This is a genomic window from Pseudomonas sp. WPR_5_2, assembly GCF_003634475.1.
In the GTDB taxonomy this organism is placed as follows: Bacteria; Pseudomonadota; Gammaproteobacteria; order Pseudomonadales; family Pseudomonadaceae; genus Aquipseudomonas; species Aquipseudomonas izuensis.
Genome location: NZ_RBLA01000002.1, coordinates 57,672 through 115,001, shown reverse-complemented (window position 1 = coordinate 115,001; position 57,330 = coordinate 57,672). Strand labels below are relative to the sequence as shown.

Sequence of the window (57,330 nt, the reverse complement as noted above, 5' to 3'; positions counted from 1 at the left end):
CTCGATGCCGTCGAGGTTGACCGAGGTACCGACCGCCATGTCCCACTTCGACAGGTATTCGGTGTAGCCGAGTTTCGGCACCAACACTTGTGCGTTGCCCGGTAGCGGCGAGCTGTATTGCAGGTAATGGCTCCCGTCCTTGGCGACTTTCACCAGGTCGCGGTTGACGTAGACGCCGTTCGGGTCGCGATTGTCCTTGAAGCTCTTGCCCACGCCTTCAGGGTCGTTGGCCTTGAACAGGCGCACGGTCTCGGAGTCGTAGCCGAAGAAGTAGCCTTCCTTGCCGTACTTGATGTTCGACAGCAACTTGATCGCCTGGGTCCGCGCGGCGTTATCGCCCTGGGCGGCGGCGTCGTACAGCGGCTTGATGGTGGTCATGGCCACGGCCACATAGCTTTGCAGGGTGGCCTTGGCATCGCTGAGCAGGCGCTCGCGGGTTTGCTCGACTTCGTGACGGGCCTGGCCCTGGAGGATGAACAATGTAGTCAGGCTGATGACCAGCGCGAAGAGCAACACCGGGAGGACGGCAAGGGACAGGACTTTGGCCTTCAGGCTCATGCGCATGACGTTCACTCTTTTGGTTTTATTGGCGTGGGTAAAGGCTTTAACGGCACGCCAGGTCAAAAGTTGAGGTCAAGGTCGCACCGCCCCCTGTGGGAGCGAGCCTGCTCGCGAAGAGGGTGTGTCAGGCAACAAATGCATCGACTGATACACCGCCTTCGCGAGCAGGCTCGCTCCAACAGTGATTGTAGGGTGTCAGGGAAACCGGTTTACAGCACCATCGCCGCCAGCCACCCAAACGCCAGCAACGGCAGGTTGTAGTGCAGGAAGGTCGGCACCACGGTGTCCCAGATGTGGTGATGCTGGCCGTCGATGTTCAGGCCGGAGGTCGGGCCGAGGGTCGAATCCGAGGCCGGCGAACCGGCGTCGCCCAGGGCGCCGGCGGTGCCGACGATGCACACGATGGCAATCGGGCTGAAACCCAGCTGCACGCACAACGGCACGAAAATCACCGCCAGGATCGGCACCGTGGAAAACGACGAGCCGATGCCCATGGTCACCAGCAGGCCGACCAGCAGCATCATCAACGCGCCAATGGCTTTGCTGTGATCGATCCAGCCGGCCGACGCCTCAACCAGCGTCTGCACGTCCCCGGTCGCCTTGATCACCTCGCCGAACCCCGAGGCGGCGATCATGATGAAACCGATCATCGCCATCATTTTCATGCCTTCGGTGAACAGGTCATCGGTATCACGCCACTTGACGATGCCCGACAGCGAAAAAAGCAGGAAGCCCGCCAGCGCACCGATGATCATCGAGTCCAGCAGCAACTGAATGATGAACGCCGCCGCGATGGCCAGGCCTGCCACCATCAGGCTCAACGGGTTGTATTGCACGGCCACCTGCTCCACTTGCGCGATCTTTTCCAGATCGTAGACGCGCTTTTTGCGGTAGCTGATAAACGCCACCCCGAGCCCGGCCAGCATGCCCAGCGCCGGGATGCCCATGGCGTGGGTGACGTTGATGCCGCTGATGTCCACACCGCTGCGGGCGACGTTGGCCAGCAGGATCTCATTGAGAAAGATATTGCCGAAGCCCACCGGCAGGAACATGTACGGGGTGATCAGGCCGAAGGTCATGACGCAGGCGATCAATCGGCGGTCCAGTTGCAACTTGGTCAGCACGTATAAAAGCGGTGGCACCAGCAGCGGAATGAACGCGATATGTATCGGCAAGATGTTCTGCGAGGCAATGGCCACCACCCAGAGCAGGCCGATCAACAGCCATTTGACCTGTCCCCCACCACTGGCGTGCTGGCGATCGACCATCGCCAGTGCCTTGTCGGCCAGGGCGTGGGCCAGACCGGACTTGGCAATGGCCACGGCGAAAGCGCCAAGTAGCGCGTAGGACAACGCCACCGTCGCCCCGCCGCCGAGGCCGCTGTTGAAGGCCTTGAGTGTCGCGTCGATGCCCAGGCCACCGGTCAGGCCACCCACCAGCGCACCGACGATCAACGCGATGACCACATGCACGCGGGACAAGCTAAGTATCAGCATGATGCCGACCGCGGCAATCACTGCATTCATTTCATTACCTCGAGACAAACGGAAAGACTCCGTCCGGCAGTCTGCGAAGAGCCGCCAGCGGATTTAAGAATGGGTTTTATTAGAGGGCGCGCACTGTGAAGGAAGCAGCGGCAAGCTGCAAGCCTCAAGCAGCATGTGATACCGCTTCTTGTGGGAGCAAGGCTTGCCCGCGATGGCGTCCTTGAAATCGCCATCGCGGGCAAGCCTTGCTCCCACAGAAAGCGGCATCCCCTTAAGAAAGCCGAATCCCGGCCGTTACAGTGCAAAGTCTCAGATATTTATCGAATAAGGACGTCTCCATGTCGCTCAGACAACTCTCCATTCAATGGAAAATCACCCTGCTGGCCGGGCTGTGCCTGGCCGGCATCGTGACCCTGCTGGTGGGGCTCTCGCTGTATCGCATGGAGCACAGCTCCGAGCTGGTGAAAGCCTCGAGCATGGAGATGTTGACCGAAGCCGCCCAGGCGCGGATCGAGTCCCAGGGTGAAAACCAGGCGCTGGGCATTCGCCAACAGTTCATGGACGCCTATCAATATGGCCACGGCTTTTCGCGGCAGGTGCTGTTTTTGCGCGAGCAGGCCGAGAAACGCTTTCTCGATGCCTTCGATCTGCGCGAAGACCTGACCCGCCAGGTCAAGTCGGCCCTGCAGGCCAACCCGGAATTGCTCGGCCTGTCCCTGGTGTTCGAACCCAACGGACTGGACGGCAAGGACGAGCTGTTCGCCGGCCAGAGCGATGTCGGCAGCAACGAAAAAGGCCGCTTTGCCCTGTACTGGTCGCAACCGACCCCAGGCAAGCTGACGTTCATGCCTCTACCGGAAAAAGACATCGCCGACACCAGCACTGGCCCCAGCGGCGAAGCGGCCAACGCCTGGTTCACCTGCCCACGCGCCAACCTCAAGCCCTGCGTGATCGAGCCGTACTTCTATGTGATCGACGGCCAGAACGTGCTGATGACCAGCATCGTTTTCCCGTTGATGGTCAACGGCAAGGTCATCGCTTCGCTGTCGGTGGACATCAACCTCAACAGCCTGCAAGCGGTCAGCCAGAGCGCAAGCAAGAAACTCTATGACGGCCAGACCAGCGTCAGCATCGTCAGCCCGGCCGGTTTGCTCGCCGGCTACAGCCCGGACGCCAGCAAACTCAGCCAGCGTCTGGAAGCCGTGGACAAACACACCGGTGCCGAGCTGATGCGCATGCTCGCCACAGCCAGCAAGACCACCAGCCTGCACAGCGATCAGCAGCTCAAGGTGCTGGCGCCGTTCCAGCCGATACCGGGCGGCAAGGCCTGGGGCGTGTTGCTCGACGTGCCGGAAAAAGTGCTGGTGGGACCGGCCGAAGCGCTGAAAAAACAACTGGATGAAAGCAACACCGCCGGCACCCTGACCGAACTCGGCCTGGGTGTGCTGGCCGCCTTGATTGGCCTGCTGCTGGTATGGCTGATGGCGCGCAGCGTGACCAAGCCGATCCTCGGCGTGGCGCACATGCTCGAAGACATTGCCAGCGGCGAAGGTGACCTGACCCGTCGCCTGGCCTACGACAAAAAGGATGAGCTGGGTCAATTGGCCGGCTGGTTCAACCGTTTCCTCGACAAGCTGCAACCGATCATTGCCGAGGTCAAACGCTCGGTACAGGACGCCCGCAGCACCGCGGACCAATCCTCCGCCATTGCCACCCAGACCAGTGCCGGCATGGAGCAGCAATACCGCCAGGTGGATCAGGTCGCCACCGCGTCCCACGAAATGAGCGCCACCGCCCAGGACGTCGCCCGCAGTGCCGCCCAGGCAGCCCAGGCGGCGCGGGACGCGGATCAGGCGACCCGTCAGGGGCTGACCGTGATCGACCGCACCACCGCCAGCATCGACAACCTCGCCGCCGACATGAGCGCGGCGATGGTCCAGGTCGAAGGCCTGGCCGCCAACAGCGAGAAGATTGGCTCGGTACTGGAAGTGATCCGCGCCATCGCCGAACAGACCAACCTGCTGGCGCTCAACGCCGCCATCGAAGCGGCCCGTGCCGGTGAGGCCGGGCGCGGCTTTGCCGTGGTAGCCGATGAGGTGCGCAATCTGGCGCGACGCACCCAGGAATCGGTGGAAGAAACCCGCCTGGTGATCGAACAACTGCAAAGCGGCACACAGGACGTGGTGGGGTCGATGGGCAACAGCCATCGCCAGGCCCAGGGCAGCGTCGAGCAGGTCGGACAGGCCGTGACGGCCCTGCGGCAGATCGGCGATGCGGTAACGGTCATCAGCGACATGAACCTGCAGATTGCCAGCGCCGCCGAAGAACAGAGCGCGGTGGCCGAGGAGATCAACAACAACGTGGCGACCATTCGCGATGTGACCGAGTCGTTGTCGGGGCAGGCCAATGAGTCGGCGCGGGTGAGCCAGTCGCTCAATCGCCTGGCCAATCAACAGCAGAGCCTGATGGATCAGTTCCGCGTTTAACCCACCCCCCTCCCCTGTAGGAGCAAAGCTTGCTCGCGATTGCGGTAGAACATTCGACACTGCGGTGACTGACCTACCGCTATCGCGAACAAGCTTTGCTCCTACAGGTTCTGTGTCTGCCATGATGGCGAGTGGATATCTGTGCAAAGCCGATTATGCTTTTAGAGACTTCGCAGCAATGCGAGGCCGTCAGTGTGTGTCCGATGACATCAGCCCCAGGGCCAGGGTGCGGCAACAACAATGAAGGTGCTCCGGCCTAAAACAAGAAAAACGGAGAGTCTCATGGCGGCAATCGACAATACATCCACGGGCAGCGCGCCCCACCACGGCATTACCAAGGAGGAGCGCAAGGTCATTTTCGCTTCGTCCCTGGGCACCGTGTTCGAGTGGTATGACTTTTACCTGTACGGTTCCCTCGCCGCGATCATCGCCAAGCACTTTTTCGCCGGTGTCAACGAAACCACCTCCTTCATCTTCGCCCTGCTCGCGTTTGCCGCGGGCTTCGCCGTACGCCCCTTCGGCGCGATTGTATTCGGCCGGCTGGGCGACATGATCGGGCGCAAGCACACCTTCCTCATCACCATCGTGATCATGGGTGTGTCCACGGCGGTGGTGGGCTTTCTGCCCGGCTACGCAACCATTGGCGTGGCGGCGCCGATCATCCTGATCACCTTGCGCCTGTTGCAGGGCCTGGCCCTGGGGGGCGAGTACGGTGGCGCGGCGACCTACGTGGCCGAACATGCACCGAAAGGCAAACGCGGCTACTTCACTTCGTGGATTCAGACGACCGCGACCCTCGGCCTGTTTCTGTCGCTGCTGGTGATCCTCGCCTGCCGCACGGCGCTGGGCACCGAGGCCTTCGAAGCCTGGGGCTGGCGGATTCCGTTCCTCTTGTCGATCCTGTTGCTGATCGTCTCGGTGTACATCCGCCTGCAACTGAGTGAGTCGCCGGTGTTCATGAGAATGAAGGCTGAAGGCAAGGCGTCCAAGGCGCCGCTGACCGAATCCTTCGCCCGCTGGGAAAACCTCAAGATTGTGATCATGGCCCTGCTCGGCGGCACCGCCGGCCAGGCGGTGGTCTGGTACACCGGGCAATTCTATGCGCTGTTTTTCCTGCTTCAGACGCTGAAAATCGACCCGCAGACCGCCAACTTGTTGATTGCCGGCTCCCTGCTGATCGGCACGCCATTCTTTGTCATTTTCGGCAGCCTGTCCGACCGTATCGGCCGCAAGGGCATCATCATGGCCGGCTGCATCCTGGCGGCGCTGACGTATTTCCCGATCTTCCATGCGCTGACCCAATACGGTAACCCCGACGTGTTCGTCGCGCAGGCGAAAAACCCGGTCAAGGTGGTCGCCAACCCCGATCAGTGTTCGTTCCAGTTCGACCCGGTGGGCAAGGCCAAATTCACCAGTTCCTGCGACCTGGCCAAGACCGTGTTGGCAAAAAGGGCCATCCCCTATGAGAACGTGAAGTCCGAACCGGGCACCGTCGCGCAGGTCCGTGTCGGCGAGAAAGTGATCACCAGCTTCGAGGGCACCGGCATGCCGGCCGCCGACTTCAAGACGCAGAACGACGCGTTCACTGCCTCGCTTGTTACCGCTCTCAAGGAGGCCGGCTACCCCGAGAAGGCCGATCCGGCCAAGACCAACTACCCGATGGTGCTGCTGCTCCTGACGATCCTGGTGATCTACGTGACCATGGTCTACGGGCCGATCGCCGCCTGGCTGGTGGAGCTGTTCCCGGCGCGCATCCGCTACACCTCGATGTCGCTGCCCTACCACATCGGCAACGGCTGGTTCGGCGGCTTCCTGCCAACGGTGGCGTTCGCCATGGTCGCGGCCACAGGGGATATCTACTACGGGCTGTGGTACCCGATTGTCATCGCGGTGATGACGGCCGTCCTGGGGATTTTCTTCATGCCGGAAACCAAGGATCGGGAGATTCATCACACCTGAATTTTTAAGGGATAACGCAATCCCCTGTGGGAGCGAGCCTGCTCGCGAAGGCGGTGTCACATCCAACATCGATGTGATAGACCCACCGCATTCGCGAGCAGGCTCGCTCCCACAGTTTTTCCGGTGTTGGATCAGGTGCGTCTGGGCAATTCGATCACCACCTTCAACCCACCCCACTCGCTCTCCTGCAACCGCAACACCCCGCCCCAGGTGTCGACGATGTCGCGCACGATACCCAGGCCCAATCCATGGCCGTCGGTCTGTTCATCCAGCCGCGTACCACGGCTGAACACCCGATCGCGGCGGTCTTCGGGAATGCCCGGGCCGTCGTCCTCCACACTCAACTCAAACCCGTGCGCAGTTTCAGTCACACTCAAGCGGACCGCGGCATCCGCCCATTTGCAGGCGTTGTCCAGCAGGTTGCCGAGCAACTCCAGCAGGTCTTCGCGATCCCATGGCAGTTGCAGGCCCGCCGGTGACCGATAGCTCAAGTCCAGATGTTGCCCATGGATCATGTTCAACGTCGCCAGCAAGCCGGGCAGTTCAATGTCGCAGTCAAACCGTGCGCCGGGCAGTGCGTCGCCGGCCAAACGGGCGCGGTTGAGTTCACGGTTGAGCCGCTGTTGGACCAGCTCCAGTTGCGCCTTGAGGATTTTGCGCAGTTGCGGGTGGGCGTCGAGCTGCTCGCTTGACGCCAGGCTCAACAGCACCGCCAAGGGGGTTTTCAGTGCGTGGCCGAGATTGCCCAGGGCATTGCGCGAGCGCTTGAGGCTGTCCTCGGTGTGGACCAGCAAATGGTTGATTTGCGCCACCAGCGGTTCCAGTTCCACCGGCACCTGATCATCAAGCTGCGAGCGCTGGCCCTGTTGCAGCTGCGCGATCTGTTCCCGGGCCTTCTCCAGTGGTCGCAAGGCGCGACGCACGGTGATTCGCTGCAACAGCAGAATCAGCAGCAATCCCCCCAATCCCAGCCCGAGACCGATTTGCCGCATGCGCTGGAAGCTCTCTCGCACCGGTGTGTAATCCTGCGCCACGCTGATGGAGATCGACTGGCCCAGCCGGCGATAGTCCGAACGCAACACCAGCAACTGCTGCCCCTCCGGCCCCAATTGCAGGTTGCTGTGCAGGCCGGGATGTTCGAGGCGCGGCAGTTCCTGATCCCACAACGACCGGGAGCGCCAATGACTGTCGGCAAAATCGATACGGAAGTAATGACCGGAAAACGGTCGTTGGTAGGCCGGCGACAAATGCCGCTCATCCAGTTGCAGGCCCTGCGGCCCCCGCACCAGCGCCACCAGCAGGTTCTCGCTGTCGATGCGCAGCCCGGATTCGAGGTAGCGCTGCAAACCCACTTCGAACAGCCACAGACTGGTTTGCGCCAATATCAGGCCGACGACCACCAACACGCTGATCAGGCCCAGGCTCAAGCGGCGCTGGATCGATCTCACTGCGCTTGCCCGCCGAACAGGTAACCCTGGCCGCGACGGGTGTCGATCACGCTGCGTCCGAGCTTGCGACGCAGGTGATTGACGTGGACTTCCAGCACATTGGAGTCGCGCTCGGTTTCACCGTCGTAGAGGTGTTCGGCGAGGTGGCTTTTGGAAAGGATCTGGTCCGGGTGCAGCATGAAGTAACGCAGCAGGCGAAACTCAGCGGCGGTCAGCTGAATTTCAGCGCCGTCGCGGGTCACGCACTGGCGACCTTCGTCCAACTGCAAACCCGCCGCCTTGAGCGTCGGCTGATTGACCTGGCCGTGGGAGCGGCGCAGCAACGCCTGGACCCGCAGGTGCAGTTCTTCCGGATGAAAAGGCTTGGTCAGGTAATCGTCGGCGCCGGCCTTGAGCCCTTCGATGCGCTCGGCCCAGGAACCGCGGGCGGTGAGGATCAGTACCGGCGTGGCCAGGCCACCGGCGCGCCACTGCGCCAGCACCTCGAGTCCCGGCAACCCTGGCAGGCCGAGGTCGAGGATGATCAGGTCATAGGGTTCGCTGCTGCCCTGGTACACCGCGTCGCGACCGTCGGCCAACCAATCCACGGCATACCCTTGCCGATTGAGGCCGGCCAGCAGTTCGTCGGCCAGGGGCACATGGTCTTCCACCAGGAGCAAACGCATCGGTCAATCTTCCTTGTCTTTGAGCAAACGGCCGGTGGCGGCATCGAGGGCGATCTCGCGGACCACGCCTGAAGGGGTCAGCAACTCGACTTCATAAATGTAGACATCGTGCTTCTCTTCGAGATCGGCTTCCAGCAGCTTGGCCCCCGGGTAGCGGTCCAGCGCTTGTTGCAGCAGTTGTTCAAGCGGCAGGATCACGCCTCGTTGGCGCAGGCGCAGAGCTTCGTCCTGATCCAGGTCGCGGGCGTGGACGAGGCTGGCGGTCAGGCCGATGAGGGACGCGGCGAACAGGGCCGTCAGGGTGTTCATGGGTGTTTCCGTATTCTTCGGATCTTGCCTGAGGGGGCCACCATAGCAGCATCAACTTAATTGAAACTGAATTGCCATCATCGATCATACCCAATCCCTGTGGGAGCAAGCCGGCTCCGGGCGGCGTTCCGACGAAGAGGCCGTGTCAGTCGCCATCGATGTTGAATGACACACCACTTTCGCGAGCAGGCTCGCTCCCACATAATTCCCCGCTTGCCAGACACCGAGACCGGTATGACCGCCATCCACATCAAGTTCCCCTCCCTGACGATCAAGGCCGGCCCGCGTGCCTTTGCGCGCATTCGTGAAAACGGCCTCGGCGCCGCCGATGTCGGCACGCTGCCTGGCGCTGCCGGTGGGCCGAAGGCACTGGGCATTCAGGGACTGGACCTGGCGTTGTTCGGCCAATGGCTGCCGTCGGCGCCTCGGGAGCGTTCACTGATTGGCGCCTCGGTCGGTTCCTGGCGCTTCGCCAGCGCCTGTCTGCCGGACGCCGCCGAGGGCATCCGCCGTCTCGGGCAGCTTTACACCGAGCAGAACTTCGCCAAGGGCGTGACCATGGCGCAGATCAGCCAGAGCTCGCGACGCATGCTCGATGACTTGCTCGACGGCCGCGATGCCGCCCTGCTCACAAATGCCCATTATCGCCTGAACATCATGGTGGTCAAAAGCCACGGCCTGCTCGCGGATGATCATCGCGGCCGGCTGGGCCTGGGTCTGTCGTCGGTGATCGCCGACAACCTGCGCGGTCGCGCGCGGCTGTCGCGGCATTTCGAGCGGTTGATCATCCACGACCCGCGCCTGGCGCCGCCGGTCAACGCGCTGAACGACTTCCCGTCGCGCTTCGTCCCGCTGAACGCCGGCAATTTGCGCCAGGCGCTGCTCGCCTCGGGGTCGATTCCCATGGTAATGGAAGGCGTGCGCGACCTGCCGGGTGCCGGCGCAGGCACGTTCCGCGACGGCGGTCTGCTGGACTATCACCTCGACTTGCCCTACAGCGGCAATGACATCGTGCTGTATCCGCACTTCACCGACCGGGTCATTCCCGGCTGGTTCGACAAGACCCTGCCCTGGCGCCGCGCCTGCCCTGCCCGCTTGCAAGATGTGCTGCTGCTGGCACCGTCCAGGGAATACCTGGCACGCCTGCCCTACGGCAAACTGCCGGACCGCAACGACTTCAAGCGCTTCATGGGCGACGCGCCGAGCCGGCAGAAGTACTGGCGCGCGACGATGGATGAAAGTCGCCGGCTGGGCGATGAGTTTCTTGAACTGGCCGCCAACGGTCGCCTTGGCGAACGCCTGCTGACCCTTTAGTCAGGACAAGCTGTTAAACTCGCAGCCTGCCTACATCGCTACGGCGATCGCCACCTGAACAGAGCTGAAAACACTGTGGAAATCTTCAAGGAATTTACGTTCGAATCCGCCCACCGCCTGCCCCACGTCCCGGACGGCCACAAGTGCGGGCGCCTGCACGGTCACTCGTTCAAAGTGGCGATTCACCTGAGCGGCGATCTCGATCCGCATACCGGCTGGATCCGCGACTTCTCGGAGATCAAGGCGATCTTCAAGCCGCTGTATGAGCGTCTGGACCACAACTATCTGAACGATATTCCCGGTCTGGAAAACCCGACCAGTGAAGTGCTGGCCAAATTCATCTGGAACGAGATGAAGCCGCTGCTGCCGGAACTCAGCGCGATCCGCATTCACGAAACCTGCACCAGCGGGTGCATCTATCGCGGCGAGTAAACAGACAACACAGATCCAATGTGGGAGCGAGCCGGCTCCGGGCGGCGTTCCGACGAAAGCGGTGTGTCATTCACCATTAATGCTGACTGACACGGCCTCTTCGCGAGCAGGCTCGCTCCCACAGGGGGAATGCGGTTTGTCAGGGAAATAGAGAACAGCCTTCAACGGCTGTTTTTTTATGCCTATGCTTTTTGGCTCTCACCCGCCAAGAGGACACGCCCATGACTGACTGGCCGCTGGCCCAGACCTTTCGCTTCAACGGCCACTCCGTGCGCTTCGCCGTACGCGGCGACGGCCCGCCGTTGGTGTTCGTGCACGGCACGCCCTTCTCCTCCTATGTCTGGCACCGTATCGCGCCGTATTTCATCACCACGCACCGGGTGCATTACTTCGATCTGTTGGGCTATGGGCAGTCCGATAAAATCGAAGGTGACGTGTCGTTGGGCGTGCAAAACGAATTGCTGGCGCGCCTGCTGGAGCATTGGGGCCTGGATTGCCCGGACGTGGTGGCTCACGATTTCGGGGGGGCCACGGTGCTGCGTGCCCATCTGCTTAACGGCAAGGATTATCGCAGCCTGACACTGATCGACCCGGTAGCGCTGACACCCTGGGGCTCGCCGTTCGTGCAGCATGTGCGTCAGCACGAGGCCGCGTTCAGCGGGCTGCCCGACTACATTCAACGGGCAATCGTGCCCGCCTATATTCGCGGGGCGATCAAGCGGGACATCCCGGACGACGAACTCGCACCCTACGTGCAACCCTGGCTGGGCGATCCGGGGCAAGCGGCGTTCTATCGGCAGATCGCGCAGATGGACGAGCGCTACACCCGTGAGGCCGAAGGGTTGTATCCAACGATTCGCTGTCCGGTGCAGATTCTCTGGGGTGAAGACGATCAGTGGATCCCCATTGAACGCGGCCGCGCCTTGCAGGGCATGATTCCCGGGGCGCAATTTCACGCCATTGCCAATGCCGGACACCTGGTCCAGGAAGACGCCCCCGAAGCCATTGTCGCGGCACTGCTGCGCTTTCTCCCCTTTTTTTCCTGACGAAACCGAATCTCTGTGGGAGCGAGCCTGCTCGCGAAGACGGCAGCACATTCAACATCAATGTGACTGCAATACCGCCTTCGCGAGCAGGCTCGCTCCCACATTTGAACGGCCCACTGGCGGGGATTGCCACCACCGAGCTAACGTAGGGGTATCGACTAACAGCTTTCTGAAAGGACCCTCCCGATGCACATCATCAACGCCCGGTTGCGCAACCAGGAAGGCCTGCATGAGTTGCACCTGGAAAACGGCCTGATCAGTAATATCGCCCGGCAGACCGAAGCCCCGACCCTGGGTCCCGAGGACCTGGACGCCGGCGGCAACCTGGTGGTGCCACCCTTTGTCGAGCCACACATCCACCTCGACGCGACGCTGACCGCCGGCGAGCCACGCTGGAACATGAGCGGCACGCTGTTCGAAGGCATCGAATGCTGGGGCGAGCGCAAGACGACCATCACCCTGGAAGACACCAAGACCCGGGCGAAAAAATCCATCCAGAGCCTCGCCGCCCACGGCATCCAGCATGTACGCACCCACGTCGATGTCACCGATCCGCAACTGACGGCACTGAAAGCGATGCTCGAAGTGCGCGAGGAAAGCCGTCACCTGATCGACCTGCAAATCGTCGCCTTCCCCCAGGAAGGCATCGAGTCCTATCGCAATGGCCGTGACTTGATGGAGGAAGCGATCCACATGGGTGCGGACGTGGTCGGCGGGATTCCGCATTTCGAGTACACCCGCGACCAAGGCGTCAGTTCGGTGAAGTTTTTGATGGACCTGGCTGAGCGCACCGGTTGCCTGGTGGATGTGCATTGCGATGAAACCGACGACCCCCACTCACGCTTTCTCGAAGTCCTGGCCGAAGAAGCCCGCAGCCGCGACATGGGTTCGCGGGTCACCGCCAGCCACACCACGGCCATGGGCTCCTATGACAACGCTTACTGCGCCAAGCTGTTTCGCCTGCTCGGGCATTCGGGGATCAGTTTTGTCTCCTGCCCCACCGAGAGCATTCACCTGCAAGGGCGCTACGACAACTTTCCGAAACGCCGGGGTGTGACCCGGGTCAACGAGTTGCTCGAAGCCGGCATGAACGTGTGTTTCGGCCAGGATTCGATCGTCGACCCGTGGTATCCGTTGGGCAACGGCAACATCTTGCGGGTACTCGAAGCCGGCCTGCATATCTGTCACATGCTGGGTTACCGCAACCTGCAAAGCGCGCTGGACCTGGTCACCGACAACAGCGCCAAGGCCCTCGCCCTGGGTGATCGTTATGGCCTGGTAGCGGGACGGCCGGCGAACTTGCTGATCCTGTCGGCGCAGAGCGACTACGAGGTGATCCGCAGTCAGGGCTTGCCGTTGTATTCGGTTCGCGGAGGCAAGGTGTTGATGAAGCGCACGATGCCGGTGGTGGAGTTCAGTGACCTGAACTGAGACTTGTATTGGCTGGACTGGCCCCATCGCGGGCAAGCCCGCTCCCACAGTGTCCGAGTTGAAACACACATTGTGTGAAAACCAACGATACCTGTGGGAGCGGGCTTGCCCGCGATAGCTATCTAACTATTAGCCAATCAATCGAGCCGTACCAAACAGGCTCACCCGACTCAATTCCCCTTGCTCTTCTTCGAGCAAAATCGGCGCCGTCCCACCCGGCATCACCACCTTCACTTCCCCGGCGCTCACCCAACCCACCCGCCATGCCGCACACGCCACCGCCGTGGCACTGGTCCCCGATGAGGCGGTTGGCCCTTCGCCCCGCTCGAACACCCGCGCGACCACCCGCTGCCCGGACTCGTGCATCGCCCATTGCAGGTTGATCCCCGCCGGACACGGCCGCCCTGCCCCCGCCGGCATGGCATAGGCGATCCGCGTCAATCCTTCGGCTAATGGCGATTCGCGCATCTGTTCATTGCCCGGCAAGGCATCCGCGTTTTCCACCAGCGTCACGCAATGCGGATTGCCCACCCGCGTAAACTGGCTGCGCGACCAGGCGGCATTCAACGACGACAACGGTTGGACATGGCTGAGTTCGCGACCGCGGAACAGCACGCTTTCAACGCCATGGGCACTGACCGCTTGCGGCCCGAACGAAGGCTTGCCCAGGTCCAGCCAGAACCCGTTCACACCTTCAACTTGCGCCGCTTTCACCGATGTTTCACCCGGTGAAACCACATCGGCCTTGTCGTGGTGCACCCTGAGCACACAGGTCTCGTCCTTCGGCAAAAGTCCCTGGTCGCTGAGCGCCTGAGAGAAAATCGTCAGCCCGTTGCCGCTGCGCTCGGCCAGGGTACCGTCGGTGTTCACGATCAACAGATCGAAGGGCGGCGCCGACTGGAAGGGCCCCACCAGCAACCCATCGCTGCAATGATCCTTGCTGCCGGGCGGTCGCGTGCCGGGCGCCCAGGAGCAGCACGCCTCGATGGCCGCGAACGCCCAGGTTTCGCGGGTTTGTGCAGCGTCGCCGGCCTGGTCGGGCAAGGCGATACCCTGGCGGCGCAATGCCTCGGGCGCCACAACTTTGTAGATATTGCCTCGTGCATCGTACATCCGCGCCATGGCGCCCTCCCTGCTGGAATGATCGGTCAGGCTCAACATATCGCGAAACACCGTCTGGCTGTGCAAGGATGTGCGGACGCTGATCGAACCCTCGCCGCCAGATCACTGTCCTTAAGGGACGCGACGTTTTTTGCCAAGGATTGATATGACCAACCTCAACACCCAGACCTCGTTCGTTCCGGGGCGCCTGGAACAGATGTCCACGCGTGTCGCCTTTTTCATTGCCGGCTTCGGCATCGCCGCGTGGGCGCCGCTGGTGCCTTATGCCAAGGCCCGGGCCGGGCTGGATGAAGGCACCCTGGGTCTGTTGCTGCTGAGCCTGGGGGTAGGTTCGATCCTGGCAATGCCCATGGCCGGGATTCTGGCCACGCGTTTTGGCTGTCGCAAGGTGGCGACCGGCGGCACATTGATGATCTGCCTGGCCTTGCCGCTGTTGGCGACGGTGTCGTCGATCCCGGCGATGATCGCTGCTTTGTTCCTGTTTGGCGCGGGCCTGGGCACGGTGGATTCGACGGTCAACCTGCAAGCGGTCATCGTCGAGCGGGCCAGCGGCAGGAACATGATGTCCGGGTTCCATGGCATGTTCAGCCTCGGCGGGATCGTCGGCGCGGCGGGTGTCAGCGCGCTGCTGGGCCTGGGGCTTTCGCCGCTGGGCGCGACGCTGGTGGTGGCTGTCTTGCTGCTGGTCGCACTGGCGAAGGCGGCACCGCACCTGCTGCCCTATGGCAGCGAAAGTTCGGGGCCGGCGTTTGCCGTTCCCCGCGGCATTGTGCTGTTCATCGGCGGGATGTGTTTCATCGTGTTCCTCGCCGAAGGCGCGGCCCTGGACTGGAGCGCGGTGTTCCTGGCGCAGGAGCGCGGGATCGACACGGCCTATGCCGGACTGGGTTACGCGGCGTTCGCGCTGACCATGACGGTGGGACGCTTGACCGGTGATTCGATCGTGCGGCGCCTTGGCGCGACGCGGGTGATTGTCTTCGGCGGGATGACGGCTGCGCTCGGGCTGCTGCTGGCGACCTTCGCCCCGGGCTGGGAAGCGGCGCTGGTGGGCTACGCCCTGCTGGGCGCCGGCTGTTCGAACATCGTGCCGGTGCTGTACACCGCCGTGGGCAAGCAGACAGTCATGCCGGAAAGCATCGCCGTGCCGGCCATTACCACCCTGGGTTACGCGGGAATACTCGCGGGGCCTGCGGTGATCGGGTTCATCGCCCATGGCAGCAGCTTGAGCTTCGCCTTTGGGCTGATGGCGGTGTTACTGGTGGCGGTGGCTATCGGAGGGAAAGTTTTGAAAGTCTGAAAAGCTTCGCGAGCAGGCTCGCTCCCACAAGGGTTCAGTAAACGACACATAACCAATGTGGGAGCGAGCCTGCTCGCGAATGAAGGCGCCTCGGTCTATCAGAACCCGACGCTGGCCTGCACGAAGAACGTGCGCGGTGCGCCGACGTACATGCCCGAGTTGTTGTCGCTGGAGCGGGTGAAGTACTGCTTGTCGAAGATGTTTTTCACCCCGGCGCCGACTTTCAGGTTCGACACCTGCGGGCCGAAGTCATAGCCGCCACGCACGTTCCAGGTGACGTAGCCCGGAATGTCGCCGAACTGGCCATCGGCGGTGCCTTCAGTGATGTAGTTGTTGGTGAAGCTGCCATCGGCGTTCACTGCAATGCCAGGCGAACGCTGTTTGGACTGGGCGAAGGCGTCGACGTTGTAGGTCCAGCGGTTGATGTCGTACCGCAGGCCCGCGGTTGCCACCTGACGCGAGTAGAACGGCAGGTCGCGCCCCTTGAAGCCGGGAATTTCACCTTCGTAGACGGCACGGGTGTAGGTGAACCCTGCGTTGGCGGTCAGGCCGTCCAGGCGTGGGTCCAGTGCCGCCATGTCGTAGTGCACCGAGGTCTCGATGCCACGGTGCGTGGTCGCGCCGAGGTTGGTCCAGCCCGCGTCGTTGCTGATGTACTGCAACTCCTTGTCGAAGTCGATGTAGAACAGCGTCACTTCACCGCCCCATACACCATCGTTGTAGCGGGTGCCGATCTCGTAGGTCTTGGCTTTTTCCGGCTCCAGGCCATTGGCGGGTTGATCACCCACGCCACCCTGGCCGAGCTGGAAATACTGCAGGGCGCCGAACGAGGTTTCATAGTTGGCGAACAGCTTCCAGGCATCGGACATGTGGTACATCACGCTCAGGGCCGGCAGCGGTTCGTTGCTTTCAATGCTGCGGTGCTTTTCCGGCACAGGCTTGCCGGCGGTGTCGAGCACCGGGCGGTCGTGCCAGTCGGTGCTGATGTGCTCAAAGCGGATGCCTGGGGTAATGGTCCAGTTACCGACATCGATCTTGTTGTCGACATACACCGAGTTGGCTTCAGTGCCGCCGGTACGGTCCTGATACACATGGCCGTCCGAAGTCTTGGTCACCACCGGTTCGTTGCTGCTGTTCAGCGCCAGGCGGCTGGCTTCTTCGTGCATGCCTTCCTTGAGGTAGCGATAACCGACACTGACTTCCTGAGTGGTCGGGCCGACGTCGAACACATGGGACACCCGTGGCTCGATCCCGAAGGTGTAGTAAGTGCGCGGAAACGAGCCGAGGGTCTTCTGGTCGCGAGCAGCGATGTTGCTGCCACGGAAACTGTCGGTGTAGTAAGTCAGCACTTCGGCCTGGGTACGGTCGTCGATCTGCCGCGCCCACTTGAACGACACATCCTTGCGGCGGCCGCTGAAGTTATCGTTGTTGCGGTCGGACTGGAACGGATCGGCATCGAACTGCGCCTGGGTCAGGCCACCGGGCATGTCGGCGCTGGCATCGTAGTAGTGAAAATTCAGGCTGAAGTCGTCAACATCGGTAGGTGCCCAGTGGGTCTTGAGGATCACGTCGTCGATGTCGTTGCCGTTGTTGCGCTCACGGTAACCGTTGCCGTTCACGCCGGAATACAGCAGCGCCACGCCGATGCCGTTGTCGGCGGTGCCGCCCATGAACGCGGTATCGATGTGTTTCCAGCCACCGTGTTGGGAAGTCTCCAGAGTGGTGCCGATTTCAGCGGAGGCTTTTTCCGGGATGGCACGGGTCACAAAGTTGATCACACCGCCCACGTTCTGCGGTCCGTACCGCACCGAGCCGGCGCCACGCACCACGTCGATGCTGTCGAGGTTGCCGGAAGAAATCGGTGCCATCGACAGCTGGGGCTGGCCGTAGGGGGCGAACGCCGCCGGCACGCCATCGATCAGAATGGTGGAGCGTGGCGACAGGCGCGAAGTCAGGCCACGCACGCCGACGTTGAGGGAAATATCACTGCCACCGGTGCCGTTGGCATCCTGCACTTGCACACCCGGCACGCGCTTCAATACGTCGCCGACGTTCATCGCACCCTGCTCGACCATGGCTTCACGGCGAACCACCGTGCGCGCGCCAGGGTGGTTCTGTACCAGTGCGGCATCGGCATCGTCGAGCCAGTTGCCGACCACCTTGATGTCGGTCGCCCCCAGTTCCAGCGGACCGCCGGACGCTTGAGCAGGCGCAGGCATCAACGTCACCGACCCTTGATCGATCTGGTACTGCAGACCGCTGCCTTGCAGCAATTGACGCAACGCCTCTTCCGGCGAGAGATTGCCGTCCACCGCCGGCGCTTGCTTGCCGGCCATCAGCTCAGGGCTGAAAAAAACCTGCAACGACGTTTGCTGGCCCAGCTGAGTCAAGGCCTGACCCAAGGGTTGCGCCTGGATATGGATGGCGTCGGCGGCGTATGCCTGGGGCATCGCAACGTTGACCGCCAGCGCGAGCGCCAGCGGCAACCAAGGGAACGTATTGTTTTTAGCGGTGGATTTCTTCACGTCAAACGTAGTCCTGTGAATCGCAAGAGTGTGCGCTTGTTAATGCAAACCAGTTGCAGTTAAACAGGAAGACGATGAACTCGAAAAAAACCTGAATTTATTTTGAAATTATTTCCTGGCTGCCGTCATCGAGGGTGCGCACGGCCACCGGAAGGATGCTCGGCAAGGCCTTGAGCAACGCATCGGTGTTGTCGGACTTGAACACGCTGGTCAGGCGCAGATTACCCACCGCCGCATTGCCGACCTTGAGTGGCTGCTCCCGATAACGCGAGACCTGTTCGGCGACATCGGCCAGGCTGGCGTTGTTGAACACCAGTTTGCCGCTGCGCCAGGCCGTCATTTCCGATGGATTCACCGCGTAGGCGGCCGCGACCTGGCCCTGGGCATCGACATGAGTGCCCATACCCGCAGTGAGACTGACGAAATCGTGATCGGCCGCCGAGCGTCCCTGGACCTTGACCGTGCCCTGCTCCACCACCACCCGGGTCTCGGCGCTGCTGCGACGCACATCGAAGCGCGTCCCGGTGACCGTGACCCTGGCGCTTGCGGCTTCAACGACAAACGGCCGGCGGGTGTCATGCTGGACGCTGAACATCGCCTCGCCTTCGGTCAACTCGATGCCGCGCCGGTTCTTCTCAAAATGCACCTCAATCCTGGTACGGCTGTCGAGGTCGACCACCGAACCATCCGGCAAGGCCACCTGGCGACGCTCGCCCAGGGCTGTGGAAAACTCCGCCGTGTAGGACGACGATTGATTCAAGCCGCTGAACAGTCCAAAACCGACCGCCACCGCCAACACACTGGCAGCCACCGCGTAACGCATCATCGGGCGACGTTTGCCGCGAGTCGGCGCTTCTTCACACAGCGCCCGCAGTCGTGCCGCCGGCAGCAGGTCGGCGGCTTTCCACAGGCCCTGGAGCAAGTCGAATTCGTTTCGGTGTTGGGGATGTTCGTTCAACCAAATGTCGAACTGGCGATGTACATCGACATCGACGGCGGGTTCCTGCAAACGCACAAACCACTGCGCCGCCTCATCGCGAACCGTTGTTTGCCCGCACGCACAATCACGAGTATCCATCATGGAAGTTCCTGTTTGGCCGGGGGTGAAAAGTCGCACCGCATCATGGTGTAGGAGTTCGCGCGCATCATGAATGCAGTCCTTCCAGGCGGTCGCGCAGATGCCGCAGCGTGCGGATCATATACTTTTCCACCATGTTCCTGGACAGTCCCAGGCGTTCGGCGATTTCGGCCTGGGTCAGGCCTTCGATTTTCTGCCAGACAAACACCTTGCGGCAGTTGACCGGCAGCTCGGAGAGCGCCCGTTCGATGGAGTCGGCCAATTGGATCGCATGCATGTAATGCTCCGGGTCGCCGGATGACGACACACTTTCATCGATCGCCTCTGACTCCATGGCGCCCCGCCGATCCTCACGCCGATAACCATCCACCGCGATATTGCGCGCGGTCTGGTGCAGATACGCCCGGGGTTGCTGTACCGCCGCCGAATCGGACTCAAGCACACGCACAAAGGTATCGTGGGCCAGATCCTCGGCCTGCTGACGATTTCTCAGGCGACGGGTCCAGGTGCCAACCAACTCTTCGTAATGCTCGAAAAAGCCATGTCTGCGGGGCAGCTTGGGGGTCATTGCGGCATGCTGTGTAAACGGGGCGTGAATAGTAATGCTTCTTATTAAACCGAAGCAATCGTTTGCCGCCCCGCGGCAAAACCTGACCTGCAAAAAACAGAACACCAGACAAACAAAAGGCCGCTGATTGCTCAGCGGCCTCGTTCAATGCGAAGGGTTACAACGACACGCCGTCGAAGCCCTCACTCACAGATCGGTAATTTCCTTGTGACGAGGCACCAGCATCTTCATCACGCTCCACGCCACCAGGTAAGCCACGGCGCAGATGGCAAACATGATCATGTAGCCGGTACGGATGTCGCCGACCGATTTGTAGTAGTCAAACACCCAGCCACCGAGCTTGGTCAGCAGCACGCCGCCCAATCCACCCGCCATGCCGCCAATGCCGACCACGGAAGCGACGGTCTTTTGCGGGAACATGTCCGATACGGTGGTGAAGATGTTGCATGACCAGGCCTGATGCGCCGACGCGCCCACACCAATCAGCAATACCGGTACCCAGACACTGATGTGGCCAAACGGCTGCGCCAACAACACCAGTAGCGGGAACAGGGCAATCACCAGCATGGCTTTCATACGGCCGTCATACGGAGCGTCGCCGCGTGCCATGAAGTAGCTGGGGAACCAGCCGCCACCGATACTGCCCACCATGGTCATGCTGTACAACACGGCCAATGGCACCACGATGGCTGCACCTTTGAGGCCGTACTGCTCCGACAGGTAGGTCGGAAGCCAGAACAGGAAGAACCACCACACACCATCGGTCATGAATTTGCCGAACGCGAACGCCCAGGTCTGACGGTATTTCAGCAACTGGAACCAGGATACTTTTTTGCCAACGCCCGTCGACACGGGGGCGCTAGCGTCCAGATCACTGCGGATGTGTGCCAGTTCGCTCGCCGACAGGCGCTTCTGCTGTTCCGGCTTTTCATACAACGCCAGCCATACGCCCATCCAGATGAAACCCAGCATGCCGATCACGATGAATGCAGCTTGCCAGCCCCACATGGCAGCGATCAGCGGCACGGAAATCGGTGCCAGGATCGCCCCGACGTTGGCGCCGGAGTTGAAGATGCCGGTGGCGAAGGAGCGTTCCCTCTTCGGGAAATATTCAGCGGTGACCTTGATGGCGGTCGGGAAGTTGGCCGACTCACCCACCGCCAGCACGGCGCGCGCCAGCATGAAGCCGGCGATCGAGACCGGGATGACCGCAATGCCGAGCGCGCCGGAGATGGCGGCGATGCCCTCGCCCATCGGCTCTGCGAACGCGTGCATGACCGCGCCGGTCGACCAGATACAGATCGCTGCTACAAAAGCGGCCTTGGTGCCGATCTTGTCGACCACACGGCCGGCGAACAGCATTGAAATCGCGTAGGTGAACTGGAAGACAGCGGCAATGTTGGCGTAATCGGTATTGCTCCAGCCAAATTGCCTCGACAGATCCGGCGCCAACAGACTAAGGACCTGGCGGTCCAGGTAGTTGACGGTGGTCGCAAAAAACAACAGCGCACAGATGGTCCATCGAAATTTGCCGACAGCTTGGCCGACGCGTTGCGCGGTGATGGGCTCGTTCAGATTCATGGTGGTGTCGACGCTCTTTTTATTTTTAGAAGTACAATCTCAGTCGTCATACGTCGTCATATGACTTGTTGAATTTATAGCCACCCTCGTACAGAACGTCAACAAAAAACCCTTTCCACGTGATCGGCATTACCGCTTAAAAAATTCGTGACGTCGTCGAATACCGTAATAAAATTGGCAAAAACACTGGAAACACCACCTACTTTCGCTCATTTTTTCAGTGCTTTGAAATAGTTGATGATCATAAATAGTCGTACGACAACATATGACATCGCTAATCGCATTCCCCCCACTACGCTAAATCAGGCACAGATCCAAAGGATTTTGGCAGCAATTCCAATGCAGCCATTCACCGGCTGTAGCAAAGTGCGGGTATGCCAGTCACCGGCTTTTCGAAGGAACCCAGAATGTTCACCTCACTTGCATTGCGAAACAGAAAACCACTTGCCCGACTCGCGCTGGCCATCACCCTGGGCCTGTCTTTCTGGGCGGGCAATGCACAGGCCCATGGCGGTCACGCCGAGATGGTGCCGCTGCAAGCGGGGCTCGAGGAGTTTGGCGCCACGGTCAAATGGGACGACTACGCCAATCTGTTCACCATCGCCAAGGACGGGGTGTATCTCAAGGTCAAACCGAACAGCAAAGTGGCGATGCTCAACGGCAAACGCATCGAGCTGACAGTGCCTGTGGTGTTCAAGGACAAAACGGCGTTCATGTCCAAGGACTTCATCAACCAGGTGTTTCAGTCCGGCCTGGACACCACCTTTGTCGTGGAAACCCGGCCTAACCCGCTCAATCCGTTGAGCGTGGAAGAAATCACTACGGCGGTGGACATCGTCAGGAAGTCCGAGCACTACCAACCCGGGTTCCGCTTCACCGAAGTCTCGGTCAAGGCGCCGCCCAAAGATCAGGTGTGGAATTTCGTCTACACCGGGCAAAACGTCGCCCAGCCGCGCGAGGCCTCAATCGTGGTGCTCGACGGCAAGCATGTGATCGAGGCGCTGGTCGATCTCGACAGCAAACAACTCAAGTCCTGGAAGCCAATCGAAGGCGCCCACGGCATGGTGCTGCTGGACGACTTCGCCACGGTGCAATCGGCCGTCGAGGCCAGCCCGGAATACGCCCAGGCCCTGGCCAAGCGCGGCATCAACGATGTGAAAAAGGTCGTGGCCACGCCGCTGACCGTCGGTTACTTCGACGGCAAGGACGGCCTGGCGCAGGACAAGCGCCTGCTGAAAATCGTCAGCTACCTCAATACCGATGACGGCAACTACTGGGCGCACCCGATCGAAGGCCTGGTGGCGATTGTCGATCTGGAGCAGAAGAAGCTGATCAAGATCGAAGACGAAGCGCTGATTCCGGTGCCGATGAAGCCGACCCCCTATGACGGACGCGGACGCAAGGGCGTGTCGGTCAAACCGCTGGAAATCACCGAGCCCGAGGGCAAGAACTACACCATCACCGGCAACAGCATTCACTGGCAGAACTGGGATTTCCACGTCCGCCTCGATTCGCGCGTCGGCCCGATCCTCTCCACCGTCACCTACGACGACAAGGGCAAGAAACGCAAAATCATGTACGAGGGCTCGCTGGGCGGCATGATCGTGCCTTATGGCGACCCGGATGTCGGCTGGTACTTCAAGGCTTACCTCGATTCCGGTGACTACGGCATGGGCACCCTGACCTCGCCGATTGCCCGTGGCAAAGACGCCCCGGAAAACGCCGTGCTGCTGGACGCGACCATCGCCGACTACACCGGCGCGCCGACTGCGATCCCGCGCGCCATGGCAGTGTTCGAGCGCTACGCCGGCCCGGAATACAAACACCAGGAAATGGGCCAGCCCAACCTGAGCACCGAGCGGCGTGAACTGGTGGTGCGCTGGATCAGCACCGTCGGCAACTACGACTACATCTTCGACTGGGTCTTCCAGCAGAACGGCACCATCGGCATCGACGCCGGCGCCACTGGTATCGAAGCGGTCAAGGGCGTGAAGTCGAAAACCATGCACGAGGACACTGCCAAGGAAGACACGCGCTACGGCACCCTGCTCGACCACAACATCGTCGGCACCACGCACCAGCACATCTACAACTTCCGCCTGGACATGGACGTGGACGGTGAAAGCAACTCGCTGGTGGAAGTGAACCCGGTGGTACTGCCCAATGACCGTGGCGGCCCGCGCACCAGCACCATGCAGACCGAAACCAAAGTGGTCGGCACCGAACAACAGGCCGCGCAGAAATTCGACCCGTCGACCGTGCGCCTGCTGACCAACTTCAGCAAGGAAAACAAGGTCGGCAACCCGGTGTCCTACCAGTTGATCCCTTACGCCGGCGGCACGCACCCGGTGGCCAAGGGCGCCAACTTCGGCAAGGACGAATGGCTGTACCACCGCCTGAGTTTCATGGACAAGCAGCTGTGGGTGACGCAGTACAACCCGGAGGAGAAGTACCCGGAAGGCAAGTACCCGAACCGCTCGGACAAGGACTCGGGCCTGGGGCAGTTCACCCAGGACAACCACGCCATCGAAAATACCGACGACGTGGTCTGGCTGACCACCGGCACCACCCACATCGCCCGCGCCGAAGAGTGGCCGATCATGCCGACCGAGTGGGTACATGTGCTGCTCAAACCATGGAACTTCTTCGATGAAACACCGACGTTGAACCTAAACGCCCCGAAATAACGCAACCACCCAAAAACCTGTGGGAGCGAGCCTGCTCGCGAAGGCGTCGTGTCAGTCGACATTAATAGTGAATGACACACCGCATTCGCGAGCAGGCTCGCTCCTACAAGGGATTGTGGGTTATTGGGTCACCACAATCTTCCCGATCATCTGCGGATGCAGCGCACAAAAATACTCATATTCCCCCGGCGCGTTGAACACCCAGGAATAACTGTCCCCCGTATCCAGCGCCCCCGAACGAAACACCTTGTGGGTTTCCGCCACCGTGTGCGGGACCTCGTCGTCGTTCACCCACGTCACTTTGGTACCCACGGGCACAGTCATGTCCTTGGGCCCATACATGAATGCCTTGATATCGACTTTCACCTCCTGAGCCCACACCGGCATCGACAACATCAGGCAGAGCACCGCCAACAGTCGCGTTTTCATCAGCCCCCCTCCCCTAAACCAGTGTCGAATCGATCAGCGCCAGCGGATGATCACCCTGCGTCGCCCGTACATCGGTGATCCCCAGGTAATTGCGCAATTGATCCGCCGCCACCGTCATCGGCCCCGGTGACGGCGCCGCACCCGGTGCGGGTTGTGGATAAGCCGTGCCCCGGGCCGTGTGGAAGGTGATATTGCCTTCGACCTTCTGGATGACTTGATGAATATGCCCGTTCAATACCGTCACCGAACCGTACTTGCGCAGCATGGCGATGGCCTGGTCACCGTCCTCGGTCCCCCAACCCCACGGCTGATAAATCGTCCACAGCGGAATGTGGGTAAACACCACGATCGGTGTACTGCTCGATACCGCGCGCAGGTCATCGGCCAGCCACGCCAGTTGATCGGCGCCGAGGGTCGCTTCATGGCCCGCCTGGAAGTTGAAGACATTCACCAGTGCAATGAAATGCACGCCGTGGTCGTCGAAGCTGTACCAGCCATTGCCTTGGGTGCCCTTGCCGTAACGTTGCAGATAGAGTTTGCCGCCGCCCTCGTCGAGGGTGTCGTGCTCGCCCGGCACGTAATGCACGGTGGAGGGCAGGCCTTTGAGCAGCTGTGCGGCGGTGTCGAACTCTTCGGGCTTGGACAGGTGGGTGATATCGCCGGTGTGCAGGATCAGCGAAGGCTGTTTCGGCAGCGCGACGACCCTGTCGATGGCCACTTGCAAGGTCTTGACCGGTTCCGGGTTGGCCTCTTTGTTGAAGCCAATGTGCGAGTCGCTGATCTGCACAAAGTGGAAGGTGCTGGCCAGTGCCTTGGGGTCCGAGACCTTGCCCGTGTCATCCAGGGCGAAGGCCCGTGGAATGCCGCCGGACAGGGCCCAGATGACGCCCGCCCCCGCCCAGGCCGAACATTTGAGGAGCGTTCGGCGGTCCGGGTTCAAGGGGCCGTCGACGCGTCGTTGGTGTCTTGAATGAATGTTCATCGGTATTCCCTCGCAGGCGTTCTACAGTGATGCAACTGACACGAGTTAAAACCGGATGGGATGGGACTTTATTCCCGATCGAAAAAAACATTTTTTCCAGGGAATAAAACATAACGCGGCACAGTTATAGAGGCGGGACAGTGCGGGAATCACTATGAAGCGATTTGAGGAATTGTTTGCGCCCCACCTGGACGCCGCCTACAACCTCGCGCGCTGGCTCACCGGCCAGGACAGCGCCGCGCACGATGTCGTCCAGGAAAGCGCCTTGCGCGCCTTCAGGTTTTCGCAACGTTTCGCCGGCGGCAACGCCAAGGCCTGGTTTCTCACGATCGTGCGCAACGAGAGCTACACCTGGCTCAAGGCCTCGGCCGGGCACCGTTGGGTCGCTTTGGGCGACGGGTTTCCCGAAGACGACGACACGCCGAGCCACGGCCAGACCCCGGAACTGCTGGCCATTCACACGGAAAACGCAGCGCTGATCCAGCAGGCCCTGTGCGCCCTGCCTCCTGCGTTTCGCGAGGTGATTGTTCTGAAGGAGCTCGAAGACATGCCCTACAAGGACATCGCCCTGGTGGTCGACATCCCCATCGGTACCGTCATGTCGAGACTGGCCAGGGCTCGCGCCATGCTTAAACTCGAACTACTGAAGTTGCACGATCATGAATGAACTCGACTGCACGGTTTGCCAGACGCTGATACATGGCTATCTGGACAAGGAACTCGATCCGGCGACGGCGGCGAAGGTGGCCGGGCATTTGGCCGGGTGTGCCGAGTGCGCACGGTTGCATGATCAGGCCCGGTTGCTGCTCGCCGGCGTTAAGCAGAGTGCGGTGTATTACAGGGCGCCGGCGTCGCTGGCCGCCAGTATTTTCCCTGATGAGCCCCCAAAACCCCGTTTCATCGAGCGCTGGCGAACCTGGTTCGCTCCGGCGTTTTCAGCGGCGGCGCTGGCCCTGGCGATGGTGCTTTATGTGGCCACACCAGGCGCCCAACAACCCTTGATGGACGAAGCGGTGTCCAGTCACGTCCGATCATTGATGGGCGAGCATTTGAACGATGTGGTGTCGTCCGACCGCCACACCGTGAAACCCTGGTTCACCGGCAAGCTCGACTTCTCGCCGCCGGTGTTCGACTACTCGGCGCAGGGTTTTCCGCTGTTGGGTGGGCGTCTGGATTATCTGCAACATCAGACCACGGCGGCCCTGAGTTACGGGCGCAACAAGCACATCATCAATGTGTTTATCCTGCCCACGGCGGAGGCCGACAAACCACGACAGAGCGAGACGATTCGCGGCTTCAACGTCGTATCCTGGCAAGAGAACCACATGCGCTTCGTGCTGGTTTCGGACTTGGAGAAAAGCGAGCTGGAGGCGCTCGGCCAGTTGCTCAAAAACGGTGCCTGATTCAGTTGGCCCAACACCCACCCCTGTGGGAGCAAAGCTTGCTCGCGATTGGGTCGTGCCAGTCGACAACCATTTAGCTGACACTCCATCGCGAGCAAGCTTTGCTCCCACAGGATTACGCGGTGTTCTGGCGAACCATCATGCATGCTGCTTACGGTATTCCCCCGGCGCAATGCCGAAGCGCGATTTGAACGCCGTGGAGAAGTAGCTCGAATCGGAAAACCCCCACGAATACCCCAGCACCGACAACTTCTGCTCCTTGCTCGATTGGCGCAGGGATTCGGCGCACAGGTCCAGGCGACGGTTCTTGATGTAGCGCGCCACCACCAGGCCCTTCTTGGCAAACATCCGGTACAGGCCACGGGTGGACATGCCGACTTCTCGGGCCAGCCATTCCGGGCACAGTTCTTCGGAGCGGATGTGCTGGTCGATGAAACTCAGGGTCTTGCGGAAGGTGCGCTCGTGCAGATCGGTGCAATCGTCGGCCTGACTGATGGCCGGACGCAGCAGACTGACAATCGCCTCCAGGGTCGCTTCGCTCTCCTGGCGACTCAGTTCCGGCTGGCGCGTGGCGTCGAGAATCAAGCGATGCGAGAGCATCGCGATGGGCGATGTCCCGGCAATCCGATGGCCGCACCTGACCTGGTTGAAGCGCAGGGTCTGCTCCACCAGTTGCGACGGCAGGATCAGCGACAATTGCCGGGAGTTTTCGCTGTAGGTGAAATCGCTGGGCCGCGCGGCATCGATCAGCGTGATGTCGCCAGCGGACAGCAACACCTTGTCGTCGCCCTGGGCCATGCCTGCCGTGCCGTCGAGCTGGAATACGGCAAAGTATTTGCCGCCCTCGCCCGCCGCCACTTCCTGCGGCGTGCGGTACAGCCGCGCCTGGCAGACATCGACGAAGCTGAGCTTGAGCGCATCACTGCGGTATTCCCGGATCTGCCCGGCAAAACCGGCGCCCAGGGGTTGTGCGTTAAAGGCGCCGCAGATCTGGTTGATCTGATGGATCCACTGATCGAACCCATCCTGGCGCTGTGCAATTGTAGAAATCATGGCAGGCCTCACGCAGGCTTATTGTTATTGTCTACGTCAATCCCTGAGCGTGTCTGACAGCGGGTTATTTCAACCCGCCAAAGCGTCGATAAAAACTCTCGCCCACGTCCGGCAACGGGCCGTCGGCAGTTTCCAGTGCACTGTTGAGCCATTCCTCGGCCTTGGCGTAAATCAAACGGTAAATGTTGCGGCACAACTGGCGAGCCGCGCGCCCTTCCCAGTCGCCGGGCAACAGCTCGTCCGGCAATTGCGGATCGCGCAGCAGCAGTTTGCGGTATTCGTGAATCAGCAGAATCCGTGCCAGGAAGCAGTCCGCCGGTTGCAGGTTTTCCTGCTCGCGAAGCGCTTGCCAGAGCGGCCGGAACAACTGGATGAACTCGCTGTAGTGGGTCGCCAGTTCCTCGATGTTCCAACTCTCGCGCACCTGCAGGCGCAGGGCCTTGGAGGCCAGCACGTCCTGGGCGGTGGTTTCGAAGACAATGGTTTCTTCCAGGGCGCCAAGGTCGAGCAAGGTCGCGTTGACGTCGGTGCGGTCGCTGCGCGGGCAGGCCAGCACCGCCGGCGAAATCGCACCAAAACCTTGCCACTCCAGTTCTTCACGCACTTGTTTGCGCTTGTCCTGGGTCAGTTGCGAGAGCATCACCAGGCACCAGGAACCATCCCAGGCCGGCATGCTGGTGCTGTAGACCCGCTTGAACGCCTTGTCGAAACGCCGGCGACCGGTACCGGTCAGGCTGTAGTAACTGCGCCGGCCGACCTTCTCGGCCGTCAGCCAGCCTTCCTTGGTCAAACGGAAAATCGAGGTGCGGATCAGCCGCTCATTGATGCCGATCGGTTCGAGCAATTGAATCAGGCTACCCAGCCACACGGTACCGCCATGGGGTTCGATGGCATCACCGTACAAGGTGATGATCAGGGAGCTGGCGCGGATCGGCGTCTGCTCCTGGAAACGGGTGATCAGATGGTTCAGGGGTGTCAGGGACGACATGGGCGTACCGGGCTAAAAAAAGAAAAGGAATATACCGAAAGCCAACTGATTAAGCGCAGCCCCCTTGTGGGAGCGAGCTCGCGAAGGCGGTGTGTCAGTCTCCATCAATATTGAATGTCAGACCGTACTCGCGAGCAGGCTCGCTCCCACAGGGGATCGAGGTTCATAAGGTATTGCCCTTGGGCCGCAACCCACGGTCACTCATACGCGGTCGATCCGCTTCCGGCGCGGCCAGCGGTTCACACTCCTGCATCTGCGTGAGGCACCGCTTGGCCAGCTCTTGATACTCACGGGTACCCGCCTGTTTCCACGCCACTTCCTGATCACTCAGGGTCCGTTTGATGCTGGCCGGCGCGCCCATCACCAGCGATTGCTCGGGGCATTCGAAACCGGCCTTGACGAACGCCGCCGCCGAGACGAAGGACCGCGGGCCGATGCGCGCGTTGTCCATCACCACTGCATTCATGCCTACCAATGCATCGGCGCCGATCCGGCAACCGTGCAATACCGCGCCGTGGCCGATGTGACCGTTGCGCTCGACCACCGTGTCACTGTCCGGGAAGCCGTGCATCACGCAGGTGTCCTGCAGGTTGGCGCCCTCTTCCAGCACGATCCGCCCGAAGTCACCGCGCAGGCTCGCCAGCGGCCCTACATAGCAATGCGCACCGATGATGACGTCACCGATCAGGACAGCCGTCGGGTGCACATAAGCAGTGGGGTCGATCACCGGGGTCAGGCCATCGAGGCTGTAGCAGGTCATGGCGGCTTCCTTTACAAAGCGATGCATTTATTGACTCAATTTGTATCACATCGCTTTTATCAGCACAAAGACAAAAAAGCGTATCACTTGAAAAGCCCGGGATGCGCCCACCCCACCCACCGCTCTAAAACACCACTAAAGCCAATAAATACGGGGAAAAAACCCATACAACCGATTAGCCGATACAGGCTTCCGAAAACCACAAATCCGACAATAGGACACATCAAATCAATTTTTGTATTGCATTTGCGTATCACGTTGCAGGTATACTCCGGCAAAACCGGCCCCTGCGGCCGATCCAATAACAAGCCGGCACTCCCGCCGTGCGTACACCGTGAGGGCAACCGCCGTGCCTCAAACCCTGACCGTCGAAACGCTCGACACTGGCGTGCGCCTGATTACCCTGCAGCGCCCACAGGCGCTGAATGCCCTGAACACCCAACTGCTGGGCGAACTGGCCGACGAACTCGCCGTCGCCCAGGCCGATCCCGACACCCGCGCCGTGGTCATCACCGGCAGCCGCAAGGCGTTCGCCGCCGGTGCCGACATCAAGGAAATGGCCGAACGCGACCTGGTGGGCATCCTCGACGACCCGCGCCAGGCCTCGTGGCAAGCCATCACCCGCTTCAGCAAACCGCTGATCGCCGCCGTCAACGGCTTCGCCCTGGGCGGTGGCTGCGAACTGGCGATGCACGCCGACATCATCATCGCCGGCGAAGACGCGCGCTTCGGCCAGCCGGAAATCAACCTCGGGATCATGCCCGGCGCCGGTGGCACCCAACGCCTGCTGCGCGCCGTCGGTAAATCCATGGCCATGCAGATGGTGCTGACCGGCGAGCCGATCGATGCCCGCCAGGCGCAACGCGCCGGCCTGGTCAGCGAAGTCACCCAACCGGAATTCACCGTCGAGCGCGCCCTGCAAGTCGCCCGCGCCATCGCCAGCAAGGCCCCACTGGCCGTGCGCCTGGCCAAGGAAGCGCTGCTCAAGGCCATGGACACCGACCTGGCCAGCGGCCTGCGATTCGAGCGCCACGCCTTCACCGTGCTGGCCGGCACCCGCGACCGCAACGAAGGCATCGCGGCGTTCCAGGAAAAACGCACGCCGACCTTTACTGGCCAGTAATCAACAACGAATTCGTACGACCTCTTAGAGAGCGCCCACAACATGAACTTCGAACACATCCTGTTTTCCATCGACGCTGGCGTGGCCCTGCTCAGCCTCAATCGCCCGGATCAACTGAACAGCTTCAACACCCAGATGCATGGTGAAGTGAAGGAAGCGCTGAAACAGGTGCGGCAGAACCCCGACGTGCGCGTGTTGCTGCTGACCGGTGAAGGCCGCGGCTTCTGCGCCGGGCAAGACCTGAGCGACCGCAACGTCGCGCCGGGCAGTGCCGTGCCGGACCTGGGCGAATCCATCGAGAAGTTCTACAACCCGATGATCCGCCAGCTGCGTGACCTGCCGATGCCGGTGATTTGCGCGGTCAATGGTGTAGCGGCAGGCGCAGGCGCGAACATTCCACTGGCCTGCGACCTGGTGCTGGCGGCGCGTTCGGCCAGTTTCATTCAAGCCTTCTGCAAGATCGGCCTGATCCCCGATTCTGGCGGCACCTGGACCTTGCCACGGCTGGTCGGCATGGCCCGCGCCAAGGCTTTGGCCTTGCTCGGCAACCGCCTGACCGCCGAACAGGCCGAGCAATGGGGCCTGATCTACCGCTGCGTGGACGACGCCGAACTGCGTGACGAAGCGCTGAAGCTCGCGCAACACCTGGCCACCCAGCCGACCTACGGCCTGGCGCTGATCAAGCGCAGCCTCAACGCGAGCATGAGCAACAGCTTCGACGAACAGTTGGAACTTGAGCGTGACCTGCAACGCCTGGCCGGGCGCAGCGAGGATTACCGCGAAGGTGTCAGCGCCTTCATGGAAAAACGCACCCCAAGTTTCAAGGGGCGTTGAGTCATGACCGCATTGAATAAAACTGAACGCGTCGCCGTGATCGGCGCGGGTGCCATGGGTGCCGGCATTGCCCAGGTCGCGGCGCAGGCCGGCCATCCGGTATTGCTGCTGGACAATCGTCCCGGTGCTGCCGCCCAGGCCATCGAAGGCATTGACCGGCAACTGGGCAAACGGGTCGAGAACGGCAAACTGTCCGCCGAGTCGCGCAGTGCAACCATTGCCCGCCTGCAAGCCGTGGAAGCTATCGAAGCCCTGGCCGATTGCGATCTGATCATTGAAGCGATCGTCGAGAACCTCGACGTGAAGCGCGCGCTGTTCCGTCAGCTGGAAGGCATCTGCGGCGCGCAATGCATTCTGGCCAGCAACACCTCGTCGCTGTCGATCACCAGCATCGCCGCGCAGCTGGAGCATCCGGAACGCCTGCTCGGCTTGCACTTCTTCAACCCGGCGCCGGTCATGGCGCTGGTGGAAATCGTCTCGGGCCTGGACAGCGATCCGGCTCTGGCCGAATGCCTGTACGACACCGCCAAGGCCTGGGGCAAGAAGCCGGTACACACCCGCTCCACACCGGGTTTCATCGTCAACCGCGTGGCCCGGCCGTTCTACGCCGAGAGCCTGCGTCTGTTGCAGGAAGGCGCCGCCGATTGCCCGACCCTGGATGCACTGATGCGCGAGGCCGGCGGCTTTGCCATGGGCGCCTTCGAGCTGACCGACCTGATCGGCCATGACGTTAACTACGCCGTGACGTGCTCGGTGTTCGACGCCTACTACCAGGACACCCGTTTCCAGCCTTCGCTGATTCAGAAAGAGCTGGTGGACGGTGGGCGTTTGGGTCGTAAAAGCGGTCAGGGTTTCTACTCTTACACCCAGGGTGCCGAACGCCCGCAAGCCGCTGAAATCACCAGCAGCGCAAGCGTTGAAGCCTGCCTCGTCGAAGGCGATTTGGGTATCGCCCAAGGCTTGCTGCCACGCCTGCGCGAACAAGGTGTCAACGTCATCCAGCGCGACGGCCGTGGTTTGTTGCGAGTCGGTGACGCGGTGCTGGCCTTGAGCGACGGTCGCATGGCCTGTCAGCGCGCCAAAGAAGACGGCCTGCGCAACCTGATCCTGCTGGATCTGGTGGGCGATTACGCCACTGCCAAACGCATCGCCATCAGTTATGCGGCGGGCATCGATCCGCTGGCCCTCGAGCAAGGCGTCGCCCTGCTGCAACAGGCCGGCCTCAAGGTCAGCCTGCTCAGCGACAGCCCGGCCCTGGCCGTGTTGCGCACTGTGGCAATGCTCGCCAACGAAGCCGCCGACGCCCTGCTGCAAGGCGTGGCCTCGGCCGCCGACATCGATCTGGCGATGCGCGCCGGGGTCAACTACCCCCAAGGCCCGCTGGCCTGGGCCGACGCAGTGGGCCTGCCACACATCCTCAGCACACTGGACAACCTGCAAGCCGCCTACGGCGAAGAACGCTACCGGCCGTCGCTGCTGTTGCGCCGCCGCGTGGCCGAAGGGAGAAACTTCCATGACTAACCATGAAGCGATGACCCTGGCCAGCGACTGTGCGCAGTCGCTGTTCCAGCGTGACGCCGCCAGCCAGGCCATGGGCATGCGCCTACTGTCCGCCGGCCCCGGCACGGCTCGCGTGGGCATGACCGTTCGCGCCGACATGGTCCAGGGCCACGGCACCTGCCACGGCGGCTACCTGTTCGCCCTCGCCGACTCGGCGTTTGCCTTTGCCTGCAACAGCTACAACGAAGCCACCGTGGCCATCGGTTGCAGCATCGACTACATCGCCCCCGCCCGCCTGGGCGACACGCTCAGTGCCGATTGCATCGAGCAAAGCCGCTCGGGCCGCACCGGCAACTACGACGTACGCATTGAAAACCAACAGGGCCAGTTGATCGCCCTGTTCCACGGCAAATCCTACAAAGTGCGCGGCCCGGTGCTGGCGCAGGAGACCCCGAATGAATGACGCCCTGATTATCGACGCGGTACGCACGCCCATCGGCCGCTATGCCGGTGTCCTGAGCAGCGTGCGCGCCGACGACCTTGGTGCGGTGCCGCTGCGCGAACTGCTGCGCCGTCACCCGAATGTGGACTGGAGCAGCGTTGACGATGTGATCTACGGCTGCGCCAACCAGGCCGGCGAAGACAACCGCAACGTCGCACGCATGTCGGCACTGTTGGCCGGTTTGCCGGTCAGCGTACCGGGCACCACCCTCAACCGCCTGTGCGGTTCCGGGCTGGATGCGGTTGGCACCGCCGCCCGTGCAATTCGCAGTGGCGAGGCCGGGCTGATGCTGGTGGGTGGCGTGGAATCGATGTCCCGCGCACCACTGGTGATGGGCAAGGCCGAGCAGGCGTTCTCCCGTCAGGCCGAGATTTTCGACACCACCATCGGCTGGCGCTTCGTCAATCCGCTGATGAAAAAGGCCTTCGGCATCGACTCCATGCCGGAAACCGCAGAGAACGTCGCCGCACAGTTCAACATCTCCCGCGCTGATCAGGACGCCTTCGCCCTGCGCAGCCAGCAACGCGCTGCCGCTGCACAAGCCAACGGACGTCTGGCCAAAGAGATCGTCGCGGTGGAAATTCCCCAGCGCAAAGGCCCGGCCAAAGTGGTCGAGCACGATGAACACCCGCGCGGCGATACCACGCTGGAGCAACTGGCCAAACTCGGGACGCCGTTCCGCGAAGGCGGCAGCGTCACCGCCGGCAATGCCTCCGGCGTGAACGACGGTGCCTGCGCCTTGCTGCTGGCCAGCCCCGAAGTCGCCAAGCGCCATGGCCTGACCGCCCGTGGCCGAGTGGTGGCGATGGCCACTGCCGGCGTCGAGCCACGAATCATGGGCATCGGCCCGGTGCCGGCGACCCGCAAGGTGCTGGAGCTGGCCAACCTGAGCCTGGCGGACATGGACATCATCGAACTCAACGAAGCCTTTGCCGCCCAAGGCCTGGCGGTGTTGCGCGAACTGGGTTTGAGCGACACCGATCCACGGGTCAACCCCAACGGCGGCGCCATTGCCCTGGGCCATCCGCTGGGCATGAGCGGCGCGCGTCTGGTGACCACCGCCCTGCACGAGCTGGAAGAACGTCAAGGCCGCTATGCCCTGTGCACCATGTGCATCGGCGTGGGCCAAGGGATCGCGCTGATCATCGAGCGTCTATCCCACTAAAGAATCGCGATTCCCAAGGAGCCCAGAGGTATCCTTGGGGCATGCACTCAAAGCCCCCGCGTGCAGGGGCTTGAACACAAAAACAATTCGAGTGAAAACATGAACATGCCAATTTCCCAATCCACGCTTGATCCCGTGCTGGACCCGCTGGAAACCGCCAGCGTCGACGAACTCCGTTCGCACCAGCTGGAACGCCTGCGCTGGAGCCTGAAACACGCTTACGAGAACGTGCCGCTGTACCGTCAGCGCTTCGATGCCCTGGGCGTGCACCCGGATGACATCAAGTCCCTCGACGACCTGGCGAAGTTCCCGTTCACCACCAAGTCCGACCTGCGTGACAACTACCCCTACGGCATGTTCGCCGTGCCAATGCACGACATCGTGCGCCTGCACGCCTCCAGCGGCACCACCGGCAAACCGACCGTCGTCGGCTACACCCAGAACGACATCGACACCTGGGCCAACGTCGTGGCCCGTTCGATCCGCGCGGCTGGCGGTCGTCGTGGCGATAAAGTGCACATTTCCTATGGCTACGGCCTGTTCACCGGCGGCCTGGGTGCGCACTACGGTGCCGAGCGCCTGGGTTGCACCGTGATTCCGATGTCCGGCGGCCAGACTGAAAAGCAAGTGCAGCTGATCAAGGATTTCCAGCCGGACATCATCATGGTCACGCCGTCCTACATGCTCAACATCGCCGATGAAATCGAGCGCCAGGGCATCGACCCGCACAAACTGGCCCTGCGCCTGGGCATCTTCGGTGCCGAGCCGTGGACCGCCGAACTGCGCAGCGCCATCGAGGCGCGCATGGGCATCACCGCCCTGGACATCTACGGCCTCTCGGAAATCATGGGCCCGGGCGTCGCCATGGAATGCGCCGAAACCAAGGACGGCCCGACCATCTGGGAAGACCACTTCTACCCGGAAATCATCGACCCGATCACCGGCGAAGTACTGCCGGACGGCCAGATGGGCGAACTGGTGTTCACCTCCCTGAGCAAAGAAGCCCTGCCGATGATCCGATACCGCACCCGCGACCTGACGCGCCTGCTGCCGGGCACTGCGCGGCCAATGCGACGCATCGACAAGATCACCGGACGCAGCGACGACATGCTGATCATCCGCGGCGTGAACGTGTTCCCGACGCAGATCGAAGAGCAGGTGCTGAAAATCAAGCAACTTGCCGAGAGCTACGAGATCCATCTGCATCGCAACGGCAACCTGGACAGCGTCGACGTGCACGTGGAGCTCAAGGCCGAACACCAGCACCTGACCGACGACCAGCAAAAAGCCGTGTGCGGCGAGCTGAGCAAGCACATCAAGACCTACATCGGGATCAGTACGCGGATCGTGTTGCAGCCTTTCCACTCGATCAAGCGATCCGAGGGCAAGGCCTGCCACGTAGTGGACAAACGCCCTAAAGCATGACTGCTGCACCCCTTTGAGCCCCGCTGATGCGGGGTTTTTTTTGAGTATTGGACGCGTTTCCTGTGGGAGCTGGCTTGCCTGCGATAGCGGTCATACAGCCGACAAATCACTCACAGATATGCCCCCGACTTAATTGTGGGAGCGAGCCTGCTCGCGAATGGGCCATGCCAGCCGACATTTGCGCTGAATGACACACCGCCTTCGCGAGCAGGCTCGCTCCCACAATTGGATTGGGTACATCCTCGAAAATCAGGTGGCTGTCAGGTCGCCAGGATCAAAAGATCGCAGCCTTCGGCAGCTCCTACAGGGGACCGTGCCAGCAATGAGGTCGAGTGTCAGCTCGCCTCGGCTGCTTTTGATCTTGATCCACCCGCCCCTTCGGGAGGAAAAGCTGCCGTTACCGAAGAAATGGATATGCACGCCGACCGACCCTCCAAAAAAACTGCCCCTTTCAACCAAAGCGATACAAAAAACAAATACGACACGTCATTTTGTGTTTGATATTAATTTCTGTATCGCTTATAAAGTTCTCCATGCCTCAGAACAGATTCAAGGCGGGAGACCCAAAATGTACGCACAGCTAGTAGAAACAGGCGTAAAGCGCATAAAAGACCTGTCGGAGATGTCCGAACAGGAGCGCGCTTTCCAGGAAAAAATCGATTCAGAAATCAAGATCGAAGCCAAGAACTGGATGCCAGATGCTTACCGCCAGACCCTGATCCGGCAGATTTCCCAGCACGCTCACTCCGAAATCGTCGGCATGCTGCCCGAAGGCAACTGGGTCACCCGCGCGCCATCGCTCAAACGCAAACTGCAACTGATGGCCAAGATCCAGGACGAGGCCGGTCACGGCCTGTACCTGTACAGCGCGATGGAAACCCTGGGCGCCGATCGCGATACAGAAATCGACAAGCTGCACAGTGGCAAAGCCAAGTATTCGAGCATCTTCAACTACCCGACGCTGAACTGGGCTGACATGGGCGCGGTGGGCTGGCTGGTGGATGGCGCGGCGATCGTCAACCAGGTGGTATTGCAGCGCACCTCTTACGGTCCGTACTCGCGGGCGATGATTCGCATCTGCAAGGAAGAAAGCTTCCACCAGCGCCAGGGCTACGAAATCCTCCTGACCATGATGCGCCACGGTAATCAGGCGCAAAAAGACATGGTCCAGGACGCGATCAACCGCCTGTGGTGGCCGTCGCTGATGATGTTCGGTCCGAGTGACGAACACTCACCGAACAGCGCGCAATCCATGGCCTGGAAGATCAAGCGCCAGAGCAACGACGAACTGCGTCAGCGCTTCATCGACCAGACCATTCCGCAGCTGGAACTGCTGGGCTGCACCTGCCCCGATCCGGACCTGAAGTGGAATGCCGAGACCGGCCATTACGACTTCGGCCAGATCCAGTGGGACGAATTCTACGAAGTGCTCAAGGGCAACGGCCCGTGCAACCAGGAACGTGTCGCCACTCGCCGCAAAGCGATTGAAGACGGTGCCTGGGTTCGCGAAGCCGCCGTCGCCCACGCCCGCAAAAAACAAAACAAGAACGCCGCCTGATCCGGCCACCTGATGTGGAGTAACTGAAATGTCCGAGTGGACCCTCTTCGAAGTTTTCGTGCGCAGCAAGCACGGCCTGAACCACAAGCACGTCGGCAGCGTACATGCCGCCGATACCACCATGGCTATCGAAAACGCCCGCGAGCTGTACACCCGTCGCAGCGAAGGCGTGAGCCTGTGGGTGGTGCCGTCGGCACTGATCACCGCCTCGTCGCCGGATGAAAAAGACCCGCTGTTCGACCCGTCGGACGACAAGGTTTACCGCCACGCCAGCTTCTACGAGCTGCCGGCCGAAGTCGGGCACATGTGAGGCCGACCATGAATAACAAGACTGATCTGATCGAATACCTGCTGCGTCTGGGCGACAGCGCCCTGATCCAGGGCCAGCGCCTGTGCCAGTGGTGCGGCAAGGCGCCGGCTCTGGAAGAAGAGCTGGCACTGATGAACGTCGGCCTCGACCTGGTGGGTCAGGCGCGCAACTGGCTGGAATACGCCGCCGAACTGCTGGACGATGGCCGTGACGCCGATCACCTGGCGTTCCGTCGCGACGAGCGTGCCTACCGCAACCTGCTGCTGGTGGAGCAACCCAACGGCGACTTCGCGGTGACCATGCTCAAGCAGTTCCTGTACGACGCCTGGCACCTGGAAGTCCTCAAGGGCCTGAGCCAGTCCAGCGACGAGCGTATTGCCGGCATCGCCGCCAAGGCCGTGAAGGAAGTCACCTATCACCTGCGCCGTTCCGGCGAGTGGATCGAGCGCATGGGTGACGGCACCGAGGAAAGCCACAAGCGCATGCTCGCGGCCATCCCGGAAGTCTGGCGTTTCACCGTCGAACTGATCGCCGCCGATGACAGCGAACAGCGCCTGTGCGAGGCCGGCATCACCCCGGACATCGCCACGGTTGCCGCAGCTTGGCAAGCCAAGGTCGAACAGATCTTCGCCAGCGCCACCCTGCCCGTACCGGCCGCGCCAAGCTATTTCTACCTGAATGCGCGCAAGGGCCTGCACACCGAACACCTGGGCATTCTGCTGGCCGAAATGCAGTTCCTGCCACGAGCGTACCCCGATGCAACCTGGTGATCTGATCGCCAGCGACCAGGGCGCCCGGCCGGCACAACCGACCGACCTGGCTGCCGCGTGGGCGATCCTGTCCGAAGTCATGGACCCGGAAGTGCCGGTGGTCAGCGTGGTAGACCTGGGCATCGTCCGCGACCTGGACTGGCAAGCCGGCCACTTGCATGTGGTGGTCACCCCGACCTACTCCGGTTGCCCGGCTACCGAAGTGATCGAGGGCGACATCCGTGCCGCCCTGGAACAGGCCGGCTTCAACGCCCCGCGCCTGGAGCGCAAGTTGACCCCGGCCTGGACCACCGACTGGATCACCGACAGCGGTCGTGAGCGCCTGCGCGCTTACGGCATCGCACCGCCGGAGGGCAGTACCAGCAAGCGCAGCCTGCTCGGTGAAAGCCCGGTGATCGCCTGCCCGCAATGCGGCAGCGTCCACACCGAGGTGCTCAGCGAGTTCGGTTCCACCGCGTGCAAGGCGCTGTATCGCTGCGTCGATTGCCGGGAACCGTTCGACTATTTCAAGTGCATCTGAGCGGCGTCGTCCGTCCAGCTGGAGAACAACAATGAGCAAGTTTCATAGCCTGACCATCAAGGACGTGCGCACCGAGACCCGTGACGCGGTGTCCATCGCCTTCGAGATTCCACAGGAACTGCAAGACAGCTTCCACTTCACCCAGGGCCAGCACCTGGTGATGCGCACCCAGCTGGATGGCGAAGAAGTGCGCCGCTCGTACTCGATCTGCACCGGGGTCAACGACGGAGAACTGCGTGTTGCGGTCAAGCGCGTGGCCGGCGGTCGTTTTTCCGCCTACGCCAACGAACAACTGAAAGCCGGGCACACCCTGGAAGTCATGCCGCCGGCCGGGCATTTCAGCGTCGAACTCGACCCGGCTCGTCATGGTCAATACCTGGCCGTGGCCGCGGGCAGCGGCATCACGCCGATTCTGTCGATCATCAAGACCACCCTGGAAACCGAGCCCCACAGCCGCGTGACCCTGCTGTACGGCAACCGCTCCAGCTCCGGCGCGCTGTTTCGCGAACAACTGGAAGATTTGAAAAACCGCTACCTGCAACGCCTGAACCTGATCTTCGTGTTCAGCCGTGAGCAACAGGACGTCGACCTGTACAACGGTCGGATCAACGCCGAGAAATGCGAGCAACTGTTCAGCCGCTGGCTCGACGTCAAGGCCCTCGACGCCGCCTTCATCTGTGGCCCGCAGGAAATGACCGAGACCGTGCGCGACAGCCTCAAGGCCAAGGGCATGGCACCGGAACGCATTCACTTCGAACTGTTCGCCGCCGCCGGCAGCCAGCAGAAACGCGAAGCCCGCGAGGCCGCCCGCCAAGTCGATTCGGCGGTCAGCCAGATTACCGTCATCAGTGACGGCCGCGCCCTGGCCTTCGATCTGCCACGCAACAGCCAGAGCATCCTCGACGCCGGTAACGCCCAGGGCGCCGAACTGCCCTACTCGTGCAAGGCCGGCGTGTGCTCGACCTGCAAGTGCAAGGTCATCGAAGGCGAAGTGGAAATGGACAGCAACCACGCGCTGGAAGACTACGAAGTGGCCGCCGGCTATGTGCTGTCGTGCCAGGCCTTCCCGATCAGCGACAAAGTCGTGCTGGATTTCGACCAGCTCTGATACCTATCCACAAGAACAACACAAAACCCTGTGGGAGCGAGCCTGCTCGCGATAGCGGTGGGCCAGTCAATGATGATGTCGACTGACGCGCCCTCTTCGCGAGCAGGCTCGCTCCCACAGTGGTCATGCGGTGTTTTCAAAACTTTTGAGAATCAATGCCATGTCCCACGCCCCTACCCTGCAAAGCTTCATCGCCGGTCGCTGGATCGGCCAGCAAGGCGCGCAAACCCTGCGCAGCGCCATCGACGGCCATGAAATCTTCCGTACCCATGAAGAGCGCCCGGACTTCGCCGAAGCCATCGAGCACGGTCGCCGCCAAGGCGTCAGCGGCCTGATGGCGCTCGACTTCCAGCAACGCGCCCAGCGCCTGAAGGCACTGGCCCTGTACCTGGCCGAGCGCAAGGAACAGCTCTACGCGATTTCCCACCACAGCGGCGCGACCCGTGCCGACAGCTGGATCGACATCGAAGGCGGCAACAGCACGTTGTTCACCTACGCCAGCCTCGGCTCGCGTGAACTGCCGTCGGGCAATGTCGTCCACGAAGGCCCGGCACTTCAGTTAAGCAAGATGGGCACTTTCGCCGGCACCCACATCCTGGTGCCTCGCGGCGGTGTGGCGGTGCACATCAACGCCTTCAACTTCCCGATCTGGGGCATGCTGGAAAAGTTCGCCCCGAGCTTCCTCGCCGGCATGCCGTGCATCGTCAAGCCAGCCAGCGCCACCAGCTACCTGACCGAAGCCGTGGTGCGCCTGATGGACGAATCCGGCTTGCTGCCGGCGGGCAGCCTGCAACTGATCATCGGAGGCACCGGCGACCTGCTTGACCGCCTGCAAGGCCAGGACGTGGTGACCTTCACCGGTTCAGCCGACACCGCCGCCAAGCTGCGGGTCAACCCGAACCTGATCCGCAATTCGGTGCCGTTCACTGCCGAAGCCGACTCGCTGAACTGCGCGATCCTCGCCCCGGACGTGACCCCGGACGACGAAGAGTTCGAGCTGTTCATCAAGGAAGTGGCCAAGGAAATGACCACCAAGGCCGGGCAGAAATGCACCGCCATCCGCCGCGCTATCGTCCCGGCCAAGCATATCGATGCGGTCGCCACGCGCCTGCGTGATCGCCTGGCCAAAGTCGTGGTCGGTGATCCGTCGGTGGAAGGCGTGCGCATGGGCGCACTGGCCTCCCACGATCAGCAGAAAGACGTGGCCGAGCGCCTGGAAATGCTGTTGCAGAGCAGCGACCTGCTGTTCGGCGCCCGCGACGGCTTCGAGCCACGCGGCGTGAACGTCGACAAGGGCGCGTTCTTCGCCCCGACTCTGTTGCAGGCTCGCGATCCGCACGCCGAAGGCGGCGCTCACGACATCGAAGCGTTTGGTCCGGTCAGCACTTTGATGGCTTATGACGACATCGACGAGGCACTGGCCCTGGCCGCTCGCGGCAAAGGCAGCCTGGTCGCCAGTCTGGTGACCAAGGATCCACAGATCGCAGCCAAGGCCGTTCCGGTCGCAGCCGCCCTCCACGGTCGCCTGTTGGTACTGGACCGTAACTGCGCCGGCGAATCCACCGGCCACGGCTCGCCGCTGCCGCAACTCAAGCACGGCGGCCCGGGCCGTGCCGGCGGCGGTGAAGAACTCGGCGGCCTGCGTGCGGTGAAACACTACCTGCAACGTGCCGCGGTACAAGGTTCGCCAACCATGTTGGCAGCCGTTACCGGCGAGTACGTGCGTGGCGCCAAGGTCATCGAAACCGACGTGCATCCGTTCCGTCGCTACTTCCAGGACCTGCAGATCGGCGAGTCGCTGCTGACCCACCGTCGCACCGTCACCGAAGCCGACCTGGTGAACTTTGGCTGCCTGTCGGGCGACCACTTCTACATGCACTTCGACGACATCGCGGCCAAGGAATCGCAATTCGGCAAACGCATCGCCCACGGTTACTTCGTGCTGTCGGCAGCGGCCGGCCTGTTCGTCTCCCCCGGCGTCGGCCCGGTCCTGGCCAACTACGGCCTCGACACCCTGCGCTTCATCAACCCGGTGGGCATCGGCGACACCATCCAGGCGCGCCTGACCTGTAAACGCAAGATCGACCAGGGCAAGAAGAGCCCGCAAGGCATCCCGCAAGGGGTGGTGGCGTGGGATGTGGAAGTGACCAACCAGTTGGGTGATCTGGTGGCCAGTTATGACATTTTGACGCTGGTGGTGAAACGCGAAGACTGATCAGGCCTCTTGGTTGACCACAAATCTTGTGGTCAACCAGCAACCACCTGTAGGAGCAAAGCTTGCTCGCGATAACGGAGTACCAGGCGGCATCATCGTCGCCTGACACTCTGCTATCGCGAGCAAGCTTTGCTCCTACAGTTTTTTGGGTGGTCACAGTTTTTGTATTCCACCGCCTATCTACTGTGGGAGCGAGCCTGCTCGCGAAAGCGGAGTGTCAGTCGACATCATCATTGACTGACAACCCGAATTCGCAAGCAGGCTCGCTCCCACAGAAGATCCTCGCCGTACCGCACAGCCCCACATATTTCGCGGAATAAACCATCGCTAATCCAAGAAATGTCTGACTGCTCGTTCGTATCCATTTGGATACAGTCGCGCAATGAATTATCTTGTCCAGCAAACAGCGACTTTCTCCGCATGGCACACCTCAATCCGTGATTTGCGGGCAAGGGTAGCCATAGCCCGTCGCATTGAACGTGCTAGCGCGGGAAATTTGGCCGATATCAAGCCAGTAGGTGATGGCGTTTCCGAAATGCGCGTGGATGTAGGTGCCGGATACCGGATTTACTTCACGATGCGCAAGACAGTCGTCATCGTCTTGCTTGCCGGGGGCGACAAGTCATCTCAAAACGCTGATATCAAACGTGCAAAAAAATTGGCAAAGGAGGTCTAGCCATGAGCCAGACTTTGACGACTTTCGATATGGCGGCTCTGCTCGACAGCGATGAGGCCATCAGCGAATACCTGTCTCAGGTACTGGCTGATGGTGACAATGAAGAATTTCTTCGCGCCGTCGGTTACGTAGTAAAGGCTCGCGGCATGACACAGGTAGCCAAAGATTCCGGAATGGGTCGCGAAAGCTTGTACAAGGCCTTCGCTCCAGGCGCAAAACCACGTTTCAATACGGTTTTGAAAGTGATTCACGCGTTGGGCATCGATCTGTATGCGCAGCCGGGTCATGTCATCAATCACTCGAACTCTTGAGTGAATCCACACCGCCTTCGCGAGCAGGCTCGCTCCTACAGGGGTTGAGGTGATCCAGGAGTTAATTGACGTAGGACATTTCTGTTTTTCCTAGGCTTTGATCATGCCGTTGTGCCTCATCCACAACCCACCACCCCGGTTTTGCGGATGTAAGCTCCACAGGTCCTAGGACATTTCTGGGCAAGGTCTTCGGAGATTTCCTTCGAACTGTGGCGATTTGCGTGAACTGGTTTGGAAGGCGCTCAATCGATAGTCTTTGGTGGTCACTGAAATTCAGTGGTGGGGTGTAGGAACCTCCAGATTCCCTAGTACCACGTTGGCGCCAATTACCTGGTTTGCGGCCGTTCAAATGCGTCCGTACTATCAGCTGCGGCGGCTATGTACGGGCACGCTTCGGCGTGGTCGAGGTGCTAGGGACTCGATATTCCTACCCCGTACATGGCTGCCACCCTGGCCCGTAGGAAGGCTTTTGGTAGCTCCGCTTTTCCCTTCTCTAGAGTCCAAAAGCATGAAAACCATTCATCCTGATCCACCCTACGAAAAACCAGCCCCACATCCCGACAACCGCTTCATGGCACTCACCAGCAATTGCCGTGAAATGCCCACCCTCTTCGTCGACACCCAAGCCCCCCTCGACATTCTGATGGACGCCGCCAACTACCGAATCCGCGCCGTCACCCAAGTGCTGGAAAACTTGTCCATGCGCGGATCGATCGAATGCGAATCCTTCATCCTCAGCGACTTTTCATTGCTTTGCGCCATCCCGTTGCGCGATGGCTGTGATGTGCTGGATGTGGTCGGGCGGCGGTTGCGGGCGCGCTGACCCACCCTGTAGGAGATCCCTTGTGGGAGCGAGCCTGCTCGCGAAGGCGTCGTGTCGGGCGATGATTTATCGACAGATACACCGCTTTCGCGAGCAGGCTCGCTCCTACAGGGTTATCGGTTGTGTCATGCGATCAATGCCCGCGCAACCACTCGATAAACAGCGCAAACAACTCCGACTGAGAACCCACTTCCAGCTTCAGGTACAGATTCTTGCGGTGCATGCGCACGGTTTCCGGGGAGATGTTCATCTGGCTGGCGGTGGATTTCACCGAGTGCCCCCGCAGCACCATGTGCGCCACCTCCCGCTCCCGTTCGGTGAGCAAATCGCTGCCGAAATGCTCGAACGCCGATTGCACCCGGTGCTTGAGATCATCACGCAGGCCTTGTTCGTGATTGCACTGGATCTCGCTATTGCGCAGCAACCCTCGTCGGCTGAATTCGCTGACGAATTCGCGCACCAGCGGTTCGACGGCGCGCAGCAGGTTCAACTGGTCGACCCGCAGGCATTCACCGCCGTGGCCCTGGAAGAGGCTGACGGAAATCTTCGTGTCATTACCGGTATCGACGATGTAGTAGCTGTCCTCCGAACACCCCACATTCAGGTAATAGGTCTTGTAGTAATCACTGTCGAAGAAGTTGTCCGGAGCGATTTCCTCCAGGTGATAGAAGCCTTGCGCCAACCCCTGCTCCACCGCCAGACAGAACGGGTCGAGCAGGTAGCCGCCGGCAAAATAGCGTTCGAGAATCGAGACCTGATATTGCTCGGCAATCCCGCGCTGATACAGCAACTGGGGCACGCGGTCCTTGCGCTCCAGGCTGATCATCATCGACTCGATGGACACCAGCTCCCCCAACGCCGCTGCCAGGTATTGCAGGGCGTCGGGGTCGTCGACATGGGCGAATGCCTCGCGCATTCCCCCATGCCATTTATGCAGTGCCCCGAAGGGCATTGCGATCAGCGTTTCGTCATTTGGTCGGCTCATGACCCGCAGTCTAGCGGGTGAACAGGGCCTTGGTAACAGCCTGAGCGATGAAGTCATTGGCCGGCGTACTGGCCGCTCGCTTGAAGCTCGGCCGCCACTTCCAGGATGCACTCGCGCAGGATGTCGACGATCTCGTCGACCTGTGCATACGTCAGGATCAGCGGTGGCGACATCACGTTGAGGTGCATGATCGGCCGCACCAGCAAACCCTTGGCCTGAGCCCGTGAATGGATTTTCTCGCCGATGTTGATTTCGTCGGCAAACAAGGCCTTGGTACGTTTGTCGGCAACGAACTCCACGCAGGCCATCAGTTTCAGGCAGCGCACATCCCCCACCAGCGGCAAATCCCGCAGTGTGGCCAGTTGCTGTTCCAGGTAGCCGCCGACGTCGTCGACATGGGCCAGCAGGTTTTCCCGCTCGATGATTTCAATGTTCTTCAGCGCCGCGGTGCAGCACACCGGATGGCCGCTGTAGGTGAAGCCGTGGGTGAAGCAGCGGCCAGTGCCCGGTTCGGCAATGACCTTCCAGATGCGATCGGAAAAAATGCACGCGCCCAGTGGCAGATAAGCCGACGTCAGGCCCTTGGCGGTGGTGATGATGTCGGGTTGCACATCGAACACGTCTTTTGAAGCGAAGAACTTGCCCAAGCGCCCGAAGGACGTGACCACCTCGTCGGCGACGAACAGGATGTCGTAGCGCTGGCAGACTTCCCACATGCGCTTGAGGTAACCCTTGGGCGGAATGATCACCCCGCCCGAACCCATCACCGGCTCGGCGAAGAACCCGGCAACCTTGTCTGCGCCAATGGAGAGGATCTTGTCTTCGAATTCCTTGACCAGGAATTCGAGGAACTGCGCCTCGTCCATCCCCTCTGGTGCACGATAAGGGTTTGGGTTGGACACGTGGTGGATCAGCGGGTTGGCGTAATCGAACTCCGGCACCCGGTCGGCGGCCTTGTTACCGATCGACATGGTCAACGTGGTCGAGCCGTGATAGGCGTTGAAACGGGCGATGACGTGCTTCTTTTCCGTCTTGCCACGGCAGTTCTGGTAGTACTGGATCAGGCGATAAGCCGTATCCACCGCCGTGGAACCACCGGTGGTCAGGAACACATGGTCGAGGTCGCCGGGAGCGAGACTGGCGAGTTTTTCGCACAGTTGGATCGCCACGTTGTTCGACATGTCGCAAAACGGATTCGAATAAGCCAGCTGCCGTACCTGATCGGCAATGGCCTCGGCCATTTCCTCGCGGCCCAAGCCGATGTTGGTGCACCACATGCCGCCCACGGCATCGAGGAAGCGGTTGCCCTGAGTGTCGTAGATGTAGGTGCCTTCGCCGGCGACGATATTCAGGGAGCCCTGTTCGGCGTGCTCGTCGAACATGTGGTAGCCGTGCATGTGGTGGGCCTTGTCAGCCTTGACCAGTGCAGCCTCTTCGGCCTGCGAAAATACTTTCTTGATTGGAGTAGCCATACACAAACCTCAAACTGAACAAGTGGACGATCAGATCCCGCTCTTCACCGTGCTCCAGACCCGCGTGATGGCGCGCATCTCTTTGGCGTCCTGGGTTTTCTGCGGGAACAGTCGTTGACGAATCTCTTCATCGGGATAAATCGCCGGGTTATTGCGCACGCTGGCATTGAGCAACGGCGTGGCGGCCGCGTTGCTGTTGGCGTAGTTGATGTAATCGCTCACATCGGCCATCACCTGCGGTTGCATCAGGTAATCGAGGAACTTGTGGGCGTTGGCCACGTGCGGCGCGTCGGCCGGGATGTACATGTTGTCGAACCAGATCAGCGAGCCTTCCTTAGGAATGAAGTAGGCCAGGTTGATCTGCTTCTTGGCCTCTTCGGCACGGGCCATGGCGGTGGCGTAGTCGCCGGACCAGGTCATGGCCATGCACACATCGCCATTGGGCAGGCTGGTCAGGTAATTGACCGAATCGAATTTGCGGATGTACGGCCGTACCGACAACAGCAATTCCTGGGCGGCCTTGAGGTCTTCCGGCGCGGCACTTCGCGGGTCGCGGCCGAGGTACTTGAGGGCCATGGGAATGACTTCGGTGGGCGCATCGAGCAGGGTCACGCCGCAGTCGGCAAATTTGGAGACGATCTTCGGATCGAAAATCATCGCCAGCGAGCCGATCGGTGCGTCCGGCATGCGCTCCTTGATCTTGTCGACGTTGTAGGTGACGCCGTTGCTGCCCCAGGTGTAGGGCGCGGAATAGTGAGTGCCCGGGTCAAACCCCTGCATGTCCTGCAAGACTTTCGGGTCAAGATTGTTCCAGCGCGGCAGCAGCTTTTTGTCCAGCGGCTGGAACACCTTGGCCTGGATCAGCGGCGGCGCGAGGGAGGCGTTCAACACGATCAGGTCATAACCGGAGTGACCGGTCAGCAACTTGGCCTGCACCGTTTCATAGGCATCGAAGGTGTCGTAGATGACTTTGATGCCGGTTTCTTTCTCGAAATTCGCCAGCGTCTTCTCGCCGATGTAATCCGCCCAGTTGTAGAGCCGCAGCGTTTTGCTGTCGTCCACGTCAGCGGCATGGGCATTGATGACCAACGAAACAACAAACAGACTGGAAATCACCTTCAGTGTCTTGCGCATTGCACATTCACCTTATCGAGCGAGTTCGGCTCTGGATGAGCGGATGAACCTACTATTGGGCGATTCGCAGGGTGAATCCATACCCCGAATGGGTGTGTCAGCCGATGACATGGCAAAAAGCATCAGGGTGGTTGACCCGTTTTGTCATAGCTCCGGGGTTTGCCTGCCGCTTAAAGTGGCCGCCAAACCGACTCCGCAGGCGCCAGCCATGACCGACCTGATCAAACAAGAACAACGCGATGGCGTGCTGACGCTGACTATCGATCGTCCCGACAAGCTCAACGCGCTGACCAACGCCATGTACACGCGGTTGGCCGACCGGATTTTCGCGGCCGACGAGGACGAGTCGATCCGCGTGGTGATCCTGACCGGTGGCCCGAACTGCTTCACCAGCGGCAACGACCTGGTGGACTTTCTGCAAGAGCCACCGACTCACCTCGACAGCCCGGCGTTCCGTCTGATGCGCGCCGTGACGCATCTGCAAAAGCCCTTGATTGCCGCGGTATGCGGCGCTGCCATCGGCATCGGCACCACCGTGCTGTTGCATTGCGATCAAGTATTGGTGACCCGCAACGCCAAGTTGCGCATGCCGTTCGTCAACATCGGCCTGTGCCCGGAATTCGGCGCCAGCCTGCTGTTGCCGCGCCTGCTCGGTCAGGCCCGTGCCGCGCGTCTGCTGTTGTTGGGCGAAGGCCTCAATGGCGACGAAGCAGTGGCATGGGGCCTGGCCAACGAAGCCTTCGACGACGGTGCGCAGTGCCTTGAGGCGGCCAACAAGATTGCCCAGCGTTTTCTGGCAATGCCTCAGCAATCCTTGCGCCAATCCCGACAAATGATGAAGCAGGCCGGCATGGCCGAACTGCAAGCCACCCTGCGCGAAGAGAACACATTGTTCATTCAGCGCCTGAACACCGACGAGGCGAAAAGCGCCTTGAACGCCCTGCTCAATCGCAGTACAGATAAGAATCCACCGAAAGGAAACCAGCCATGAACACCCCGGAAATCTACGTAGTCAGCGCCGCCCGTACCGCCATCGGTTCCTTTGGCGGCTCGCTCAAGGACGTGCCCCTGGCCGACCTGGCGACCACAGCGGTCAAGGCCGCCCTGGAACGCGCCGCCGTGGACCCGGCCCTTGTCGGCCACCTGGTGATGGGCAACGTGATCCCCACCGAATGCCGCGACGCCTACATCTCCCGCGTTGCCGCGATGAACGCCGGCATCCCGAAGGAAACCCCGGCCTACAACGTCAACCGTCTGTGCGGTTCCGGCCTGCAAGCCATCGTCAGCGCCGCACAGACCCTGCTGCTGGGTGACGCCGACATCGCCATCGGCGCCGGTGCCGAATCCATGAGCCGCGGCCCGTACCTGTTGCCTTCGGCCCGTTGGGGCTCGCGCATGGGCAATGTCCAGGCCGTCGACTATATGCTCGGCATCCTGCATGACCCGTTCCAGAACTTTCACATGGGCATCACCGCCGAGAACGTCGCCGCGCGCAACGGCATTACCCGCGAAATGCAGGACGCCCTGGCGTTCGAAGACCAGAAACGCGCGGCCCATGCCATCGCCAACGGCTACTTCGCCGACCAGATCGCCACCGTTGAAATCCAGGGTCGCAAAGGCACCCAGCTATTCAACGTCGACGAGCACCCTCGTGCCACCACCCTGGAACAACTGGCTTCGATGAAGCCCGCGTTCAAGAAAGACGGCTCGGTCACCGCCGGCAACGCCTCGGGCCTGAACGACGGTGCTGCTGCCTTGGTCATGGCCACCGGTGCTGCGGTACAGGTCAACAACCTGCGCCCACTCGCCCGCCTGGTCAGCTACGCCCACGCCGGCCTCGAGCCGGAACTGATGGGCCTGGGCCCGGTCCCGGCCACCCGTATCGCCCTCAAGCGTGCCGGCCTGACCGTGGCCGACATGGACGTGATCGAAGCCAACATCGCCTTCGCCGCACAAGCTTGTGCCGTCAGCCAGGAACTCGACCTCGACCCGGCCAAGGTCAACCCGAACGGATCGGGCATCGCCCTGGGTCACCCGGTGGGCGCCACCGGCGCGATCATCGCCACCAAGGCCATCCACGAACTGCATCGTACCGGTGGCCGTTACGCGCTGGTGACCATGTGCATTGGTGGTGGTCAGGGGATTGCGGCGATTTTTGAGCGGGCTTGATAGACGGATAAACCTGTAGGAGCGAGCCTGCTCGCGAAAAACGTCCAGACAACGCGTTCAGTCAGACAGCACGCGTTATCGTTGACGTCCATCGCGAGCAAGCTTTGCTCCCACAGTTGATCGTGGCCGAACACAATACCCGGCAACACCACGAATCCCTTGTGGGAGCAAAGCTTGCTCGCGATAGCGGTGTTAGAGACAACATAGAATTTCCCGCAAACAACAACCTGCGCCTTGATATTTCCCACTCGCAACTGGTCGCTTTCCATCAATCCCCCCTCCTCCTCGCCCCCTAGATTAGGACCCACAACAAAGCCGTACCGTGCGGCGCCAGTCACCGAGGAGATCGCCCCGATGCTCAATGTCCAGACTCTCAAATCCCCAGGTTCGATCGACGGCTGGGATCATCAGGACCCGGAAGAAGCCTTCACCCTGCCCTCGCGTTACTTCTACGACGAGACCTTGTTCAAGGCCGAGCGCGACAACATTTTCATGCATGCCTGGCATGTGGCCGGGCATGTCAGTGAGTTCGCCGAGCCGGGGCAGTATGTGGTGACGGATATTTTCGACCAGAGCGTGGTGGTGGCGAAGAATCGGCAGGGGCAGATCCATGCCTTCCACAACGTCTGCCAGCATCGCGGTAATCGCTTGCTCGAAGAGCGTCGCGGCACTACCGGGGGCGTGGTGCGTTGTGCCTATCACTCGTGGTGCTACGAAATGGACGGCAGCCTGCGCAGCGCGCCCCGGTGCGAGAAGATGAAGAACTTCGAGTTGCAGCAGTTCAACATTCCGCAGATCCGCACCGAGGAAATGGGCGGTTTCATCTACTTCAATCTTGATCCGAAGGCGCCTTCTCTGCGGGATTTGTTTCCCGGGGCCGATGAAGAAATGCGCCGGGTGTTTCCGGACCTGGCCAACATGCGCCTGATCGAGGAACAGGACGTGATCGTGCCGGCCAACTGGAAGGTGATCATGGACAACTCCATCGAGGGTTATCACTTCAAGTTGTCGGGGCCTTGCCATATCGATCTGGCCCGTCTCATCGACTTCAAGGGTTATCAGTTGACCAAACGCGACAACTGGTGGACCTACATCGCCCCGGCCAATCTCACGGTGACCGAAGCCTACGGCGTGCCGCTGCGCAAGGATCTGAACCCGGACGAGCGCTTCTTCAACATTGGCCTGTGGCCGAACAACACCTTCTACACCTTCCCGTTCTCGGAGTTCCTGGGCTCGTTCATCATGATTCCGCTGGACGCCGAACGCTCGCTGTTGCGCTTCGGGTATTACTCCAACAATGCCGAGACCGCCAAGGTCAGCGAGCAGTGCATGAAGTGGATGAACGAGGACCTGGGGCCGGAGGACATTGCGCTGAATATCTCGGTGCAGAAGGGTTTGCATTCGCTGGGGTATGACCAGGGCCGCTACATGATCGATGCCCAGCGCAGCAATGAGAGCGAGCATTTGGTGCATCACTTTCATCGATTGGTGTTCAACGGGATTCACGGTAAGTCCGCGATCTGAACCAGCCCACATCCTGTAGGAGCAAAGCTTGCTCGCGATGGCGGTGTGTCAGCCGACGCTGATTTTGCCTGACCCACCGCTATCGCTAGCAAGCTTTGCTCCCACAGAGTGTGTGAAATGTTCTTTCAATTATGGAGCACCCCGAACCATGGCCAACCATGCGTTTGATTACCTGATTGTGGGCGCAGGGTCCGCGGGCTGTGTGTTGGCCAATCGCCTGGGCGAAGATCCGGCGGTGAGGATTCTGCTGCTGGAGGCAGGACCTGCGGACAAGAGCTGGACCATCGACATGCCGTCCGCCGTGGGGCTGGTAGTGGGAGGCACGCGCTACAACTGGAGCTACCACTCCGAGCCGGAACCCTATCTGGACGGTCGCCGCATCGGCACGCCTCGGGGGCGAACCCTGGGCGGTTCGTCGTCGATCAATGGCATGGTCTACATCCGTGGCCATGCCCGGGATTACGACAATTGGGCCGAACAAGGCTGCGCGGGCTGGAGTTATCGGGAGGTGCTGCCGTACTTCCGGCGCGCACAAACCCATGCCGGCGGCGTGGACGATTACCGCGGGGCGACCGGGCATTTGCACGTCACCCCCGGCGACACGCAAACGCCATTGTGCGCGGCGTTTCTGGCGGCTGGCGCCGAGGCCGGGTATGGCTTGAGCGACGACCTCAACGGCTACCGTCAGGAAGCCTTCGGTCCGGTGGACCGCACCACTCGCAACGGCCGGCGCTGGAGCACCTCGCGCGGTTATCTGAGCGAAGCGCTGGGCCGGGGTAACGTACGGGTGGCCACCGATGCCCTGGCGTTGCGCATCCTGTTCGACGGCCTGCGTGCCATCGGCATCGAGTACGAACAGAACGGCGAAACCCATACGGCCCATGCCCGCCGCGAAGTGTTGCTGACGGCGGGTGCGATCAATTCGCCGCAATTGTTGTTGCTCTCCGGCATCGGTCCTGCGTCTGAACTGCGCGACCTGGGCATTACGGTCAAGCACGACCTACCCGGCGTCGGCCGACGCCTGAACGACCACCCGGACACTGTCGTGCAGTACCTGTGCAAGAAACCCGTGTCGCTCTATCCCTGGACCACCGCACCAGGCAAATGGTGGATCGGCGCACGCTGGTTCGCCACCCACGATGGGCTGGCGGCAAGCAACCATTTCGAAGCCGGGGCGTTCATCCGCTCCCGGGCCGGGGTCGAACACCCCGACCTGCAATTGACCTTCATGCCGCTGGCGGTGAAACCCGGCAGTGTCGACCTGGTGCCGGACCACGCCTTCCAGATCCATATCGACCTGATGCGCCCCACCAGTCTCGGCAGCGTCACGCTCAACAGCGCCGACCCCAGGCAGCCGCCGCGCATCCTGTTCAATTACCTGAAAACCGAGCAGGATCGAGCCGACATGCGCGCCGGTGCCAGGCTGGTGCGCGAGATCATCGGGCAACCGGCCATGGCTGCGTTCAAGGGAGAAGAACTGGTGCCCGGCCCGCAAGCGCAAAGTGACGAAGCGCTGGATGCCTGGGCCAGGCAGGTGACAGAAACCGGCTACCATGCCAGCGGCACCTGCAAGATGGGTCCGGTGGGTGATGCCGAAGCAGTGGTCGACCCGCAATTGCGCGTGCATGGCCTCGACGGTTTGCGGGTGGTGGACGCCTCGATCATGCCGGTAATTGTCAGCGGCAACACCAACGCGCCGACGGTGATGATCGCGGAGAAGGCCAGTGACATGATTCGCGGCAGGCAACCTCTGCCGCCCTCCGAAGCGCCGGTATGGATTCACCCGCAATGGCAGACGCAGCAACGATAGAGATCACTCATGAGCAATCAGTCGTCGAGTAACGCAGAAACCCGCTTCACCTGGCGGCGCGGCGAGGTCACGCCGTTGCGCGTGGCGGTGTTGCTGTTGCCGTCGTTTTCCAACTTCGGCCTGGCGGCCGTGCTGGAACCGCTGGCCATTGCCAACTGGCTGAGCCAGCGCACGTTGTTCCAGTGGTCATTGTTGTCGCTGGACGGCGAACCGGTGCAGGCCAGCAACGGCCTGACCACCGTCGCCAACGATGGCTTGAAGGCCGACCAGGGGTTTGATGTGTGCCTGGTGATCGCCAGTTTCGATGTGCATAAACACAGCCGCAACCTCACGCTCAAGAGCTGGTTGCGCAAACAGGCGCTGTTCGGCGCGGTGTTGATGGGCGTGGAAACCGGCACCGAACTGCTGGCGGCGGCCGGGGTACTCGATGGTTATGAAGCGGCGGTGCATTGGGACAACTTGCAGGGTTTTCAGGAAAGTTATCCACGGGTCCACGCCAAGCCGCAGCTGTACACCCTGGAACGCCAGCGCATGACCTGCGCCGGCGCCACATCGACACTGGACATGCTGCTCAGTTGGATCGGCCAGAGCATCGACAGCGAACTGGCGCGGGAAATCGGCATGCACCTGTTGATGGGCCAGGTGCGCGCGCCGGCGGACAACCAGCTCGACGGCAGCCTGACCAACACGGGGTTGTACGGCAGCAAGATTCGCCGCGCCGTGCAGTTGATGGAAAAGGCGCTGGAGGAACCGCTGGATTGCGAAGCGATTGCCGGCCAGGTCGGGTTGTCGCGGCGGCAATTGGAGCGGCAGTTCAAGCATCAGACCGGGCTGTCACCGCTCAAGTACTACATCACCTTGCGCCTGGCCAAGGCCCACAGTTTGCTGCAACAAACGCGCCTGAGTGTGGCTCAGGTGGCAGCCTGTTCGGGCTTCGGCTCGCTGGAACATTTCTCCCGCACCTATCGCGCCCGCTTCGGCTGCCCGCCCAGCGAAGACCGCAGTCAGGTCTGGACCGCTCCGGTGATGCGCCAGCCGCTGCGCAAGGCGCAGCGGCCGGTTGAGGCGGATTGATTACTGGCGATAATCCGGTTCTTCCTCGTCCAGAATCCCCAGCAGCGCATTGAAATGCTTGTCGGCAAAGCCCGGATAGTCGAGCCATTGCCGGCAGGTCTTGCGGGCGACTTCATCGCTGGCGATGCGCAACTCCCGTCCCGTTGAAAGCGCGGTGATATAGGTTTCGCAGGCCCGTTCGAAGTAATACAGATCATCGAAAGCCTGGGCGATGCTCGGCGCGGCCACCAGCACCCCGTGATTGCCCATCAACAGAATCGGCTTGCCCCCCAGCAGGCGGCTGACCCGCTCGGCCTCATCCCCCAGGCCCATGCCGTCGAAGCCGTCGTCGATCACCACCCGCTCGAAGAAGCGCATGCAGTTTTGCTCGATGGGCGGCAGGCGCGAATCCTTGAGGCAGGCTAACGCCGTCGCGTATTTGGAATGGGTGTGCAGGATGCAGCGGGCGTGTGGGTGGTTGCGATGCAGGGCGCTGTGCAAGGCCCAGGCGGTGATGTCCGGCGCGTCGGGGCGGTCAAGGCTGGCCGGATCATCGGCGTTGACCAGCAGCAAGTCACTGGCCTTGATTCGCGAGAAATGCTTGCCATAAGGGTTGATCAAGAACTCCCGACCGTCCCCCGACACCGCCACGCTGAAGTGATTGGCGATGGACTCGTGCAGGTTCAGCCGCGCCGCCCAGCGAAACGCGCAAGCCAGGCGGATTCTCAGTTGCTCGACAGGTTGATTCATCCCGTGCTCCACAGACGTTGATCGGTTGCCTGGCAGTGTAGAGGGACGCCTTGCGCGCACTTGATGGGAAACGACATGGGCTGCCGTTATTTCGCTGCGCCACAACTGCTGGAAAACGGCGCGTTTATGCCGCGTTTGATCAAGAGCAGCCTCGATTACACCCTCACAGTAATCCACCTGTGGCGAGTGAATTCACGAAGGATATTTTCTGCATCACCCATAACAACAAAAAGGTTCACCCCTTGAGGAGTCGATCCATGAAAGCCTTGCTCTTGCTTGCATCCCTCACGTTGCCGTTGCATGCCCTGGCCGTCGAGCCGGAATCCTGCGCCACGGTGCGCTTCTCGGACGTCGGCTGGACCGACATCACCGTCACCACCGCCGTCGCCAGCGAAGTGCTGGAATCCCTTGGCTACACGACCAAAACCACGCTGCTGTCGATCCCGGTGACCTACCGCGCCCTGTCCTCGGGCAAGGAGCTGGACGTGTTCCTCGGCAATTGGATGCCGACCACCGAAAACGACATCAAGCCCTACCGCGACGCCGGCACCGTGGAAACCGTACGCGCCAACCTGCATGGCGCCAAATACACCCTGGCGGTGCCCGACTACGTGTACGACGCCGGGCTGCATGACTTCGCCGACATCGCCAAATTCAAGGACAAACTCAACGGCCAGCTCTATGGCATCGAACCAGGCAACGATGGCAACCGGCTGATTCAGACCATGATCGACAAGAACGCGTTCGGCCTGAAGGACTTCAAGATTGTCGAGTCCAGCGAAGCGGCGATGCTCTCGCAACTCAAACGCGCCACGCGCAAGAACGAATGGATGGTGTTCCTGGGCTGGGAACCGCACCCGATGAACACCCGCAACAACATGAAGTACCTCAGTGGCGGCGACGAATACTTCGGCCCGAACTTCGGCCAGGCCACGGTCTACACCAACGTGCGCAAGGACTACCTCAAGGAATGCAGCAACGTCGGCAAGCTATTGCAGAACATGGAGTTCAGCCTGGCCATGGAGAACCAGTTGATGGATGCGGTGTTGAACCAGAACCAGAAACCCCGGGCGGCGGCCAAGGCGTGGTTGAAGGCCAATCCGGCGGTGCTGGAGGCCTGGCTTTCCGGGGTTAACAGTCGGGAGGGCAAGGATGGGTTGGCGATGGCCAGTGCGCGGTTGGCCAGCCAATAACTGACAACACATTTCAAATGTGGGAGCGAGCCTGCTCGCGAAAGCGGTATGTCAGACAACAGAGATGTTGAGTGTCAGGCCGCCTTCGCGAGCAGGCTCGCTCCCACAATAAATCTACCGCGATCCCCCCTTCTCATTTCCCGCCAATACCACCTGACGACCGGCAGCAAAAATAAATTGCCACTAAATATGACATGCGTCATATTACGTACGTAATTAAATGCCGTTTCCTACAGGTAATCCTCCATGACCAGCATGCCTTCCGTTGAGCCCGACCTGGCCGTCCCGGTGACCGCCCCCAAGCCTCCCCTGCTCAAACGCCTGCTCCTGCCGACCCTGGGCATCGCCGCGCTGGTGCTGGCCGGTGTGTACGCCGCGCACTGGTGGACGAACGGCCGATTCATCGAGGAAACCGACGACGCCTACATCGGCGGCGACGTGACGGTGATCGGCTCGAAAGTCGCCGGTTACATCGACGAAGTGCTGGTGACCGACAACCAGACGGTCAAGGCCGGTGACGTGCTGATCCGCCTCGATTCCCGCGACTACCGCGCCAATCTGGCCAAGGCCGAAGGTGCGGTGGCGGCTGAAGAAGCCCTGCTCGCCAACCTCGACGCCACCGAACAGCTGCAACAGGCGGTCATTGGCCAGGCCCGTGCCGGCATCGATGCCGCTGGCGCCGAAACCGCCCGTTCGCGGGATGACGATGCCCGCTACAAAAAACTGGTCAGCACCAACGCTGTTTCTGTGGAAAGCGCCCAACGGGCCAACGCCACCTTCAAGACCGCA

General features: G+C 61.3%; 51 protein-coding genes and 2 pseudogenes (2 of these 53 running past the window's edge). 33 read left to right on the top strand and 20 right to left on the bottom strand.

Going from position 1 to position 57,330, the window contains the following annotated elements:
- Positions 1–558 (bottom strand): annotated as a pseudogene (locus BJ917_RS32665) (cache domain-containing protein) (its annotated part extends 261 nt beyond the left edge of the window); the annotation flags it as partial.
- A gap of 212 nt (positions 559–770) precedes the next feature.
- Positions 771–2,087: a Na+/H+ antiporter family protein gene (locus BJ917_RS09180; RefSeq protein WP_096509943.1), complete on the bottom strand. Its 1,317-nt coding sequence runs from the start codon at positions 2,085–2,087 to the stop codon at positions 771–773.
- Positions 2,088–2,386: 299 nt separating this feature from the next.
- Between BJ917_RS09180 and BJ917_RS32660 the strand changes: the two are divergent.
- The 3 genes and pseudogenes from BJ917_RS32660 to BJ917_RS09170 form a co-directional block, all read left to right on the top strand.
- A pseudogene (locus BJ917_RS32660) lies at positions 2,387–3,676 on the top strand (HAMP domain-containing protein); the annotation flags it as partial.
- Between the two features lie 102 nt (positions 3,677–3,778).
- The gene (locus BJ917_RS32655; protein WP_372237714.1) at positions 3,779–4,534 is read left to right on the top strand and encodes a methyl-accepting chemotaxis protein; all 756 of its coding nucleotides are present in this window, start codon (positions 3,779–3,781) and stop codon (positions 4,532–4,534) included.
- Positions 4,535–4,816: 282 nt separating this feature from the next.
- Positions 4,817–6,493: an MFS transporter gene (locus BJ917_RS09170; RefSeq protein WP_121103166.1), complete on the top strand. Its 1,677-nt coding sequence runs from the start codon at positions 4,817–4,819 to the stop codon at positions 6,491–6,493.
- Between the two features lie 131 nt (positions 6,494–6,624).
- Here the strand turns inward: BJ917_RS09170 and BJ917_RS09165 are convergent, their stop codons facing one another.
- Genes BJ917_RS09165 through BJ917_RS09155 form a run of 3 tightly spaced genes read right to left on the bottom strand, consistent with a single transcriptional unit; the run spans position 6,625 to position 8,915 of the window.
- On the bottom strand, positions 6,625–7,941 hold the full coding sequence (locus BJ917_RS09165) for a sensor histidine kinase (protein ID WP_121103165.1): 1,317 nt from the start codon (positions 7,939–7,941) through the stop codon (positions 6,625–6,627).
- Positions 7,938–8,606, bottom strand: a complete 669-nt coding sequence (locus BJ917_RS09160; protein ID WP_096509939.1) for a response regulator transcription factor — start codon at positions 8,604–8,606, stop codon at positions 7,938–7,940. The genes BJ917_RS09165 and BJ917_RS09160 overlap by 4 nt, the downstream gene beginning before the upstream one ends.
- 3 nt (positions 8,607–8,609) lie before the next feature.
- On the bottom strand, positions 8,610–8,915 hold the full coding sequence (locus tag BJ917_RS09155; RefSeq protein ID WP_121103164.1) for a PepSY domain-containing protein: 306 nt from the start codon (positions 8,913–8,915) through the stop codon (positions 8,610–8,612).
- A 234-nt stretch (positions 8,916–9,149) separates the two neighbouring features.
- Between BJ917_RS09155 and BJ917_RS09150 the strand changes: the two genes are divergently transcribed.
- The 4 genes from BJ917_RS09150 (at position 9,150) to codA (ending at position 13,138) form a co-directional block, all read left to right on the top strand.
- Entirely contained in the window at positions 9,150–10,229 is a 1,080-nt protein-coding gene (locus BJ917_RS09150) for a patatin-like phospholipase family protein (protein ID WP_121103163.1), read from the top strand.
- A 75-nt stretch (positions 10,230–10,304) separates the two neighbouring features.
- Positions 10,305–10,661 carry a 6-carboxytetrahydropterin synthase QueD gene (gene queD / locus BJ917_RS09145; protein WP_003223505.1) on the top strand — a complete coding sequence of 119 codons (357 nt, stop codon included), beginning with the start codon at positions 10,305–10,307 and terminating at the stop codon, positions 10,659–10,661.
- Between the two features lie 221 nt (positions 10,662–10,882).
- Positions 10,883–11,707, top strand: coding sequence for an alpha/beta fold hydrolase (locus BJ917_RS09140; RefSeq protein ID WP_121103162.1), 825 nt, complete (start codon positions 10,883–10,885; stop codon positions 11,705–11,707).
- A gap of 186 nt (positions 11,708–11,893) precedes the next feature.
- Positions 11,894–13,138, top strand: a complete 1,245-nt coding sequence (gene codA, locus BJ917_RS09135; RefSeq protein WP_096509935.1) for a cytosine deaminase — start codon at positions 11,894–11,896, stop codon at positions 13,136–13,138.
- A gap of 129 nt (positions 13,139–13,267) precedes the next feature.
- On the opposite strand, the gene BJ917_RS09130 is transcribed toward codA, so the two are convergent.
- The gene (locus BJ917_RS09130) at positions 13,268–14,260 is read right to left on the bottom strand and encodes a diaminopimelate epimerase (protein ID WP_121103495.1); all 993 of its coding nucleotides are present in this window, start codon (positions 14,258–14,260) and stop codon (positions 13,268–13,270) included.
- Between the two features lie 145 nt (positions 14,261–14,405).
- On the opposite strand from BJ917_RS09130, the gene BJ917_RS09125 reads away from it, so the two are divergent.
- Positions 14,406–15,557, top strand: coding sequence for an MFS transporter (locus tag BJ917_RS09125; RefSeq protein ID WP_096509934.1), 1,152 nt, complete (start codon positions 14,406–14,408; stop codon positions 15,555–15,557).
- 98 nt (positions 15,558–15,655) lie between these two features.
- Here the strand turns inward: BJ917_RS09125 and BJ917_RS09120 are convergent, their stop codons facing one another.
- The 4 genes from BJ917_RS09120 to BJ917_RS09105 all read right to left on the bottom strand — a co-directional run bounded on the left by BJ917_RS09120 (position 15,656) and on the right by BJ917_RS09105 (position 21,309).
- Positions 15,656–18,082, bottom strand: a complete 2,427-nt coding sequence (locus BJ917_RS09120) for a TonB-dependent receptor (RefSeq protein WP_121103161.1) — start codon at positions 18,080–18,082, stop codon at positions 15,656–15,658.
- 97 nt (positions 18,083–18,179) lie between these two features.
- Entirely contained in the window at positions 18,180–19,163 is a 984-nt protein-coding gene (locus BJ917_RS09115) for a FecR family protein (protein WP_096509932.1), read from the bottom strand.
- A 64-nt stretch (positions 19,164–19,227) separates the two neighbouring features.
- Positions 19,228–19,728, bottom strand: a complete 501-nt coding sequence (locus BJ917_RS09110; RefSeq protein WP_121103160.1) for a sigma-70 family RNA polymerase sigma factor — start codon at positions 19,726–19,728, stop codon at positions 19,228–19,230.
- Between the two features lie 186 nt (positions 19,729–19,914).
- On the bottom strand, positions 19,915–21,309 hold the full coding sequence (locus tag BJ917_RS09105) for an MFS transporter (protein ID WP_096509930.1): 1,395 nt from the start codon (positions 21,307–21,309) through the stop codon (positions 19,915–19,917).
- Between the two features lie 407 nt (positions 21,310–21,716).
- Between BJ917_RS09105 and tynA the strand changes: the two genes are divergently transcribed.
- Positions 21,717–23,996, top strand: coding sequence for a primary-amine oxidase (tynA, locus tag BJ917_RS09100; RefSeq protein WP_121103159.1), 2,280 nt, complete (start codon positions 21,717–21,719; stop codon positions 23,994–23,996).
- A gap of 120 nt (positions 23,997–24,116) precedes the next feature.
- Here tynA and BJ917_RS09090 read toward each other — a convergent pair whose 3' ends face one another.
- Together BJ917_RS09090 and BJ917_RS09085 are read right to left on the bottom strand one after the other, a co-directional pair.
- Positions 24,117–24,425, bottom strand: coding sequence for a cupredoxin family copper-binding protein (locus BJ917_RS09090; RefSeq protein WP_096509928.1), 309 nt, complete (start codon positions 24,423–24,425; stop codon positions 24,117–24,119).
- 13 nt (positions 24,426–24,438) lie between these two features.
- On the bottom strand, positions 24,439–25,407 hold the full coding sequence (locus BJ917_RS09085) for a metallophosphoesterase (protein ID WP_096509927.1): 969 nt from the start codon (positions 25,405–25,407) through the stop codon (positions 24,439–24,441).
- 154 nt (positions 25,408–25,561) lie between these two features.
- On the opposite strand from BJ917_RS09085, the gene BJ917_RS09080 reads away from it, so the two are divergent.
- Positions 25,562–26,074 carry a sigma-70 family RNA polymerase sigma factor gene (locus BJ917_RS09080; RefSeq protein WP_121103157.1) on the top strand — a complete coding sequence of 171 codons (513 nt, stop codon included), beginning with the start codon at positions 25,562–25,564 and terminating at the stop codon, positions 26,072–26,074.
- Positions 26,067–26,810: an anti-sigma factor gene (locus BJ917_RS09075; protein WP_121103156.1), complete on the top strand. Its 744-nt coding sequence runs from the start codon at positions 26,067–26,069 to the stop codon at positions 26,808–26,810. The genes BJ917_RS09080 and BJ917_RS09075 overlap by 8 nt, the downstream gene beginning before the upstream one ends.
- A 138-nt stretch (positions 26,811–26,948) precedes the next feature.
- Here BJ917_RS09075 and feaR read toward each other — a convergent pair whose 3' ends face one another.
- The 3 genes from feaR to paaY form a co-directional block, all read right to left on the bottom strand.
- Positions 26,949–27,863 (bottom strand): transcriptional regulator FeaR, encoded by a 915-nt coding sequence (gene feaR / locus BJ917_RS09070; RefSeq protein ID WP_096509924.1) that lies wholly within the window; start codon positions 27,861–27,863, stop codon positions 26,949–26,951.
- A gap of 64 nt (positions 27,864–27,927) precedes the next feature.
- The gene (gene paaX, locus BJ917_RS09065) at positions 27,928–28,851 is read right to left on the bottom strand and encodes a phenylacetic acid degradation operon negative regulatory protein PaaX (RefSeq protein ID WP_096509923.1); all 924 of its coding nucleotides are present in this window, start codon (positions 28,849–28,851) and stop codon (positions 27,928–27,930) included.
- A 163-nt stretch (positions 28,852–29,014) separates the two neighbouring features.
- Positions 29,015–29,611 carry a phenylacetic acid degradation protein PaaY gene (gene paaY / locus BJ917_RS09060; protein ID WP_096515261.1) on the bottom strand — a complete coding sequence of 199 codons (597 nt, stop codon included), beginning with the start codon at positions 29,609–29,611 and terminating at the stop codon, positions 29,015–29,017.
- A gap of 349 nt (positions 29,612–29,960) precedes the next feature.
- On the opposite strand from paaY, the gene paaF reads away from it, so the two are divergent.
- The 15 genes from paaF to BJ917_RS08970 all read left to right on the top strand — a co-directional run bounded on the left by paaF (position 29,961) and on the right by BJ917_RS08970 (position 44,451).
- Positions 29,961–30,734: a 2,3-dehydroadipyl-CoA hydratase PaaF gene (gene paaF, locus BJ917_RS09055; protein WP_096509922.1), complete on the top strand. Its 774-nt coding sequence runs from the start codon at positions 29,961–29,963 to the stop codon at positions 30,732–30,734.
- Positions 30,735–30,776: 42 nt separating this feature from the next.
- Entirely contained in the window at positions 30,777–31,568 is a 792-nt protein-coding gene (gene paaG, locus BJ917_RS09050) for a 2-(1,2-epoxy-1,2-dihydrophenyl)acetyl-CoA isomerase PaaG (protein WP_096509921.1), read from the top strand.
- Positions 31,569–31,571: 3 nt separating this feature from the next.
- Positions 31,572–33,089, top strand: coding sequence for a 3-hydroxyacyl-CoA dehydrogenase PaaH (paaH, locus tag BJ917_RS09045; protein ID WP_121103155.1), 1,518 nt, complete (start codon positions 31,572–31,574; stop codon positions 33,087–33,089).
- Positions 33,082–33,531 carry a hydroxyphenylacetyl-CoA thioesterase PaaI gene (gene paaI / locus BJ917_RS09040; protein WP_096509919.1) on the top strand — a complete coding sequence of 150 codons (450 nt, stop codon included), beginning with the start codon at positions 33,082–33,084 and terminating at the stop codon, positions 33,529–33,531. The genes paaH and paaI overlap by 8 nt, the downstream gene beginning before the upstream one ends.
- The gene (gene pcaF / locus BJ917_RS09035; protein ID WP_096509918.1) at positions 33,524–34,735 is read left to right on the top strand and encodes a 3-oxoadipyl-CoA thiolase; all 1,212 of its coding nucleotides are present in this window, start codon (positions 33,524–33,526) and stop codon (positions 34,733–34,735) included. Before paaI ends, pcaF begins: the two co-directional genes overlap by 8 nt.
- Positions 34,736–34,834: 99 nt before the next feature.
- Positions 34,835–36,160, top strand: a complete 1,326-nt coding sequence (paaK, locus tag BJ917_RS09030; RefSeq protein ID WP_096509917.1) for a phenylacetate--CoA ligase PaaK — start codon at positions 34,835–34,837, stop codon at positions 36,158–36,160.
- A gap of 568 nt (positions 36,161–36,728) precedes the next feature.
- Positions 36,729–37,718 (top strand): 1,2-phenylacetyl-CoA epoxidase subunit PaaA, encoded by a 990-nt coding sequence (gene paaA, locus BJ917_RS09020; RefSeq protein WP_121103154.1) that lies wholly within the window; start codon positions 36,729–36,731, stop codon positions 37,716–37,718.
- Positions 37,719–37,746: 28 nt separating this feature from the next.
- On the top strand, positions 37,747–38,028 hold the full coding sequence (gene paaB, locus BJ917_RS09015) for a 1,2-phenylacetyl-CoA epoxidase subunit PaaB (protein WP_007943393.1): 282 nt from the start codon (positions 37,747–37,749) through the stop codon (positions 38,026–38,028).
- Between the two features lie 8 nt (positions 38,029–38,036).
- On the top strand, positions 38,037–38,798 hold the full coding sequence (gene paaC, locus BJ917_RS09010) for a 1,2-phenylacetyl-CoA epoxidase subunit PaaC (protein WP_096509907.1): 762 nt from the start codon (positions 38,037–38,039) through the stop codon (positions 38,796–38,798).
- Complete coding sequence (paaD, locus tag BJ917_RS09005; protein ID WP_096509906.1) at positions 38,785–39,318, top strand: 1,2-phenylacetyl-CoA epoxidase subunit PaaD; 534 nt, start codon at positions 38,785–38,787, stop codon at positions 39,316–39,318. The genes paaC and paaD overlap by 14 nt, the downstream gene beginning before the upstream one ends.
- Positions 39,319–39,349: 31 nt before the next feature.
- Positions 39,350–40,426 (top strand): 1,2-phenylacetyl-CoA epoxidase subunit PaaE, encoded by a 1,077-nt coding sequence (gene paaE / locus BJ917_RS09000; RefSeq protein ID WP_096509905.1) that lies wholly within the window; start codon positions 39,350–39,352, stop codon positions 40,424–40,426.
- 160 nt (positions 40,427–40,586) lie between these two features.
- Positions 40,587–42,641 carry a phenylacetic acid degradation bifunctional protein PaaZ gene (gene paaZ / locus BJ917_RS08990; RefSeq protein WP_121103152.1) on the top strand — a complete coding sequence of 685 codons (2,055 nt, stop codon included), beginning with the start codon at positions 40,587–40,589 and terminating at the stop codon, positions 42,639–42,641.
- A gap of 382 nt (positions 42,642–43,023) precedes the next feature.
- A complete protein-coding gene (locus BJ917_RS08980; protein ID WP_121103151.1) occupies positions 43,024–43,317 on the top strand; it encodes a type II toxin-antitoxin system RelE/ParE family toxin in 294 nt (97 codons plus the stop codon).
- Positions 43,318–43,319: 2 nt separating this feature from the next.
- Positions 43,320–43,628: an addiction module antidote protein gene (locus BJ917_RS08975; protein ID WP_096509902.1), complete on the top strand. Its 309-nt coding sequence runs from the start codon at positions 43,320–43,322 to the stop codon at positions 43,626–43,628.
- Positions 43,629–44,136: 508 nt separating this feature from the next.
- Positions 44,137–44,451, top strand: a complete 315-nt coding sequence (locus BJ917_RS08970) for a hypothetical protein (RefSeq protein ID WP_121103150.1) — start codon at positions 44,137–44,139, stop codon at positions 44,449–44,451.
- 133 nt (positions 44,452–44,584) lie between these two features.
- Here BJ917_RS08970 and BJ917_RS08965 read toward each other — a convergent pair whose 3' ends face one another.
- Genes BJ917_RS08965 through BJ917_RS08955 form a run of 3 tightly spaced genes read right to left on the bottom strand, consistent with a single transcriptional unit; the run spans position 44,585 to position 48,042 of the window.
- Entirely contained in the window at positions 44,585–45,493 is a 909-nt protein-coding gene (locus tag BJ917_RS08965; RefSeq protein ID WP_121103149.1) for a helix-turn-helix transcriptional regulator, read from the bottom strand.
- Entirely contained in the window at positions 45,490–46,908 is a 1,419-nt protein-coding gene (locus BJ917_RS08960; protein WP_096509899.1) for an aminotransferase, read from the bottom strand. Before BJ917_RS08960 ends, BJ917_RS08965 begins: the two co-directional genes overlap by 4 nt.
- A 30-nt stretch (positions 46,909–46,938) precedes the next feature.
- Entirely contained in the window at positions 46,939–48,042 is a 1,104-nt protein-coding gene (locus BJ917_RS08955; RefSeq protein ID WP_096509898.1) for a polyamine ABC transporter substrate-binding protein, read from the bottom strand.
- 208 nt (positions 48,043–48,250) lie between these two features.
- Between BJ917_RS08955 and BJ917_RS08950 the strand changes: the two genes are divergently transcribed.
- Together BJ917_RS08950 and BJ917_RS08945 are read left to right on the top strand one after the other, a co-directional pair.
- Positions 48,251–49,033: an enoyl-CoA hydratase-related protein gene (locus tag BJ917_RS08950; protein ID WP_121103148.1), complete on the top strand. Its 783-nt coding sequence runs from the start codon at positions 48,251–48,253 to the stop codon at positions 49,031–49,033.
- Positions 49,030–50,211 carry an acetyl-CoA C-acyltransferase family protein gene (locus BJ917_RS08945; protein WP_096509896.1) on the top strand — a complete coding sequence of 394 codons (1,182 nt, stop codon included), beginning with the start codon at positions 49,030–49,032 and terminating at the stop codon, positions 50,209–50,211. Before BJ917_RS08950 ends, BJ917_RS08945 begins: the two co-directional genes overlap by 4 nt.
- Here BJ917_RS08945 and BJ917_RS08940 read toward each other — a convergent pair.
- Complete coding sequence (locus tag BJ917_RS08940; protein WP_121103147.1) at positions 50,178–50,480, bottom strand: hypothetical protein; 303 nt, start codon at positions 50,478–50,480, stop codon at positions 50,178–50,180. The two genes, BJ917_RS08945 and BJ917_RS08940, sit on opposite strands and share 34 nt — an antisense overlap.
- A gap of 85 nt (positions 50,481–50,565) precedes the next feature.
- On the opposite strand from BJ917_RS08940, the gene BJ917_RS08935 reads away from it, so the two are divergent.
- The 3 genes from BJ917_RS08935 to BJ917_RS08925 all read left to right on the top strand — a co-directional run bounded on the left by BJ917_RS08935 (position 50,566) and on the right by BJ917_RS08925 (position 54,619).
- The gene (locus BJ917_RS08935; protein ID WP_121103146.1) at positions 50,566–51,735 is read left to right on the top strand and encodes an aromatic ring-hydroxylating dioxygenase subunit alpha; all 1,170 of its coding nucleotides are present in this window, start codon (positions 50,566–50,568) and stop codon (positions 51,733–51,735) included.
- A gap of 148 nt (positions 51,736–51,883) precedes the next feature.
- Positions 51,884–53,545: a choline dehydrogenase gene (locus BJ917_RS08930; protein ID WP_121103145.1), complete on the top strand. Its 1,662-nt coding sequence runs from the start codon at positions 51,884–51,886 to the stop codon at positions 53,543–53,545.
- 9 nt (positions 53,546–53,554) lie between these two features.
- Positions 53,555–54,619 (top strand): GlxA family transcriptional regulator, encoded by a 1,065-nt coding sequence (locus BJ917_RS08925; RefSeq protein WP_121103144.1) that lies wholly within the window; start codon positions 53,555–53,557, stop codon positions 54,617–54,619.
- On the opposite strand, the gene BJ917_RS08920 is transcribed toward BJ917_RS08925, so the two are convergent.
- On the bottom strand, positions 54,620–55,348 hold the full coding sequence (locus tag BJ917_RS08920; RefSeq protein ID WP_121103143.1) for a class II aldolase and adducin N-terminal domain-containing protein: 729 nt from the start codon (positions 55,346–55,348) through the stop codon (positions 54,620–54,622).
- A 257-nt stretch (positions 55,349–55,605) separates the two neighbouring features.
- On the opposite strand from BJ917_RS08920, the gene BJ917_RS08915 reads away from it, so the two are divergent.
- Positions 55,606–56,541, top strand: a complete 936-nt coding sequence (locus tag BJ917_RS08915) for a choline ABC transporter substrate-binding protein (RefSeq protein WP_096509890.1) — start codon at positions 55,606–55,608, stop codon at positions 56,539–56,541.
- Between the two features lie 246 nt (positions 56,542–56,787).
- On the top strand, positions 56,788–57,330 hold the beginning of the coding sequence (locus tag BJ917_RS08910; protein WP_121103142.1) for an HlyD family secretion protein. It continues 579 nt past the right edge of the window; 543 of the gene's 1,122 nt are visible here — the first part of the coding sequence; it begins with the start codon at positions 56,788–56,790; its stop codon lies beyond the right edge, outside the window.

Bases quoted from the DNA above. Each gene is read 5' to 3' on its own strand.
- BJ917_RS08945 (WP_096509896.1), top strand. From the start codon at position 49,030: ATGAACACCCCGGAAATCTACGTAGTCAGCGCCGCCCGTACCGCCATC.
- paaZ (WP_121103152.1), top strand. From the start codon at position 40,587: ATGTCCCACGCCCCTACCCTGCAAAGCTTCATCGCCGGTCGCTGGATC.
- paaK (WP_096509917.1), top strand. From the start codon at position 34,835: ATGAACATGCCAATTTCCCAATCCACGCTTGATCCCGTGCTGGACCCG.
- BJ917_RS08940 (WP_121103147.1), bottom strand. From the start codon at position 50,480: ATGGAAAGCGACCAGTTGCGAGTGGGAAATATCAAGGCGCAGGTTGTT.
- paaC (WP_096509907.1), top strand. From the start codon at position 38,037: ATGAATAACAAGACTGATCTGATCGAATACCTGCTGCGTCTGGGCGAC.
- BJ917_RS08950 (WP_121103148.1), top strand. From the start codon at position 48,251: ATGACCGACCTGATCAAACAAGAACAACGCGATGGCGTGCTGACGCTG.
- BJ917_RS09105 (WP_096509930.1), bottom strand. From the start codon at position 21,309: ATGAATCTGAACGAGCCCATCACCGCGCAACGCGTCGGCCAAGCTGTC.
- BJ917_RS09085 (WP_096509927.1), bottom strand. From the start codon at position 25,407: ATGAACATTCATTCAAGACACCAACGACGCGTCGACGGCCCCTTGAAC.
- paaB (WP_007943393.1), top strand. From the start codon at position 37,747: ATGTCCGAGTGGACCCTCTTCGAAGTTTTCGTGCGCAGCAAGCACGGC.
- BJ917_RS08915 (WP_096509890.1), top strand. From the start codon at position 55,606: ATGAAAGCCTTGCTCTTGCTTGCATCCCTCACGTTGCCGTTGCATGCC.
- BJ917_RS09090 (WP_096509928.1), bottom strand. From the start codon at position 24,425: ATGAAAACGCGACTGTTGGCGGTGCTCTGCCTGATGTTGTCGATGCCG.
- paaX (WP_096509923.1), bottom strand. From the start codon at position 28,851: ATGTCGTCCCTGACACCCCTGAACCATCTGATCACCCGTTTCCAGGAG.
- BJ917_RS09180 (WP_096509943.1), bottom strand. From the start codon at position 2,087: ATGAATGCAGTGATTGCCGCGGTCGGCATCATGCTGATACTTAGCTTG.
- BJ917_RS09125 (WP_096509934.1), top strand. From the start codon at position 14,406: ATGACCAACCTCAACACCCAGACCTCGTTCGTTCCGGGGCGCCTGGAA.
- BJ917_RS08965 (WP_121103149.1), bottom strand. From the start codon at position 45,493: ATGACTTCATCGCTCAGGCTGTTACCAAGGCCCTGTTCACCCGCTAGA.
- feaR (WP_096509924.1), bottom strand. From the start codon at position 27,863: ATGATTTCTACAATTGCACAGCGCCAGGATGGGTTCGATCAGTGGATC.
- BJ917_RS09110 (WP_121103160.1), bottom strand. From the start codon at position 19,728: ATGACCCCCAAGCTGCCCCGCAGACATGGCTTTTTCGAGCATTACGAA.
- BJ917_RS08960 (WP_096509899.1), bottom strand. From the start codon at position 46,908: ATGGCTACTCCAATCAAGAAAGTATTTTCGCAGGCCGAAGAGGCTGCA.
- BJ917_RS08955 (WP_096509898.1), bottom strand. From the start codon at position 48,042: ATGCGCAAGACACTGAAGGTGATTTCCAGTCTGTTTGTTGTTTCGTTG.
- BJ917_RS08980 (WP_121103151.1), top strand. From the start codon at position 43,024: ATGAATTATCTTGTCCAGCAAACAGCGACTTTCTCCGCATGGCACACC.
- paaH (WP_121103155.1), top strand. From the start codon at position 31,572: ATGACCGCATTGAATAAAACTGAACGCGTCGCCGTGATCGGCGCGGGT.
- BJ917_RS09160 (WP_096509939.1), bottom strand. From the start codon at position 8,606: ATGCGTTTGCTCCTGGTGGAAGACCATGTGCCCCTGGCCGACGAACTG.
- BJ917_RS09170 (WP_121103166.1), top strand. From the start codon at position 4,817: ATGGCGGCAATCGACAATACATCCACGGGCAGCGCGCCCCACCACGGC.
- pcaF (WP_096509918.1), top strand. From the start codon at position 33,524: ATGAATGACGCCCTGATTATCGACGCGGTACGCACGCCCATCGGCCGC.
- BJ917_RS09155 (WP_121103164.1), bottom strand. From the start codon at position 8,915: ATGAACACCCTGACGGCCCTGTTCGCCGCGTCCCTCATCGGCCTGACC.
- BJ917_RS32655 (WP_372237714.1), top strand. From the start codon at position 3,779: ATGGAGCAGCAATACCGCCAGGTGGATCAGGTCGCCACCGCGTCCCAC.
- BJ917_RS08925 (WP_121103144.1), top strand. From the start codon at position 53,555: ATGAGCAATCAGTCGTCGAGTAACGCAGAAACCCGCTTCACCTGGCGG.
- BJ917_RS08975 (WP_096509902.1), top strand. From the start codon at position 43,320: ATGAGCCAGACTTTGACGACTTTCGATATGGCGGCTCTGCTCGACAGC.
- BJ917_RS09140 (WP_121103162.1), top strand. From the start codon at position 10,883: ATGACTGACTGGCCGCTGGCCCAGACCTTTCGCTTCAACGGCCACTCC.
- BJ917_RS09075 (WP_121103156.1), top strand. From the start codon at position 26,067: ATGAATGAACTCGACTGCACGGTTTGCCAGACGCTGATACATGGCTAT.
- BJ917_RS08970 (WP_121103150.1), top strand. From the start codon at position 44,137: ATGAAAACCATTCATCCTGATCCACCCTACGAAAAACCAGCCCCACAT.
- paaA (WP_121103154.1), top strand. From the start codon at position 36,729: ATGTACGCACAGCTAGTAGAAACAGGCGTAAAGCGCATAAAAGACCTG.
- paaI (WP_096509919.1), top strand. From the start codon at position 33,082: ATGACTAACCATGAAGCGATGACCCTGGCCAGCGACTGTGCGCAGTCG.
- BJ917_RS08920 (WP_121103143.1), bottom strand. From the start codon at position 55,348: ATGAATCAACCTGTCGAGCAACTGAGAATCCGCCTGGCTTGCGCGTTT.
- paaD (WP_096509906.1), top strand. From the start codon at position 38,785: ATGCAACCTGGTGATCTGATCGCCAGCGACCAGGGCGCCCGGCCGGCA.
- tynA (WP_121103159.1), top strand. From the start codon at position 21,717: ATGTTCACCTCACTTGCATTGCGAAACAGAAAACCACTTGCCCGACTC.
- paaG (WP_096509921.1), top strand. From the start codon at position 30,777: ATGAACTTCGAACACATCCTGTTTTCCATCGACGCTGGCGTGGCCCTG.
- BJ917_RS09150 (WP_121103163.1), top strand. From the start codon at position 9,150: ATGACCGCCATCCACATCAAGTTCCCCTCCCTGACGATCAAGGCCGGC.
- paaY (WP_096515261.1), bottom strand. From the start codon at position 29,611: ATGACCTGCTACAGCCTCGATGGCCTGACCCCGGTGATCGACCCCACT.
- codA (WP_096509935.1), top strand. From the start codon at position 11,894: ATGCACATCATCAACGCCCGGTTGCGCAACCAGGAAGGCCTGCATGAG.
- paaE (WP_096509905.1), top strand. From the start codon at position 39,350: ATGAGCAAGTTTCATAGCCTGACCATCAAGGACGTGCGCACCGAGACC.
- BJ917_RS09130 (WP_121103495.1), bottom strand. From the start codon at position 14,260: ATGGCGCGGATGTACGATGCACGAGGCAATATCTACAAAGTTGTGGCG.
- BJ917_RS09115 (WP_096509932.1), bottom strand. From the start codon at position 19,163: ATGATGGATACTCGTGATTGTGCGTGCGGGCAAACAACGGTTCGCGAT.
- BJ917_RS09080 (WP_121103157.1), top strand. From the start codon at position 25,562: ATGAAGCGATTTGAGGAATTGTTTGCGCCCCACCTGGACGCCGCCTAC.
- BJ917_RS08935 (WP_121103146.1), top strand. From the start codon at position 50,566: ATGCTCAATGTCCAGACTCTCAAATCCCCAGGTTCGATCGACGGCTGG.
- BJ917_RS08930 (WP_121103145.1), top strand. From the start codon at position 51,884: ATGGCCAACCATGCGTTTGATTACCTGATTGTGGGCGCAGGGTCCGCG.